The organism is Actinoplanes xinjiangensis (assembly GCF_003148685.1).
Lineage (GTDB): Bacteria > Actinomycetota > Actinomycetes > Mycobacteriales > Micromonosporaceae > Actinoplanes > Actinoplanes xinjiangensis.
Genome location: NZ_QGGR01000003.1, coordinates 516,988 through 573,281 on the forward strand (window position 1 = coordinate 516,988; position 56,294 = coordinate 573,281).

Annotated in this window: 55 protein-coding genes and 2 tRNA genes (2 of these 57 only partly in view); 26 read left to right on the forward strand and 31 right to left on the reverse strand. The window is 70.5% G+C overall.

Features of this window, described 5'->3' with window-relative positions; all coding sequences use genetic code 11:
- Together BC793_RS09215 and BC793_RS09220 are read left to right on the forward strand one after the other, a co-directional pair.
- Positions 1–853 carry the 3' portion of a diacylglycerol/lipid kinase family protein gene (locus tag BC793_RS09215; RefSeq protein WP_109591244.1) on the forward strand. Its footprint begins 98 nt before the window's first position, so 853 of the gene's 951 nt are visible here — the last part of the coding sequence; the start codon falls outside the window, past its left edge; the stop codon is at positions 851–853.
- A 411-nt stretch (positions 854–1,264) separates the two neighbouring features.
- The gene (locus BC793_RS09220; RefSeq protein WP_093619131.1) at positions 1,265–1,519 is read left to right on the forward strand and encodes a WhiB family transcriptional regulator; all 255 of its coding nucleotides are present in this window, start codon (positions 1,265–1,267) and stop codon (positions 1,517–1,519) included.
- Positions 1,520–2,110: 591 nt separating this feature from the next.
- Here BC793_RS09220 and BC793_RS09225 read toward each other — a convergent pair.
- Genes BC793_RS09225 through BC793_RS09235 form a run of 4 tightly spaced genes read right to left on the reverse strand, consistent with a single transcriptional unit; the run spans position 2,111 to position 5,455 of the window.
- Positions 2,111–2,854 carry a sirohydrochlorin chelatase gene (locus tag BC793_RS09225; protein ID WP_109591245.1) on the reverse strand — a complete coding sequence of 248 codons (744 nt, stop codon included), beginning with the start codon at positions 2,852–2,854 and terminating at the stop codon, positions 2,111–2,113.
- Complete coding sequence (locus BC793_RS09230; protein WP_109591246.1) at positions 2,836–3,603, reverse strand: phosphoadenylyl-sulfate reductase; 768 nt, start codon at positions 3,601–3,603, stop codon at positions 2,836–2,838. Before BC793_RS09230 ends, BC793_RS09225 begins: the two co-directional genes overlap by 19 nt.
- Positions 3,600–3,761: a hypothetical protein gene (locus BC793_RS50200; RefSeq protein WP_170167214.1), complete on the reverse strand. Its 162-nt coding sequence runs from the start codon at positions 3,759–3,761 to the stop codon at positions 3,600–3,602. Before BC793_RS50200 ends, BC793_RS09230 begins: the two co-directional genes overlap by 4 nt.
- Entirely contained in the window at positions 3,758–5,455 is a 1,698-nt protein-coding gene (locus BC793_RS09235; protein ID WP_109591247.1) for a nitrite/sulfite reductase, read from the reverse strand. Before BC793_RS09235 ends, BC793_RS50200 begins: the two co-directional genes overlap by 4 nt.
- Positions 5,456–5,832: 377 nt before the next feature.
- On the opposite strand from BC793_RS09235, the gene BC793_RS09240 reads away from it, so the two are divergent.
- Entirely contained in the window at positions 5,833–7,326 is a 1,494-nt protein-coding gene (locus BC793_RS09240; protein WP_109591248.1) for a glycosyltransferase family 39 protein, read from the forward strand.
- Positions 7,327–7,371: 45 nt separating this feature from the next.
- On the opposite strand, the gene BC793_RS09245 is transcribed toward BC793_RS09240, so the two are convergent.
- Both BC793_RS09245 and BC793_RS09250 read right to left on the reverse strand, forming a co-directional pair.
- Entirely contained in the window at positions 7,372–8,928 is a 1,557-nt protein-coding gene (locus tag BC793_RS09245; protein ID WP_109591249.1) for a sensor histidine kinase, read from the reverse strand.
- Between the two features lie 26 nt (positions 8,929–8,954).
- Positions 8,955–9,989: an SIS domain-containing protein gene (locus tag BC793_RS09250; RefSeq protein WP_109591251.1), complete on the reverse strand. Its 1,035-nt coding sequence runs from the start codon at positions 9,987–9,989 to the stop codon at positions 8,955–8,957.
- Positions 9,990–10,151: 162 nt separating this feature from the next.
- Here BC793_RS09250 and BC793_RS09255 point away from each other — a divergent pair, with 162 nt between their 5' ends.
- Positions 10,152–11,693 carry a tetratricopeptide repeat protein gene (locus tag BC793_RS09255; RefSeq protein WP_109591253.1) on the forward strand — a complete coding sequence of 514 codons (1,542 nt, stop codon included), beginning with the start codon at positions 10,152–10,154 and terminating at the stop codon, positions 11,691–11,693.
- Between the two features lie 3 nt (positions 11,694–11,696).
- Here BC793_RS09255 and BC793_RS09260 read toward each other — a convergent pair whose 3' ends face one another.
- Positions 11,697–11,918: a biotin/lipoyl-binding carrier protein gene (locus BC793_RS09260; RefSeq protein ID WP_203896054.1), complete on the reverse strand. Its 222-nt coding sequence runs from the start codon at positions 11,916–11,918 to the stop codon at positions 11,697–11,699.
- Between the two features lie 125 nt (positions 11,919–12,043).
- Here BC793_RS09260 and BC793_RS52770 point away from each other — a divergent pair, with 125 nt between their 5' ends.
- Positions 12,044–12,118, forward strand: coding sequence for a 50S ribosomal protein bL37 (locus BC793_RS52770; RefSeq protein ID WP_369752275.1), 75 nt, complete (start codon positions 12,044–12,046; stop codon positions 12,116–12,118).
- Between the two features lie 41 nt (positions 12,119–12,159).
- Here the strand turns inward: BC793_RS52770 and rsrA are convergent, their stop codons facing one another.
- The 5 genes from rsrA to BC793_RS09285 all read right to left on the reverse strand — a co-directional run bounded on the left by rsrA (position 12,160) and on the right by BC793_RS09285 (position 15,214).
- On the reverse strand, positions 12,160–12,444 hold the full coding sequence (gene rsrA, locus BC793_RS09265; protein ID WP_109591256.1) for a mycothiol system anti-sigma-R factor: 285 nt from the start codon (positions 12,442–12,444) through the stop codon (positions 12,160–12,162).
- Between the two features lie 4 nt (positions 12,445–12,448).
- On the reverse strand, positions 12,449–13,252 hold the full coding sequence (locus tag BC793_RS09270) for a sigma-70 family RNA polymerase sigma factor (protein ID WP_109591257.1): 804 nt from the start codon (positions 13,250–13,252) through the stop codon (positions 12,449–12,451).
- A gap of 74 nt (positions 13,253–13,326) precedes the next feature.
- Positions 13,327–13,920, reverse strand: a complete 594-nt coding sequence (locus BC793_RS09275) for an alpha/beta hydrolase family protein (protein ID WP_109591495.1) — start codon at positions 13,918–13,920, stop codon at positions 13,327–13,329.
- A 28-nt stretch (positions 13,921–13,948) separates the two neighbouring features.
- Positions 13,949–14,344: a WhiB family transcriptional regulator gene (locus BC793_RS09280; protein WP_109591497.1), complete on the reverse strand. Its 396-nt coding sequence runs from the start codon at positions 14,342–14,344 to the stop codon at positions 13,949–13,951.
- Between the two features lie 192 nt (positions 14,345–14,536).
- Entirely contained in the window at positions 14,537–15,214 is a 678-nt protein-coding gene (locus BC793_RS09285) for an SOS response-associated peptidase (RefSeq protein ID WP_109591259.1), read from the reverse strand.
- A 174-nt stretch (positions 15,215–15,388) separates the two neighbouring features.
- On the opposite strand from BC793_RS09285, the gene aroA reads away from it, so the two are divergent.
- The 6 genes from aroA to BC793_RS09315 all read left to right on the forward strand — a co-directional run bounded on the left by aroA (position 15,389) and on the right by BC793_RS09315 (position 21,103).
- The gene (aroA, locus tag BC793_RS09290; protein ID WP_109591500.1) at positions 15,389–16,711 is read left to right on the forward strand and encodes a 3-phosphoshikimate 1-carboxyvinyltransferase; all 1,323 of its coding nucleotides are present in this window, start codon (positions 15,389–15,391) and stop codon (positions 16,709–16,711) included.
- A 91-nt stretch (positions 16,712–16,802) separates the two neighbouring features.
- On the forward strand, positions 16,803–17,972 hold the full coding sequence (rsgA, locus tag BC793_RS09295; protein WP_239169741.1) for a ribosome small subunit-dependent GTPase A: 1,170 nt from the start codon (positions 16,803–16,805) through the stop codon (positions 17,970–17,972).
- A 67-nt stretch (positions 17,973–18,039) separates the two neighbouring features.
- Entirely contained in the window at positions 18,040–18,840 is an 801-nt protein-coding gene (gene hisN, locus BC793_RS09300) for a histidinol-phosphatase (protein WP_109591261.1), read from the forward strand.
- A 103-nt stretch (positions 18,841–18,943) separates the two neighbouring features.
- Positions 18,944–19,681, forward strand: coding sequence for an ATP-binding protein (locus BC793_RS09305; RefSeq protein ID WP_239169725.1), 738 nt, complete (start codon positions 18,944–18,946; stop codon positions 19,679–19,681).
- A 30-nt stretch (positions 19,682–19,711) separates the two neighbouring features.
- A complete protein-coding gene (locus tag BC793_RS09310) occupies positions 19,712–20,269 on the forward strand; it encodes a DUF5709 domain-containing protein (protein WP_109591265.1) in 558 nt (185 codons plus the stop codon).
- Positions 20,270–20,362: 93 nt separating this feature from the next.
- Entirely contained in the window at positions 20,363–21,103 is a 741-nt protein-coding gene (locus BC793_RS09315; RefSeq protein WP_158319212.1) for a carbohydrate-binding protein, read from the forward strand.
- On the opposite strand, the gene BC793_RS52240 is transcribed toward BC793_RS09315, so the two are convergent.
- A complete protein-coding gene (locus tag BC793_RS52240) occupies positions 21,104–22,339 on the reverse strand; it encodes a chitosanase (protein ID WP_109591268.1) in 1,236 nt (411 codons plus the stop codon). It lies immediately after the preceding gene.
- 24 nt (positions 22,340–22,363) lie between these two features.
- A complete protein-coding gene (locus tag BC793_RS09325; protein ID WP_239169726.1) occupies positions 22,364–22,588 on the reverse strand; it encodes a hypothetical protein in 225 nt (74 codons plus the stop codon).
- A 187-nt stretch (positions 22,589–22,775) separates the two neighbouring features.
- Between BC793_RS09325 and malQ the strand changes: the two genes are divergently transcribed.
- The gene (malQ, locus tag BC793_RS09330; RefSeq protein WP_373871191.1) at positions 22,776–24,674 is read left to right on the forward strand and encodes a 4-alpha-glucanotransferase; all 1,899 of its coding nucleotides are present in this window, start codon (positions 22,776–22,778) and stop codon (positions 24,672–24,674) included.
- Here the strand turns inward: malQ and BC793_RS09335 are convergent.
- From BC793_RS09335 to BC793_RS09345, 3 genes are all read right to left on the reverse strand, one after another.
- Positions 24,629–24,961, reverse strand: a complete 333-nt coding sequence (locus BC793_RS09335; protein ID WP_109591272.1) for a hypothetical protein — start codon at positions 24,959–24,961, stop codon at positions 24,629–24,631. The two genes, malQ and BC793_RS09335, sit on opposite strands and share 46 nt — an antisense overlap.
- Before the next feature lie 62 nt (positions 24,962–25,023).
- Positions 25,024–26,277: a DUF1501 domain-containing protein gene (locus BC793_RS09340; protein WP_109591504.1), complete on the reverse strand. Its 1,254-nt coding sequence runs from the start codon at positions 26,275–26,277 to the stop codon at positions 25,024–25,026.
- A gap of 2 nt (positions 26,278–26,279) precedes the next feature.
- The gene (locus BC793_RS09345; RefSeq protein ID WP_239169727.1) at positions 26,280–27,824 is read right to left on the reverse strand and encodes a DUF1800 domain-containing protein; all 1,545 of its coding nucleotides are present in this window, start codon (positions 27,822–27,824) and stop codon (positions 26,280–26,282) included.
- An 82-nt stretch (positions 27,825–27,906) separates the two neighbouring features.
- Here BC793_RS09345 and BC793_RS09350 point away from each other — a divergent pair, with 82 nt between their 5' ends.
- Together BC793_RS09350 and BC793_RS09355 are read left to right on the forward strand one after the other, a co-directional pair.
- The gene (locus BC793_RS09350; protein WP_109591276.1) at positions 27,907–28,758 is read left to right on the forward strand and encodes a spermidine synthase; all 852 of its coding nucleotides are present in this window, start codon (positions 27,907–27,909) and stop codon (positions 28,756–28,758) included.
- A 160-nt stretch (positions 28,759–28,918) separates the two neighbouring features.
- Entirely contained in the window at positions 28,919–29,884 is a 966-nt protein-coding gene (locus BC793_RS09355) for a translation initiation factor 2 (RefSeq protein ID WP_109591278.1), read from the forward strand.
- 10 nt (positions 29,885–29,894) lie between these two features.
- Here BC793_RS09355 and BC793_RS09360 read toward each other — a convergent pair whose 3' ends face one another.
- Both BC793_RS09360 and BC793_RS09365 read right to left on the reverse strand, forming a co-directional pair.
- A complete protein-coding gene (locus BC793_RS09360; RefSeq protein ID WP_109591280.1) occupies positions 29,895–31,106 on the reverse strand; it encodes a TerC family protein in 1,212 nt (403 codons plus the stop codon).
- 9 nt (positions 31,107–31,115) lie between these two features.
- The gene (locus BC793_RS09365) at positions 31,116–31,724 is read right to left on the reverse strand and encodes a pentapeptide repeat-containing protein (RefSeq protein WP_239169728.1); all 609 of its coding nucleotides are present in this window, start codon (positions 31,722–31,724) and stop codon (positions 31,116–31,118) included.
- A gap of 399 nt (positions 31,725–32,123) precedes the next feature.
- Here BC793_RS09365 and BC793_RS50510 point away from each other — a divergent pair, with 399 nt between their 5' ends.
- The gene (locus BC793_RS50510; RefSeq protein WP_239169729.1) at positions 32,124–33,320 is read left to right on the forward strand and encodes a lamin tail domain-containing protein; all 1,197 of its coding nucleotides are present in this window, start codon (positions 32,124–32,126) and stop codon (positions 33,318–33,320) included.
- Between the two features lie 330 nt (positions 33,321–33,650).
- Positions 33,651–33,724, forward strand: a tRNA-Met gene (locus BC793_RS09375).
- 1,262 nt (positions 33,725–34,986) lie between these two features.
- On the opposite strand, the gene BC793_RS09380 is transcribed toward BC793_RS09375, so the two are convergent.
- The 3 genes from BC793_RS09380 to BC793_RS09390 all read right to left on the reverse strand — a co-directional run bounded on the left by BC793_RS09380 (position 34,987) and on the right by BC793_RS09390 (position 39,235).
- Positions 34,987–35,060: transfer RNA gene (locus BC793_RS09380), tRNA-Met, on the reverse strand.
- A 62-nt stretch (positions 35,061–35,122) separates the two neighbouring features.
- Complete coding sequence (locus BC793_RS09385; RefSeq protein WP_203896050.1) at positions 35,123–38,101, reverse strand: UPF0182 family membrane protein; 2,979 nt, start codon at positions 38,099–38,101, stop codon at positions 35,123–35,125.
- A gap of 105 nt (positions 38,102–38,206) precedes the next feature.
- Positions 38,207–39,235: a YlbL family protein gene (locus tag BC793_RS09390; protein WP_109591286.1), complete on the reverse strand. Its 1,029-nt coding sequence runs from the start codon at positions 39,233–39,235 to the stop codon at positions 38,207–38,209.
- 90 nt (positions 39,236–39,325) lie between these two features.
- On the opposite strand from BC793_RS09390, the gene BC793_RS09395 reads away from it, so the two are divergent.
- Entirely contained in the window at positions 39,326–40,561 is a 1,236-nt protein-coding gene (locus BC793_RS09395; RefSeq protein ID WP_109591288.1) for a zinc-dependent metalloprotease, read from the forward strand.
- 9 nt (positions 40,562–40,570) lie between these two features.
- Here BC793_RS09395 and BC793_RS09400 read toward each other — a convergent pair whose 3' ends face one another.
- Both BC793_RS09400 and BC793_RS09405 read right to left on the reverse strand, forming a co-directional pair.
- The gene (locus BC793_RS09400) at positions 40,571–41,167 is read right to left on the reverse strand and encodes a hypothetical protein (RefSeq protein ID WP_109591290.1); all 597 of its coding nucleotides are present in this window, start codon (positions 41,165–41,167) and stop codon (positions 40,571–40,573) included.
- 96 nt (positions 41,168–41,263) lie between these two features.
- A complete protein-coding gene (locus BC793_RS09405) occupies positions 41,264–41,794 on the reverse strand; it encodes a M48 metallopeptidase family protein (protein WP_109591292.1) in 531 nt (176 codons plus the stop codon).
- A 447-nt stretch (positions 41,795–42,241) separates the two neighbouring features.
- On the opposite strand from BC793_RS09405, the gene BC793_RS50210 reads away from it, so the two are divergent.
- The 5 genes from BC793_RS50210 to BC793_RS52245 all read left to right on the forward strand — a co-directional run bounded on the left by BC793_RS50210 (position 42,242) and on the right by BC793_RS52245 (position 45,833).
- Positions 42,242–42,403: a DUF5679 domain-containing protein gene (locus BC793_RS50210; RefSeq protein WP_170153756.1), complete on the forward strand. Its 162-nt coding sequence runs from the start codon at positions 42,242–42,244 to the stop codon at positions 42,401–42,403.
- A 207-nt stretch (positions 42,404–42,610) separates the two neighbouring features.
- A complete protein-coding gene (locus BC793_RS09410) occupies positions 42,611–43,735 on the forward strand; it encodes a hypothetical protein (protein ID WP_109591507.1) in 1,125 nt (374 codons plus the stop codon).
- 26 nt (positions 43,736–43,761) lie between these two features.
- Entirely contained in the window at positions 43,762–45,108 is a 1,347-nt protein-coding gene (locus BC793_RS09415; RefSeq protein WP_109591294.1) for an ABC1 kinase family protein, read from the forward strand.
- A gap of 122 nt (positions 45,109–45,230) precedes the next feature.
- Entirely contained in the window at positions 45,231–45,596 is a 366-nt protein-coding gene (locus tag BC793_RS09420) for a hypothetical protein (RefSeq protein ID WP_146246210.1), read from the forward strand.
- Between the two features lie 105 nt (positions 45,597–45,701).
- Complete coding sequence (locus BC793_RS52245) at positions 45,702–45,833, forward strand: hypothetical protein (RefSeq protein WP_275416107.1); 132 nt, start codon at positions 45,702–45,704, stop codon at positions 45,831–45,833.
- A 394-nt stretch (positions 45,834–46,227) separates the two neighbouring features.
- On the opposite strand, the gene BC793_RS09430 is transcribed toward BC793_RS52245, so the two are convergent.
- The 3 genes from BC793_RS09430 to BC793_RS09440 form a co-directional block, all read right to left on the reverse strand.
- Entirely contained in the window at positions 46,228–46,590 is a 363-nt protein-coding gene (locus tag BC793_RS09430; RefSeq protein WP_093619169.1) for a WhiB family transcriptional regulator, read from the reverse strand.
- A gap of 143 nt (positions 46,591–46,733) precedes the next feature.
- Entirely contained in the window at positions 46,734–47,066 is a 333-nt protein-coding gene (locus BC793_RS09435) for a hypothetical protein (RefSeq protein WP_239169730.1), read from the reverse strand.
- 118 nt (positions 47,067–47,184) lie between these two features.
- Positions 47,185–49,323 carry an ATP-dependent DNA helicase UvrD2 gene (locus tag BC793_RS09440; RefSeq protein WP_109591298.1) on the reverse strand — a complete coding sequence of 713 codons (2,139 nt, stop codon included), beginning with the start codon at positions 49,321–49,323 and terminating at the stop codon, positions 47,185–47,187.
- An 83-nt stretch (positions 49,324–49,406) separates the two neighbouring features.
- Between BC793_RS09440 and BC793_RS09445 the strand changes: the two genes are divergently transcribed.
- Positions 49,407–49,649 (forward strand): mycoredoxin, encoded by a 243-nt coding sequence (locus tag BC793_RS09445; protein ID WP_109591300.1) that lies wholly within the window; start codon positions 49,407–49,409, stop codon positions 49,647–49,649.
- A 36-nt stretch (positions 49,650–49,685) separates the two neighbouring features.
- Here BC793_RS09445 and BC793_RS09450 read toward each other — a convergent pair whose 3' ends face one another.
- From BC793_RS09450 to BC793_RS09465, 4 genes are read right to left on the reverse strand one after another with little or no spacing between them, the layout of a single operon-like run.
- On the reverse strand, positions 49,686–50,567 hold the full coding sequence (locus BC793_RS09450) for a phytanoyl-CoA dioxygenase family protein (RefSeq protein ID WP_109591302.1): 882 nt from the start codon (positions 50,565–50,567) through the stop codon (positions 49,686–49,688).
- Positions 50,568–50,623: 56 nt separating this feature from the next.
- Complete coding sequence (gene nudC / locus BC793_RS09455) at positions 50,624–51,571, reverse strand: NAD(+) diphosphatase (protein ID WP_239169731.1); 948 nt, start codon at positions 51,569–51,571, stop codon at positions 50,624–50,626.
- Positions 51,568–52,884 carry a M16 family metallopeptidase gene (locus tag BC793_RS09460; RefSeq protein ID WP_109591304.1) on the reverse strand — a complete coding sequence of 439 codons (1,317 nt, stop codon included), beginning with the start codon at positions 52,882–52,884 and terminating at the stop codon, positions 51,568–51,570. The genes nudC and BC793_RS09460 overlap by 4 nt, the downstream gene beginning before the upstream one ends.
- Positions 52,881–54,188: a M16 family metallopeptidase gene (locus BC793_RS09465; protein ID WP_109591307.1), complete on the reverse strand. Its 1,308-nt coding sequence runs from the start codon at positions 54,186–54,188 to the stop codon at positions 52,881–52,883. The genes BC793_RS09460 and BC793_RS09465 overlap by 4 nt, the downstream gene beginning before the upstream one ends.
- Positions 54,189–54,469: 281 nt before the next feature.
- On the opposite strand from BC793_RS09465, the gene BC793_RS09470 reads away from it, so the two are divergent.
- The 3 genes in view from BC793_RS09470 to BC793_RS09480 are tightly spaced (at most 27 nt apart) and all read left to right on the forward strand, a layout consistent with a single transcriptional unit that may run on beyond the window.
- On the forward strand, positions 54,470–54,883 hold the full coding sequence (locus BC793_RS09470; RefSeq protein WP_109591309.1) for an RrF2 family transcriptional regulator: 414 nt from the start codon (positions 54,470–54,472) through the stop codon (positions 54,881–54,883).
- 8 nt (positions 54,884–54,891) lie between these two features.
- Entirely contained in the window at positions 54,892–55,971 is a 1,080-nt protein-coding gene (locus BC793_RS09475) for an ABC transporter substrate-binding protein (protein ID WP_109591515.1), read from the forward strand.
- A gap of 27 nt (positions 55,972–55,998) precedes the next feature.
- Positions 55,999–56,294, forward strand: partial view of an ABC transporter ATP-binding protein gene (locus BC793_RS09480; protein ID WP_109591311.1) — the 5' end (the start) only. It continues 451 nt past the right edge of the window; 296 of the gene's 747 nt are visible here — the first part of the coding sequence; it begins with the start codon at positions 55,999–56,001; its stop codon lies off the right edge, out of view.

Sequence of the window (56,294 nt, forward strand, 5' to 3'; positions counted from 1 at the left end):
GGTGCGCTACACGGAGCGGCGCGGTCACGCGACGAAGCTGGCCCGGGACGCGGCGGAGAGCGGCGTCGACGTGGTGGTGACGCTGGGCGGTGACGGCACCGTGAACGAGGCGGTGAACGGTCTGCTGACCGCGCCGGCCGCACTCGCCGATCTGCGGGGCCCGATCGCGGACCGACTTCCGGCACTGGCCGTGGTACCGGGTGGATCGACGAACGTGTTCGCCCGGGCGCTCGGCATGCCCCGCGACTGGGCCGAGGGGACCAGCGTGATCCTGGACGGGCTGCGTGACGGCCGGCACCGGGTGATCGGCCTGGGCCGGGCCGACGACCGGTATTTCACCTTCACGGCCGGACTGGGCTGGGACGCGGCGACGATCCGCCGGGTGGAGCAGGCCCGGCTACGGGGCCGCACGTCGACCCCGGCGCTGTACATGCGGTCGACGGCGAGCCAGTTCTTCCTGGGGACGGACCGGAAGAATCCGCCGCTGACGCTGGAGCGTCCCGGTGAGACCCCGGACACGGAGCTGAGCACGGTGATCGTGCAGAACACCGCGCCCTGGACGTACGTCGGTGACCGTCCTGTCCATTTGAATCCGGACGCCTCGTTCGATTCCGGGCTCGATGTGGTGGCGCTGCCACGGCTGACGATCGCGGGCAGCGCGCGCACCGTGACACAACTCGCGTGGCGAGCGGGTGATCCGCGAGGTAAACAGGTCTTACGTCTACATGACATCACCGAGTTCACCGTGGTGGCGGCCCGGCCCCAGGCATTCCAGCTGGACGGCGACTACCTGGGGGAGCGGCAGAAGGTGCACTTCGTGTCCGTTCCCTCTGCGCTACGTGTGATCTGCTGACTCCGGGGTACCTGTTCCGGACAGGTGCTCACGATCCGTTACAGAAACACGGGCAAAAGGTCTGCGAAGTGGCCGGGACCGTACTACATTGATGGGAGCGTTCGTCAACCGGCTCTGGCAGCAGCGGCGGAACCGGACATATGGGTGCGTGAGCCAGCTCACCCACCGGGAGAAACTTCCGGCGCTACCCTTGACATCGCGTGAGTTCGTGAAAGCATTCACAAGCGATAAGAAGTAACCGGTTGCCACATGTGCGCGTTCCTAATCAAGAAGCGCAGAACGGCGCCAACAACAAAAGCTTGCTGACGCACCGGTGAGCGTACGGGCACAAGCCGTCGCCGACCACTGCGCTCGCATATAGGTAAACAGCACTGTTTTCATTACCCCATCCGAAACAAGGAGTTTGCCGCCATGGACTGGCGTCACGATGCGATCTGCCGCGACGAGGACCCCGAACTGTTCTTCCCGATCGGGACGAGCGGGCCGGCGCTCCTGCAGGTCGAGCAGGCCAAGGCCGTGTGCCGGCGGTGCCCGGTGACCGAGGAATGCCTCTCGTGGGCACTCGAGTCTGGACAGGACGCCGGCGTATGGGGCGGGATGAGCGAAGATGAGCGGCGCGCAGTCAAGCGTCGCGGCGGCCTGCGGGTCGGAGCTCCTACCGCCTGAAATCAATCCCCCACACAGCATTCACGCCCCGGGCCTTACGGCACCGGGGCGTCTTGCTGTTTCGGAGTCCTCACAGTGCGTGCCACTCCATTGTGCGGTAATTCGATCACGGTACGTTTCGGTGCGGCGCCCTTAATGATCTCGAAATGCCGCCACTGACGCTTTGCGTCGCCACTCCCGCACACTCCGCAATGGACCGCCGTTCTCACGCGCCAATCAGCGCCGGATCATCGCATAGCGCAGAGTGATCGTTACCCAGAGCGACACAGGCACGCGAATATTGACAGCCAGCTCTCAGCAACGGCCTGAGAGCCCCGCTGCCGCCCCGAACCCGCCCGGAGAGGCTGGAAGATCCGGCTGGTTTCCAGCGCTGTCTCAGCGGCGCTGAGACAGCGCTGGGAACCAACCGGGACCCCGGCAGCAGCGACGGGCGAGCCGCGGATTCCGGCGGCAGCGAGGACCGGCCGCGGACTCGGGCAGGAGTGACGAGCAAGCCGCGGATTCCGGCAGGAGTGACGAGCGGGCCGCGGCGTCAGGCGGCGGCGAGGAGCGGCCGCGGCCGCGGGCGGGAATTACCAGCGGGGCGCGGGGTCAGGCGGCGGTGGCGAGCGACCCGGAGAGGACCGACTCGGCCCGGGCGGCCACCAGCCGTACCAGCTCCGGTGCATCGCCCAGCGGCTCGGCGACCGCGACCGCGCCCGCCTCCCGGGCGGCCCGCGCCGACGCGTCGTACAGGAGCCCCGGCGCGAGGAAGTAGGCGGCCATCCCGACCCGGCGCGCTCCGGCCCTCTGGAGCCGCCGGACGGCCTCGTCGGCGCGCTCCCCCGGCCCGGAGGCACAGGAGACCGCCGACGGCAGCCCCAGATGGCGTCCCAGCGCCGTTGCGGCGTCCCCGATGGTGCCGCGGGCGGTGTCGTCGCGGGTGCCGGCGGCGGCGAGCACGACGGCGTCCAGCCCGTCCGGGGGCAGCCGCCGGGTGACCGCGGCGAGAAGAAGCGGTGAGGCCGGCCCGAGGACGTCGGTGGCGGTCACCCGGACCGGCAGCGACGAGGCGTCCCGGATCACCGCGGGCAGGTCCACCCGGCCGTGATAGGCGGCGGTCAGCAGCAGCGGCACCAGCACCGCCCGGGAACCGCCGGGCAGGGCCGCCAGCACGTCCAGCGGCCGGGGGCCGGCGTGGTCGAGGTACGACGCGCGCACCGTCCACTCCGGCCGATCCCGGCGGACGGCACGGGCCAGCGCCTCGGTCGACGCCGCGGCCCGCGGATCACGGCTGCCGTGGGCCACCAGGACCACGGCCGGCCGCGACCGGGGGATCAGACGTGCAGACCGCATTCGGTCTTCTCGAACATCGCCCAGCGTCCGGCGCGCGGGTCCTCGCCGGCCTTGGTGCGCCGGGTGCACGGCCAGCAGCCGATCGACCCGTAGCCCTTCTTGAACAGCTCGTTCACCGGCACGTTCCACCGGCTGATGTACGCGTTGACGTCGTCCTCGGTCCAGGCGGCGATCGGGTTGACCTTCACCTTGCCCTTCTTCGCGTCGAACGCGACGACCGGCGTGTTGGCACGGGTCGGCGACTCGTCGCGGCGCAGGCCGGTGGCCCAGGCGTCGTACCCGCTGAGCGCGCGCTCCAGCGGCTCCACCTTGCGCAGGAAGCAGCACTCGTCGGGGCTGCGGGCGAAGAGCCGGGGACCGTACTCGCCGTCCTGCTGGCCGACGGTGAGGCGGGGCCGGATCGAGCGGACGTTCACGTTCATCGTGCGGATGACCGTGTCCCGGACCTTGAGGGTCTCCGGGAAGTGCAGGCCGGTGTCGAGGAAGACCACGTCCACGCCGGGCGACACCCGGGAGAAGAGGTGGGCGACGACGGCGTCGGCCATCGAGCTGGTGACGCAGAACCGCTCGCCGAAGGTGTCGGTCGCCCACTTGGCGATCTCCTCGGCCGGGGCGCCCTCGAGCGCCTCCGCCGCGGCCAGGGCGAGAGCCTTCAGCTCTTCGGGTCTACGGCGCTCGGGGTCCGCACTGACGACGGGCCCGCCCAGATCGATCAGGCCCATTCCGGATGCGTTGAGGAGGCTGCTCATTTGCTGCTCACTCCCTTGTTCAGAAGGCCGATGAACTTGACGGAGAAGACACGGACACAGGACCGGCACTCCCACGCGCCGTGCGAGGCCTCGTTGGGGCGGAGGTCCTCGTCGCCGCAGTAGGGGCAGTACATGGGCGGCTGCCGGGTCTCGCTCATTTCAGGAGCTCCTCGTCGGCGCGCAGGACCCAGTCGGCGAAGGTCTCGCCGGAGCCGTCCCGGCCGTCCAGGTAGTGCTGGGCGACGCGTTCCACGTACTCCGGAAGCTCTTCGGCGGTCGTCTTCAGACCGCGGACCTTGCGCCCGAAGCCGGCGGTCTCGCCCTTGGCCATGCCGAGGGCGCCGCCGAGGTGGATCTGGAAGCCCTCGACCTGCTCGCCGTGCGCGTTCATCACCAGCTGGCCCTTGAGGCCGATGTCGGCGACCTGGGTGCGGGCGCAGGCGTTGGGGCAGCCGTTGATGTGGATCGACAGGTCGGCGTCGAAGCCCTTGAGCCGGTCCTCGAGCCGGGCCACCAGTTCCTCGCCGCGCGCCTTGGTCTCGACGATCGCGAGCTTGCAGTACTCGATGCCGGTACAGGCCATGGTGCCGCGGCGGAACGCCGACGGCCGGGCTTCCAGCCCGATGGCGCGGAGGCCTTCGACGAGCGGTTCCACCTGGTCGTCGGCGATGTCGAGGACCAGGAGCTTCTGGTACGCCGTGAGCCGCACCCGCTGCGAGCCGTGCTTCTCGACCAGATCGGCGAGCCTGGTGAGCTGCTCACCCGAGGACCGCCCGACGACCGGCGCCGCACCGACGTAGTTGAGCCCGTCCTTCTGCCTGTGCACGCCGATGTGGTCGATCGGCTTCTCCGGCAGGTCGGGCGCCGGGCCGTCGATGAGCGCGCGGCCGAGGTACTCCTTCTCCAGCACCTCGCGGAACTTCTCCACGCCCCAGTCGGCGAGCAGGAACTTCAGGCGGGCGCGGTGCCGCAGCCGGCGGTAGCCGTAGTCCCGGAAGATGCCGACGACACCCTCCCAGACGTCCGGGATCTCGGCCAGCGGCACCCACACGCCGAGCCGCTCGGCCAGCCGCGGGTTGGTGGACAGGCCGCCGCCGACCCAGAGGTCGAAGCCGGGGCCGTGGTCGGGGTGCTCGACGCCGACGAACGAGATGTCGTTGACCTGGTACGGCCCGTCGGCCAGCCAGGAGATCTGCGATTTGAACTTGCGGGGCAGGTTCGAGTAGGCGGGATTGCCCACGTACCGCTTGACGATCTCGTCGATCGCCGGGGTCCCGTCGATCACCTCGTCGACCGAGATGCCGGCGACCGGGCTGCCCAGCACGACCCGGGGGCAGTCACCGCACGCCTCGGTGGTCTGCAGGCCGACGGCTTCGAGCCGGCGCCAGATCTCCGGCACGTCCTCGACACGGATCCAGTGCAGCTGGATGTTCTGCCGGTCGGTGATGTCGGCGCTGTCGCGGGCGAACTCGGTGGCGATGCCGGCGATGGTCCGCAGCTGTGCCAGGTTCAGCGAGCCGCCGTCACAGCGGACGCGGAGCATGAAGTACTCGTCCTCCAGCTCCTCCGGCTCGAGAACCGCGGTACGCCCGCCGTCGATCCCGGCCCGGCGCTGGGTGTAGAGCCCCCACCAGCGGAAACGGCCACGCAGGTCGGCCGGGTCGATCGAGGAGAAGCCGCCGTGCGCGTAGATGTTCTCGATCCGCGCGCGGACGTTGAGCGGATTGTCGTCCTTCTTGCTGCGTTCGTTCGGGTTGAGCGGCTCGCGGTGTCCGAGCGCCCACTGACCCTCGCCGCGCGCCTTACGAGGGCGGGCGGCCGGCCTTGCAGCGGGAGTGTTGCTGGGCGCCATTTCGGCGTTCCTCCGGGTTTCGTGGGCGCGCGTTGCCGCCCACGGCCCTTGCGGAGGCTCGTGACGTCTGTGTCAGGAGTCGGGCCCGGCGGTCGCACACCCGAACGGGAAATCGGGCGTCGTCAGGAAGCCGGACACATCGCGCTGCGGACACGGCCGTAGTCCACGTGGCGGCGGGCCACGAAGCGGCGGTCAACTGCAGCGGTCATGTCGATAAGACTCTCACGGGAACGTAAAGTCGGCTAGAGAGGTCCAGATTCCGGGAGTGTGGTCAACCGCACCTCGTCGTTCGCCCGCCCGTCTCCGGGTTCTCATCCATCGACCACCGCCCGGTAAGGTTCCCTTCGCACTCACCGGACGCACGTCGAAAGTCGGAGATGGCTGTTCAAACCCTGAGCGACGACTCGCCGTCCCGGACTCTGGCCGGCCCGGCGCCCCGTCGCGTGCCGACCACCGCGACCCTCTGGGCGCTGGCCCCGTCGCTGATCCCGGCCCTGCTGATGCTGCTCGTCGGCCGCTTCCGGATGGGCAACCCGTCCCTGGGGTGGGACGAGAACGCGAGCTGGCTGGTCAGTCAGCGGACGCCGGCACAGATCGTCGACCAGGCCGGGCACTTCGACGGCGTGATCTCGCCGTATTACATGTTCCTGCACTACTGGACGGCGGTCTTCGGCGACTCGGAGATCTCGATGCGGATGCCGTCGCTGCTCGCGGTCGCGATCGGTGTCGGTGTCGCCGGCGAGCTGGGCCGCCGGCTGTTCAACCCGGGTGTCGGCCTGTTCGCCGCGCTGCTGCTGGTGGCGGTCCCGCAGCTGAGCCGCTATGCGCAGGAGGCCCGGGCGTATGGTCTGGCCTTCCTCTTCGCCACCACCGCGACCCTGCTGCTCTACCTGGCGCTGGACCGGCCCGGTAAGAAGCGCTGGGCGTTCTACGGGCTGACCGTGGCGCTGACCGGCCTGGCCCACATCTTCGCCCTGCTGATGCTGGCGGGCCACTTCTACATCGTGGTGTCGCGCTGGTGGCTGAGCCGCGACCGGGCGCTCTTCGCCTGGTTCCCGGTGACGTTCGTGGCGCTGCTGCCGGTGCTGCCGTTCGTCTATCTCGGCGCCACCCAGCGGGGCGGGCAGCTGGCCTGGATCGCCGAGATGAATCTGGACACCGTGCTGGCCGCGCCGGGCGCGATGTTCGGCGCCACCATCGGCGGCCTGGTGCTCATCGGGCTGGCGCTGGCCGCCCGCTGGCCGGACCATGCCCTGATCCGGGAGCTGGGCGTGCTGGCCGTGATCCCGCCGGTGGCGCTGATCGGCGTCTCGTTCGTCACCGACTCGGTCTGGGTGCCGAGGTATGTGTTGTTCGTCCTCCCGGCGATCACCCTGTGCGCCGCCGCCGCGCTGCGCGGCCTCCGGTTCCGCAGCCTGCTGGTGTTCGTCCTGGTCGCCGCGACCGCGGTCCCCGACCAGCTCGACCTGCGCGGGCCGGCCACCCACATGGGCGCCGACTTCCGGGCCCTGGCGAAGGTCGTCACGAAGAATCAGCAGCCCGGCGACGTGATCGTCTACGCCGCTCTGGGCAACTGGTCGCTGCGCGCCGGCATGGATTACCAGCTGCGCGACAAGACCCGCCCGGTCGACATCCTGTTGCAGACCCCGTCCGCCGAGGTGGGCCAGCTCGCCGCGGTGGAGTGCGCCGATCCGGCCGCCTGTCTCGGCAAGGCGCCCCGGGTCTGGTATTTCCGGCAGTGGAAGACGGGCGAGCCGCTGGACGACGTCGGCCCGATCGGCCCCACTCTGAAATCCGACTACCGCCAGATCGACATCTTCAAGAAGACCAAGGGCACCCTGGTGCTGCTGGAGCGCAAGCCCGGCCGCTGACGCCCCGGTTCCGCAGGGCGGCCGGGCCGCCCTACGAAACCGGTCCTAGCGCTTGCCCAGGGGTACGACCAGGACCGCCTCGGTGCCGCCACCGGCCCGGTTGCGCAGCTCGATGCTGCCGCGCAGCTCCCCGGTGGCGAGCGCCCGCACGATCTGCAGGCCGAGCCGGTTGCTGCCCTCGAACTTGAAGCCCTCCGGCAGGCCCCGCCCGTTGTCGGCGACCGTGACGTGCAACTGCTTGCGGAAGCGGTGCGCGGAGACGACGACCTCACCCCCGCCGCCGAGGGGCGGGGCGGCCACCAGCTCCTCGGCCTCCTCGTCCGGGGCCGGGAAGCCGTGCTCGACCGCGTTGATCAGCAACTCATTGAGGACCATGACGAGCGAGGTGGCGATCTCGGCGGGCAGCACGCCGAAGGTGCCCTCCCGGCGGATCTTCACCGAGGAGCCGGTGGTGGCCACCTCGGTGGCGGCGGACGCGACCCGGTCGACGATGCCGTCGAACTCGACCGCCTCGTCGCTGGACATCGACAGGGTCTCGTGGACCAGGGCGATCGACGCGACCCGGCGCACCGACTCCTCCAGGGCCATCCGGGCCTCCGGGGCGTCCACCCGGCGGGCCTGCAGGCGCAGCAGCGCGGCCACCGTCTGGAGGTTGTTCTTCACCCGGTGATGGATCTCCCGGATGGTGGCGTCCTTGGTCATCAGCGCCCGCTCCCGGCGGCGCACCTCGGTCACGTCCCGGACCAGGACGAGTGCACCGATCGGCACACCCGCGGGCAACAGCGGCAGCGCCCGGGTGAGCACGGTCGCCCCACGCGCCTCCACCTCCATCCGGGCCGGGAACTCGCCGCGCAGCGACGACAGGATCCGCTCGGCGGCGTCGTTGCCCTCCAGCGGGTCGCCGGACAGGCGGCTGGACAGTTTGGCCAGCTCCTCGCCGACCAGGTGGGCGTTGAAGCCGAGCCGGCGGTAGGCGGACTGCGCGTTGGGGCTGGCGTAGGTCACCTTGCCGGAGGCGTCCAGCCGGATCAGGCCGTCACCGACCCGCGGTGCCGAGGTGATCTCCCCGGGCAGGCGGGGCGGCGGGAACGTCCCGTCCGCCACCATCTGCGCCAGGTCGTCGGCCGTGGTCAGGTAGTTGAGTTCCAGCTGGCTGGGGGTGCGTGCGGTGCTGAGGTTGGTGTCCCGGCCGATCACCGCGATCACCTCGCTGAGCGCCTCCTCCAGGTCGGTGGCGTCGCGCAGCCGGACCGGGATGGCCTCGTGGCGGGCGGGGGTGTCGCCGTACCAGACCGGGTCGCCCTCCCGCCAGATGCGCTCCTGCGTGAGGGCGACGTCGAGGTGGGCCACCTCCGGGCCGCCGACGATCTTGCCGACCTGGTCGTCCTGGTACGCCGTGGGCGCGGTGGTCGGCCGCACCTGCGCGACGCAGAGGAACTCCCGTGGCCGGCGTGGTTCGCCCTTGATCGGCACCCAGAGCAGCAGATCCGCGAAGGACAGGTCGGACAGCAGCTGCCAGTCACCGGCGATCCGGTGCAGGTGGTCGATGTCGGCGGGGCCGAGGCTGGTGTGTTCTTCGACGAGATCGCGCAGGGTGGACACCGTCCCAGCCTGCCATGCCCGTGTTTCTAAAGGGTCGTGGTGACCTTCTTGAGTCCCCGGGGCGCGTCCGGGTCCTCGCCGCGGGCCAGCGACAGGGCCAGCGCGAGCTGCTGCAACGGCAGGATGTCGAGCAGTGGGCCGTAACGCTCGTCGACGGACGGGACGGTGAGCCGGCCCGAGGCGCCGTCGACGTCCGAGCCACCGATGGTGACCACGTCGGCGCGGCGCTCACCGAGCCGGGCCACCACGTCGCGCATCGACCGGCCACCGGGCCCGTCGCCGACCACGGCGAGGACCGGGACGTCCGGATCGGCCATGGCGAGCGGCCCGTGCAGCAGGTCGGCGCCGGAGAACGCCAGCGCCGGCAGGTACGACGTCTCCATGAGCTTGAGGGCGGCCTCCCGGGCGGTCGGGTAGGCGTAGCCGCGCCCGGTGGTGACGAGGCTGGAGGCGAACCGATAGCGCTGCGCCAGCTCGGTGGCCGACCGGTCGGCCAGTACGTCGGAGGCGAGCTGCGGCAGCTTCTCCAGCGCGGCGCGCTCCTCGGCGGGCAGCCGGCCGTCGCCGGCCCGGATGCCCTCGACCAGCATCAGCAGGGCGAGCAGTTCGGCGGTGTACGTCTTGGTCGCCGCGACCGCCCGCTCGTGCCCGGCGACCACGTCGACGGAAAGCTCGGCGGCCCGGGCCAGCGGGGAGTCGGGGTTGTTGGTCAGGGCCAGGGTCAGCGCGCCGGTCTCCCGGGCCACGCTCAGCACGCCGGTGAGGTCGGCCGAGCCGCCGCTCTGGCTGACCCCGATGACCAGGGTGCCGGTGAGGTCGGGCCGGGCGCCGTAGAGCGTGATCGCGCTCGGGGAGGCGCTCGCCACCGGCAGCCCGAGGCGGATCTCGGCCAGGTAGGCGCCGTAGAGGGCGGCGTGGTCGGACGTGCCGCGGCCGACGAAGAGAACGCTGCGCGGCGCCCGGCGGACGACCTCGGCGGCGACCTCGGCGATCGCCGCGGACGGGCCGGACTCGAGCAGCCGCGCGAAACCGGCGGGTTGTTCCGCGATGTCCTCTGACATCCCCAGGCCTCGCTGTGTCACGTGTTCCTCCCCTTCTCGCGCGCCTAATGCGCAATCTGTGCGCAGTCTTGCAAGAAAGAGCTTAGTTGGTCAAGGTTTCGTGCACGAATGAGCAAACACGAGGACTGACAATCTGGCCCACTTCCCCTAGGGTCTTCACTCGTGGATTCCCGCCCCCCGGCTCGCCGTGACCTCGCGCGCGCACGCGCCGCCCTGGACGCCGGCGAGACCCATGCCGCCGCCGGTCATCTCGCCGCGGCACTGGCCCACACGCCCACCCTGCCCGAGATTCATGAGCTGCTCAGCCGCTTGGCCGCGGCACCCGGCGGCGGGCTCGACCTCTTCCCGGCGGAGCCGCACGCGTCCGTCGGCCGGCTCGCCGCCCGGGCCCACCTGCTCGCCGCCGCCGACCGCCCGGAGGAGGGCCTGCCGCTGCTCGCCGCCGCCAGCGGGCACGATCCGGCGCTCGACTGGGCCGGCGTGCCCTGGGTCGCGGAACCGGCCCTCGGCGCCCGCATCGATCCGGGGCAGCTGGCCCGTACCGTGATGCGCCTCTGCACCGCCGTCGGCGACCCGGCGCCCACCGAGACCGTGGGGCCGCTGCGGCCGTACCTGGCGGTGGTCCGGCATGCCGTCGCCGCGCACGGGGAGCACGCCATGCTGCTCGGCGCCGGTTCGGCGCTGGCGCGGCGGCTCGGCGAGGTCCGCCTGGCGGTGGAATGGGCCGGACGGGGCGCCCGCGCGCAGCCGTCCAAACTCGGTGAGATCTGGCTCGGGTACGCGTTGCGCAGCGCCGGCCGGATGCCGGAGGCGCTCGCCGCCCTCCGCCGGGCGGTCGCCTACGACCCCGACGACCTCTCGGTCTACGCCGACGTCGCGGCCACCCTGGCCGACCTGGGCCGGCTGGACGAGGCACTGCGCTGGACCGAGCTGGCCCTGGAACGCGATCCGGCCTTCGACTGTGTGGTGCACACCGCCCACCGGCTGCGATACCGCGCCGACGGCGACGTGGCGCATCTGGTCGACCTGGCCGACTTCATCCGGGACCACCCGGACGACGCGCACGAGCACACCGATCTCGAGGAGTGCTGCCGGAACATCCCGTGGCTGGGCGGGCTGCCGGCCGGCGCGCCGCTGCCCGCGGGCCGCGCCCCGGTCAACGCCGAGCCGTCCGCGGACGCGCTGCGCCGCCTCCAGCGGGTCGCCGGGCAGACGTGGCCGCATCCGCCGGGCGCCTATGACCGGGCCCTGGGCCTGGTACTGGTCGAGCCCTGGGAACTGCTGGCCCTGCTCGCGCACCCGGAGACGGCCCGGCCGGACCAGCAGAACGGTCTGGAGGTGTGGGCCTGCCTCGGCCTGCTGCATCACGGGACCGAGGAACCGTGGCCGGAGTCGAGCCGCCGGCGACTGCTGCTCGGGCTGCTCGACGGCGACGTGGACCGGGTGACCCAGGCGGCGATGTTCGCCCTGGTCGCCTACGCGTGGGTGGACCCGGACGCCCGCGGGGACATCGCCGCCGTGGTGGCCGGCCGGCTCACCGAGGCCGCCTCCGGCCCGTCCGCCCGCGCGGTGGCCGAGCTGGTCCTGGCCGCACCCGGCCTGGACCGGCCCACCCGGGAGCTGGCCGCGGCCACCCTGCGCGTGCCGGCCGTCCCCCGCCAGCGTGGAAGGGGACGGTCGCTGCTGCGCTGGCGCCGGGACTAGACCCTAGGAGATCACGGCGATCAGGTCGCCCTCCTGCACCACGTCACCCTCGTTGACGGCGAGCTGCGACACCGTGCCGTCGCTCTCGGCGATCACCGGGATCTCCATCTTCATCGACTCGAGGATGACCAGCGTGTCCCCCTCGGCGACGGTGGCGCCGGGCGCCGTCACGACCTTCCACACATTGGCCACCATCTCGGCACGGATCTCGTCCGCCATGGTCAGTGCCTCCCTCGTCAGCTGTCGGTGACGCCATCAAACCACGGTTGGGGTGCGGGCGAGTCCTGCCCGGCCGGACGCGCCCATTACGATCGGCAGCGAGTTCAAGCACCAGGGACAGGAGAGCCGACATGGCGAAGAAGGCCCGTAAGAAGAAGGCCCGTAAGAAGAGCAGCGCGAACCACGGCAAGCGCCCCAACAGCTGAAACGAGAAGGCCCGGCGATCCGCCGGGCCTTTCGGTTTCGATCAGGGCAGGTATTCCCTGGTCTCGGTCTGGGTCTCCAGCTGACCGAGTTTGCTGCGCAGCCGCTCGCGCAGCTCCACCGGCGCCCGCTCGTCGCCGCAGCAGCGGCCGACCAGCGCCTTGACCTCGTGCTCGATGCCGAACTCGCGCAGACAACCGGAGCACTCGTCCAGGTGCTTCTGGATCAGCTGCCGCCGGTCCTCGGAGCACTCCAGGTCGAGATAGAGATACACCTCGCTGAGGACGATGCTGCAGTCGGTGTCGTGCTCGTTCTCGTCGTGGCCCATGTCGTCACGCCCCCTGCGGCTCGGAGGTCGCGGTCCGGGTGATGCCCCGGTCCACCGCATACTGCTCGAGGAGCTTGCGCAGGTTGCGCCGGCCACGGTGCAGCCGGGACATGACCGTGCCGATGGGCGTACCCATGATGTCGGCGATCTCCTTGTACGAGAAACCCTCGACATCGGCGAGGTAGACGGCGAGCCGGAAGTCCTCCGGCAGGGACTGGAGCGCTTCCTTGATGTCACTGTCCGGAAGCCGGTCCAGCGCCTCGGTCTCGGCCGACCGCAGACCCTGCGACGTGTGCGACTCGCTCGACGCGAGCTGCCAGTCGGTGATCTCCTCGGTCGGCGCCTGCACCGGCTGCCGCTGCTTACGCCGGTACGAGTTGATGTACGTGTTCGTCAGGATCCGGTAGAGCCAGGCCTTGAGGTTCGTGCCCTGCTCGAACTGGTGGAACGCGGAGAACGCCTTGAGGAACGTCTCCTGCACCAGATCCTCGGCATCGGCCGGATTGCGCGTCATCCGCAGCCCCGCCGCATACAACTGATCGACGAACGGCAACGCCTCACGCTCGAAACGCGCCCGGCGTTCCTCGGTCCGTTCCTTCTGGGCCACCCTGGAATCTCCCCTCGACCGCCCCGCCGAGGATACGGGTAGTGCCCCTGTAACGCTCTCGAAAACCGCCGGTGTGCTGACGCTCACCGACCGCGCCACCGGCGCCGTCTCCACCGCGGGCCACTCGGGGGAACCCAGAAGGTCCCGCACCCGGTCCGCCTCCCGGCCGTCGCGCTCGACGCTTCCGACACCGGCACCCACTGGCAAACCCCTTCCGCTGACGTCTTTCCAGCTGGATAACGTCCGCTACGGGCCGGTGCATTCCCTCCGCCCGTTCAGCGCGCCCAGCAATGGCGGCGCAGCCACTCCAGAACGACCGCCACGGTGCCGGGAAGATCCTTTCGCAGATCGTGCACAGCGCCGGGGCGTACGGCCACCTCGACGGCCCCTCCGGGTGACGGCACGCCGAACGGATCGCGGTCCCCGTTCACCGCGAGGGTGGGCACCGTCTCCGGCAGTTCCCCCGCCCGGGTCTTCTCCGGCCTGCCCGGCGGATGCAGCGGAAAAGCCAGGGCGAGAACCCCCGCGGCGCCCAGCGTGGTCGCGGTCCGGCACGCGACACGCGCACCACTGGAGCGCCCACCGACGATCAACGGCAGCTCCGGTACGCGTAACGCGCCCACCACCGAGACCCAGGCCTCGTCGAGGTGCCCGGCCGGAGCGGGCGCACGCCGGCCGGCCACCCGGTACGGCTGGGTGACCAGGGCGACCCGCACGCCGGCCGCCACCGCCGCGTCGTGCACCGCGACCAGGTCGGGCGCGTCGACACCGCCCCCGGCACCATGGCCGAGGACGAGCAGACCGCGCGCCGGCCCGGACGGGTCGGTGACGGCCGCGGCGGCGGGGCCGCGTGGGGTTTCCAGCGTCATCTCGGAGCGCGACACGCGCTCCGTTCTATCAGCGACTGACCGGTATGAGGGTCAGAAGACGGCGATCCTCGTCGTCCGGCGAGTCGTCGACCGCCTCGCCGTCCGCCTGGATCCGCTCCCGCCAGGCGACGAGCATGGCCCGGCGTTCCCGTGGCGTGGTGCCGCCCCAGACCCCGTGGCAGTCGCCGACCTGGAGTGCCCAGGCCAGGCATGGGCCCTGCACATCGCAGGTCCCGCACAGAGCCACGGCGCCGCCCGACGGCTCGTTCGGCGCGGGAAAGAACGTCTCAGGATCGACCGCACGGCAGGCGCCCCGTGTGCGCCAGGCCTCATCGGACCGTCGTTGCGCGATCGCCTCGAGCAGTCGCGGGTCGCGTCGCGCGATAGCCACCTCGTGCGGACGCGGCATGCGTGCGCGTGTCATCAGCCCACCTCCCCCGTGGGACCGGAACTGCATGTGGCGGCCGGGCCGCACCTTACGGTCCAGCACCACTCCGGCGCTGGTTTGTACCGCAAGCTACAAGATCAGAACAAGGGGTCTATCGATCTGGAAAGAAAGTTGTCAGTCTAGAATCGCTACATATCCCGACAAATATTCTTGTTGATCTCGGAGAGTTCAAAAAAGCGTAATATTCGCGGCCGGCTCGATCAGCTCGGGACCGTTGTTGCGCACATTGCCGACGGCGGCGCCCACCGGGCGTACCTCGATGGCCTCCAGATCCCGCTCGGAGAGCGGTTGCAGCAACCGCTCGGCGTCGCCGCCACCGGCCAGCCAGTCGGCCCAGCGGGCGGCCGGCAGGATCAGCGGCATCCGGTCGTGCACCTTCGTCAGGTGGCCCAGCGCCGCCGTGGTGATCACACTGCAGGTGAGAACCGACTCCGGGCCCCAGGCCGACCAGAGACCGGCGAAGGCCAGCGGCCCCGAGTCCGCCGGGGTCATGTAGAAGGCCTGCTTCTCCTTGCCGTCGCGGACCCACTCGAACCAGCCGTCGGCCGGGATCAGACAGCGCCGCTTCGCGAACGACGGCGCGAACGAGCGCAGCTCGGTGACCGTCTCGGCGCGGGCGTTGATCATGCGGGCACCGGCCTTCAGATCCTTCGCCCAGTGCGGCACCAGACCCCAGCGGGCGGTGTCGAGCACCCGGCCCTCGTGCTCCGTGGAGACGCGCACCAACGGCACCGGATCGGTGGGGGCGACATTCCAGCTGGCACGCAGCGGCTCGGCGACGTCCACGGCCTCGAACAGCCTGCTGAGGTCGGCGTTGCTCTTCGTCGTCGCGTATCGGCCGCACATGAGCAGCAGGTTACGCCGCCCACCGGACACCCGTCCGCCCCGAAACACCCCGGCCCGCCGGCCACCCCCGGGCGCGGCCGTGGGAGGACCGGGTTCACACCGGCGGGGGTACGGCGCCGGAAATGTCTCGCGGGACGGGAACGCGGGACGGAAATGTCGGAGGGCGACGGCAGAATGGCGGGCGTGACTGCTGAACCCCGCCCTTGGCTCGCCCCGTCCGCCACCGGTCCGGTCACGGCGACCGTGCGGCTGCCGGGCTCGAAGTCGATGACCGCCCGCGCCCTGATCCTGGCCGCCCTGGCCGACGGCCCCTCGGTGATCGAGGCTCCGCTGCGGGCCCGGGACACCGTGCTGATGGCGGCCGGCCTGCGCGCGCTCGGTGTCGAGGTGGACGTCACCGACGACGCCCGCTGGCTGGTGACACCCGGACCGCTGCGCGGCCCGGCCCGGATCGACGTGGGGCTGGCCGGCACGATCACCCGGTTCCTGCCACCGGCGGCCGCGCTCGCCGAGGGCCCGGTCGAGTTCGACGGCGACCCGCACATGCGGAAACGGCCGCTGCGCCCGATCGTCGCGGCGCTGCGGGCACTCGGCGTGACGGTCGACGCCTCCCCGATCGACGGCCTGCCGCTGACCGTGCACGGCTCCGGCGTGGTCGAGGGCGGCGAGGCGGTGATCGACGCGTCGGCGTCCAGCCAGTTCGTCTCCGGCCTGCTGCTGTCGGCGGCCCGGTTCGCCAAGGGCCTGACCCTGCGGCACGAGGGCCCGCCGGTGCCGAGCGCCCCGCACCTGCGGATGACGACGCATATGCTGCGGGCGGCCGGAGCCGTCGTCGACGACAGTGTGGCCGACGTGTGGACCGTCGAGCGGGGCCCGCTGAGCGGCCGGACCTGGACGATCGAGCCCGACCTGTCCGGGGCGGCACCGTTCTTCGCGGCGGCCGCGGTCACCGGTGGCGCGGTCACCCTGGCGGGCTGGCCGGCCGACAGCTGGCAGCCGGTCGACCAGGCCGTGGAGATCTTCCGTTCGCTGGGCGCCGAGGTCACCCGCACCACCGAGGGTCTGACCGTGCGGGGCACCGGCACGCTGCGCGGCATCACCGCGGACCTCTCCGAGGTGGGCGAGCTGACCCCGGTGGTGTCGGCGCTGGCCGCGCTCGCCGAGGGCCCGTCCGAGCTGCGCGGGGTGGAGCACATCCGGGGCCACGAGACCGACCGGATCACGGCGCTCGCCACCGAGCTGGGCAAGGTCGGTGCCGGGGTGACCGAGTTCCCCGACGGGTTGCGGATCGAGCCGGGGCCGTTGCGCGGGGCGGGTTTCGAGACCTACGCCGACCATCGGATGGCGCATGCCGCCGCGGTCATCGGACTCGCCGTGCCGGGGGTGACCCTCACCGACGTAGGTTGTACGTCGAAGACGTTGCCCGAGTTCCCCGAACTCTGGGCGGGACTCGTGGCGGGGAGTCGGCTCCCGTCCCACCCAGGTGGGCAGGAGTGAGGCGGGGTCCAGGTGTCGTCCGGGTGTGCGCCGCGGGCGGCGGCCGGGCCACGCCGCGGCCCGGCCATCCCTTTCGGAACAGGAGCTGACACTGCCAGCGCGTAAACGGGAGTACGACGAGGACGACGTACGGGTCCGGCCCGGTAAGTCGTCACGACCGCGTACCCGAACCCGGCCGAAGCACGACGACGCCGTCGATGCCCTGGTCATCACCGTCGACCGGGGCCGGTACGGCTGTGTCCGCGAGGACACCGGCGGCCTCGACGTGATCACCGCGATGCGGGCCCGGGAACTGGGCCGCAAGTCGGTGGTGGTGGGCGACCGGGTGGCGCTCGTCGGTGACTCGTCCGGCGCGGCGGGCACCCTGGCCCGGATCGTCCGGATCAGCGAGCGGACGTCGGTGCTGCGCCGCACCGCGGACGACGACGACACCACCCCCGAGGGCCGCCTCGAGCGGGTGGTGGTCGCCAACGCCGACCAACTGGTGATCGTGAGCGCGCTGTCCGACCCGCCGCCGCGGACCGGGTTCATCGACCGGTGCCTGGTGGCGGCGTACGACGCGGGCATCGAGCCGTTGCTCTGCCTGACGAAGGCGGATCTGGCCGGCCCGGAACAGGTGCTGGGCTACTACGCCGAGCTGGATCTGCCGCATGTGCTGGTGCGGCCGGGCAGTGACCTGGAGGAGTTGCGCAGCCGCCTCGCCGGGCGCCTGTCGGTCATGGTCGGCCACTCCGGCGTGGGCAAGTCGACGCTCGTCAACCGCCTGGTCCCGGATGCGCTGCGGGCGGTCGGCGTGGTCAGCGCGATCGGCAAGGGACGGCATACGTCGACCAGCGCGGTGGCGTTGCGGCTGCCGCCGGTCGGGAAGTCCCGCAAGGACCCGGGCTGGATCATCGACACCCCGGGGATCCGGAGTTTCGGGCTGGCGCACGTGAGCGCGGAGAGCCTGCTGCACGGGTTCCCCGACCTGGTCGAGGGGACGCTGGAGGATCAGCCGAACTGCGGGCACACGGCCGCGGACGGCGACTGCCGGCTGGACGCCTGGGTGGCCGAGGGGAAGGCCGACGAGCGCCGTCTGGCGTCGTACCGCCGCCTGCTGTCCTCCCGCGCCGGAGAGGGCGACCGAACCGGCGAGGGCGACCGGGCCGGCGAGGGCGGTCGAACCAGCGAAAGCGACCGAACCGGAGAGGGCGACGGAACCAGCGAAAGCGACCGGGCCGCCGAGGGCGAGGGGCAGGAGCACGCCGCAGGCGAAGCCTGATCCTGGAAGACGGGAAACCCGGGAAACCCGGCGCGCCCGCGCCGGGTCGATGGACTAGCTTTCTGGCATGGCCGGATATGCCGATGATCTTGCGCTTGCCCACGTCCTCGCCGACTCGGCCGACGCCATCTCGATGGCCCGGTTCCGGGCCCTGGACCTGAAGGTCGAGGAGAAGCCCGATCTGACGCCGGTGTCCGACGCCGACACCGCGGTGGAGAAGGCGATCCGGGCGACCCTGGCCCGGGCCCGGCCGCGCGACGGGGTGCTCGGCGAGGAGTTCGGCCGGACCGCCGCGACAGCCGGGCCCGGTAACCGGTACTGGGTGATCGACCCGATCGACGGCACCAAGAACTTCGTGCGCGGCGTGCCGATCTGGGCCACCCTGATCGCGCTGATGGAGGGCGACACCCCGGTCGCCGGCCTGGTGTCCGCGCCGGCGCTGGGCCGCCGCTGGTGGGCCGGGCGCGGGCTGGGCGCGTTCGCCGGGAGGAACCAGCACTCGGCGTCCCGGATCAGGGTGTCGTCGGTGCACAAGCTGACCGACGCGAGTTTCTGCTACGCGAGCCTGAACGGCTGGGCCGACAACGGCCGCCTCGACCAGATGATGGACATCCTGCTCGGTGTCTGGCGCAGCCGGGCGTACGGCGACTTCTACGGCTACATGCTGCTGGCCGAGGGTGCGCTGGACGCGATGGCCGAACCGGAGCTGTCGCTGTGGGACATGGCCGCGCTGATCCCGATCGTCACCGAGGCGGGCGGCCGGATCACCGATCTGGACGGGCGGCCGACCGCGGACAACAGTTCCGTCATCGGCACCAACGGGCTGCTGCACGAGAGCGTGCTGACCGCGCTGGCCCGTCGCGCCTGAGAACCGCCCGTTCCGGCATGACCACCCCGGTACGGGGGTATCCCGCACAGACCAGCGCTCTCGAAATGCGCACCGTCCGCGGGTTATGCACAATGGAGCGATCATGCCGAGCGAGGTTCGTCACCACGTGGACCGCGGCCAGGCCTACCCTCTGGTCCGGTTGTCCGGGGTGCTCGACGGCGCCACGACCACGCCCGTCCGGTCGGCGCTTCTCGACGTGCTCGCGGCCCAGCCGGAGGCGCTGGTGGTCGACATCGGCGAGCTGCGGGTCATCGAGGCCGACGCGCTCGGCGTGCTGCGCGACGTGCTGGCCGAGACCAGGGACTGGCCGGGGAGCCATCTCGCGCTGTGCGGCTCACCGGACGCCGCCGCCTGGGAGCCCACCGGCTGGCCGGTCTGGCCGGACGCGCCGGGCGCCTTCGCCTCGCTCGGCGCCCCCGGCCCGGTGGGCCATCGGGTCGTCGCGGAGCTGGAGCCGGTGGTCGGTGCGGCCCGGCTCTGCCGTGAGGTGATCACCGAGGCGTGCGCGCGGTGGGACCGGCCGGATCTGGCCGGCAACGCGTGCATCGTGGCCACCGAGATGGTCAACAACGTGGTGTCGCATGCCGGCACCCCGATGAGCCTGCTGCTGGCGCTGCACGGCGACACGGTGAGCGTGGCGGTCCGGGATTTCTCGGCGACGGCGCCCCGCTTCGGCGGCCCGGTGGCCCCGACCGCGTACGGGGGCCGGGGCCTGCTTCTCATCGACGCGCTCTCGGAGCGCTGGGGTCATCTGGTGCTGGCCGGCGGCAAGATCATCTGGGCGCGGCTGGGCGCGATGGACAAGGATGTCGCGGCATGATCGCCCCCACTCGTGGGTAGTCAGGCGGTCATGCGAGACAACGACTACCCGGCTGAGGTCACCGATCCGGAAGCGTCGGGGCTGCCGGACACCGCTGACGACGATTCCACCGCGTACGACGAGGTGAACAGCCCTCGATGGGCGGACGGCCCCGATCCGGCGGCGCTCGCCGGGGTGGGCCCGGGCGGGTCGAACCGGTTCGGCGAGACCGCCGAGGAGCAGCTGCACGGCGAGTCACTGGACCGGCGGCTGCGGCAGGAGGAGCCGGACTTCGGTGCGGAACCTGCGGACCGGGAGGGCCGGGACCCGATCGACGAGACGGTGGACGACTCGGCGCAGCGCGAGTTCGACCGGGACGTGTGGGAGCCGGGGCCGACCTCCGACCCGTCGTCGCAGGTGTCGCTCTACGACGACGGCCAGCTCGACGGCGACTCGCCGCGCCCGGTGGGCCGTCTGGTCGCCCCGGATGAGGGCTCGGGCTGGGACGAGGAGCCCGACAGTGTCGCCTACGACGCGGGCGCGGCCGGTGGCGGCGCCAGCGCCGAGGAACTGGCGATGCACGAGACCAACTCTCCGGACTACCGCTGACCGGGACGTCCGGTCACAGTCGCGTAAAAACCCTTGCCGGTAGCGCTCCCAGTTCAGCACAGTGCCCACCTGAGGTGCGGGATGGGGAGAGTCATGAGAGGGCGCGCTCTGACGGCGGCCGTGGTGATGGTCGCCGGTTCGCTGGCGGCGACGGGCGTGACCGGTCACGGTGACGCGGCTGAGGCGGCGACCGTGAACCGGACCTTGCTCAGTGACGGCTTCTCCGGGGACCGCGGCGACCGGCCGGACGGCGACGTCTGGGCGGCCGCCGACGGTCGCCGGAGCGTCGCGGCGCTGGACGGTGAGGGCCGGCTGGCGCTGCACTCGGTGCTGCGCACCGGGGAGACCTTCCCCCAGGCGTACGGCCGTGCCGAGGCCCGGATCAAGGTCTGGCGACGCGACGGTGCCTGGCGGGCGCTCGGTGTGCTCGACGACGAGGGCCGGGTGCCGGCCGGCTCGGTGGAGACCCTGGACTCGGACCGGGTGGACGGCGACGACTTCCACACCTACACGATCGACTGGACGCCGACGACGCTGACCTGGTCGCTCGACGGCCGCAAGGTGCTGCGGTTCACCCGGGCGGAGAAGGGTGAGCCGCTGATGTTCGTCCTCAACCTGGCCTCCGGCGGGTACTACTCGAACGGCATGCTGGTCGACTGGGTGACGGTCCGGACGCCGGTGCAGGTGGACGCGGCGAAGTGGAAGGCGTTCACCGCCTACCGGGCCGGTCAGCTCGTCGAGTACCGGAAGGTGGTCTACCGGGTCCGCGAGGCGCACACGTCCCTGCCCGGCTGGCAGCCGGACCTGGTGCCGGCGCTGTTCGGAAAGGCCTGATCAGCCCGTCACGGTGTACCGGTCGCCGTGGACCTCCCAGGTCAGCGGCGTGACCAGGTCCAGATTGCCGGCGTTCAGAAGGGCCCGCTGCGCGGTGTCGACGCGGCTGGTGTCGCTGTGTGCCGCCCCGGTGCGCATCTCGGCCGCCCGTGCGTCCAGGAAGGCCGCCAGGAACGCGATCTCGTCGCCGCCCTGCACCGGCGTCCGCTGCCGCGCCACCACCCGCTCGCGGATCGACCGCAGCCTGGAGATGCCGTGCATGAGGGCCGCGTCGTAATAGGCGAGCTGGCCGAGAGCGCGCAGCCCGTCGGCCTCGGCCAGGCGCACCGCCGGGAGGAAGTACATCCGGTCCCGGGCGTCCTCCTGGACCTTGCGGAACACCGGGTCGCCGGCCGCCGCCCGCCAGGCGCCCGGGAAGCCCGGGTCGAGGCCGTCGTGCGAGTCGGTGCCGTCCACGGCCCGCAGTGCCGGGAGATAGCCGGCCAGCACGTTGCCGGGCTTGCGGCGGGTGTAATCGGTGACCACGGCGAGCATGTCCGAGGTGCCCGAGCCGAACCCGACGATCCCGGCCGTGTAACCGCGGCCGTCGCGCAGATCCTCGATGTAGCCGTACTCCGACCGCCACTCCACGCTCGAGTTCTCGGCGCTGGAGACGATTTTGAGCGCGATCTCCTTCTTGGCGGCGGTGTTCAGGCCACCGGCGACCGGCGGAACCTCGGCGGTGGCGGCCGACGGGGCGGCGGGTGCGGCGCGGCCCGGCCCGTACGCCCGGACCTCCCACAGCGAGTAACCCTCCGGGGTGCCCCGCTGGGTGGCCAGCACGCGCAGGTGACGGGCCGTCGCGGAGAGACCGCGGACGTCGTCGACCTCACCGTCGCCGGTGGACGTGCGGTACAGGTCACGCCATGTCGCGCCGTCGTCGGACACCTGGAGGCGGTACGCCTTCGCGTACGCCCTGGCCCAGTGCAGGCGGACCCGGCGGACCTCCTGGGCCGTACCCAGATCGATCTGCACCCACTGGGTGCCGGGCCCGGCCGCGCCGCTGGACCACCGCGTGCCGGAATCGGTGTCGGTGGCGCCGGAGGCGGGCCACGCGATGCTCTCCGTGGCCGACGCCAGCACCGGACGATCGCCGGTGAGCACCACGTCGGACGAGGAGGCGCCGGCCGCCACCGAGACGGCCAGAGGCACGCACAGCACCGCAGCGATCCCGCCGCCCAGCACCACCGATCGCATGCGTCAACGCTAGGCCTGACGGCCTCAGCGACGCCTGCGCTTCCGGGAAATCAGCACCAGGACGATCACGATGATCGCGATCACACCGAGGCAGCAGACGAGCCCGATGGTGCCGAAGCCGAATCCGCCCCGCCGGGATTTGCGGGCCGCCTCGACGACCAGTTGAGCAGTGCCGTTGTCCGCCGCCCAGGCCTGCGCCGGGACGAGCACGCCGAGAGTCAGGCCCACCAGGGCCGTGGTGAACCACATTCGAAGTCTTCGAGCCATGTCACCCATGTGCCCCATGCTGACCGATGTACGCAATGGGTAGAGCATCGTGTACCAACGGGATGGGAGAGGCATGGACGCGGATCTGGTGGCCCTGGCCGACGCGCACGGAGTGGCCACACGGTATGAGAACTGGCAACGCCAGGAGACCGAGGTGGCGGCCGAGTCGGTGATCGGGGTGCTCGGCATGCTCGGCGTCGACGCGAGCACCCCGGCGGCGGTCCGGGCGTCGCTGGCCGAGGCCCGCCGCCGGGACAGTGGTGACCGGCTGCCCGGGACGATCGTGGTGCGGGCCGGGAGCGGGCGGGCGCTGCCGGGCCCGGCCGAGGTCACGCTGGAGGACGGCACGGTCCGGCGGCTGGACCGGCTTCCGCCGGATCTGCCGCTCGGCTGGCACCGGCTGCGGCGCGGGGACCAGGAGGTCACCCTGGTCGTGGTCCCGGAGCAGCTGCCCGAGCCGCCGGACACCTGGGGCTGGATGCTGCAGCTCTACACCCTGCATTCGGCCGGTTCGTGGGGCATGGGTGATCTCGGCGACCTGCGCGACTTCGTGTCCGGGTCGGCGGGGGCCGGCCTGGTGGTGCTGAACCCGTTGCACGCGATCACTCCGGTGGCGCCGGTGCCGGCGTCGCCGTACTCGCCGTCCAGCCGCCGCTTCGCCAATCTGCTCTATCTGCGGGTGACCGACACCGCGGAGTACCGGGGGGCCTCGTCCGAGCTCCGGGACAGGGTGGACGCCCTGCGGCCCGCGCCGGCCGCCGACGGCCTGATCGACTACAACGCGGTGTTCCGGGCCAAACTGGCGGCACTCGAGCTGCTCTGGCCGCTGGCCGCGCCGGTGGACCTGGAGCGGGATCCGGGGCTGACCGACTTCGCACGGTTCTGCGTGCTCGCCGAGGAGCACGGGCCGGACTGGCGGCAGTGGCCGTCCGAGGTGCGCCGCCCCGACAGCCCGGCGGTGCGGGCGATGGACTCCGACCGGATCGCCTTCCACGTCTGGATCCAGGGGCTGCTGGAGGAGCAGTTCCAGGCCGCCGACCCCGGTGGTCTGCCGGTGGGGATCGTGTACGACCTGGCGGTGGCCGTGGAACCGTCCGGCGCCGACGGGTGGCTGCTCCAGGACGTGCTGGCGATGGAGGCGCGCACCGGGGCACCGCCGGACGCCTTCAACCAGCTGGGCCAGGAGTGGGGTGGCGTGGCGTGGCGACCGGACCGGTTGATCGAGACGGGCTACGCCGCGTACCGGGACATGCTGCGCCGGATCTTCCGGTACGCCCGGGGGCTGCGCGTCGACCACGTGGCCGGGCTCTGGCGACTGTGGTGGGTGCCGGCCGGGCTGGGGCCGGCGAACGGGACGTACGTCCACTACGACCCGGAGGCGATGCTGGGGATCCTGGCGCTGGAGGCGTACCGGGCCGGGGCCGTGGTGATCGGCGAGGACCTGGGCACGGTGATGCCGGTGGTGACCGAGGGCCTGCAACGGACCAACATGCTGGGTTCGGCGGTGCTCTGGTTCACCCGGGACGACGAGGGCGGCTACCGTCCGTCGGCCGGCTATCCGCGCAACGCGCTGGCCAGTGTCTCCACCCATGACCTGCCGACCGCGGCCGGGTTCCTGGCCGGGGAGCAGGTCGAGGTGCGCGCCGCGCTGGGCCAGCTGGCCGGGCCGGTGGAGCAGGAGCGGGAGTCCTGGCGGGCGGACCGGGCGCTGCTGCTGGAGCGGCTGCGCGCGGAAGGCCTCATCGGCGCCGATCCCGCCGACGAGGACGTGGTGGTGGCGATGCACGAGTTCCTGGCCGGCACCCCGTGCCGGCTGGTGACCGCGTCCCTGCACGACGTCCTGCTGGAGCGTCGCCAGCCGAATCTGCCGGGCACCTTCGACGAGTACCCGAACTGGCGCATCCCGCTCGGCCGGGACCTGACCGAGGTGGTGGCCGATCCGCTGTTCCGCAAGGTCGCCGGGATCCTCGGCAACCGGCCGCAACCGCTGCCCGGGCGGCACCCGGGAGCGGCGGGACCGGATCAGATCGCCAGCGGTGCCGGCGGCGGGTCGTCGTCCAGCGCGTAGAGCATCGGGTGCAACGGCAGGTAGGTGTGCGGTTCCCGGCAGCGCGCCGGGGGCAGCAGTGAGGAGCGGTGATCCGGGTGCTCGTGGCAGTGCCGCAACGCCCGGGTCACCGCGTCCTCGTGGTGCCGCCCGCCGCCGTACTCGCCACAGCCGGAGCAGTCCCACCGCCAGAACGGCGCGCCCTCGTCGGACGTGTGGCGCCGGATCCGCAGGGGCGGGCCGGCCGGGTCGACCCGCGGGGGCTGCCGCTGTGCGCCGATGACCTCGGCAAGCGAGTTGCTGGACATGAGAGTCAGTGTGGAACGCACCGTTCGTGACTTATACCTGTTTTGACGGAATATCGCCGCTTTCAGCGTGCGGTGACGATTCCCAGGCTCGACGCGGTCACCCCCGGGAAGACGCCCGCCAGATCGCCGACGCCACAGCGGGCGCGCAGGATCTCCCCGATCACCGCCCGGTAGTCGGTGGTCACGGCCAGGTCGCCGTCACGCAGCTGCGCCGTGGCCAGGCCGGGCCATCGTCCGTACACCTTGCCGCCCTTGACCGCACCGCCGAGCACGAACATGGCGTTGCCGTAACCGTGGTCCAGCCCGCCGGAGCCGTTCTGCGTGACCCGCCGGCCGAACTCGCTGATGGTGATCAGCGTGACCCGGCGCAGCCCGTCCGGGCCGAGGTCGGCGGCGAAGGCGGCGAGCGCCGAGGCGAGCGCCTTGAGCTGGTCGAACATCCGCCGGCCGGCGACCGCCGGGCCCAGGTTCTCGTGCATGTCCCAGTCGCCGGAGTCGACGGTCGCGCTCATCAGCCCGGTCCCCGATTTGATCAGCCGGGCCACGTCCCGCAGCGCGGCGCCCAGATCGGTGCCCGGATAGACCGCCCCGTTGGCCGGCTGGTATCCGGCGGCCCGCATCTGCGCGGTCTTCTGGAGCGCGCCGTTCAACTGCCCGGCGGTCTGCCGGAGCGCGGCCGGCGCGCTCTCGTAGATCTTCGCCATCGTCGCCGCGATCGGCCGGCCGGCCTGCTCACCGGTGAGCACCGTCTTGTCGATCGAGGTGATGCCCAGGTAGGGCGCCGGACCGGCGAGCACCCGGGCCGGCATCGCGGTGCCCATCGCGACCGCCCGCATCGGATCGGTGGAGCCGGTGAGACCGAGCATCCGGTTCAGCCAGCCGGTGCGGATCGAGGTGCCGGGCGCGGCCCGTTCCAGATCCTCCATGGCCGAGAAATGCGACCGGTTCGGCGCCGGCTGCCCCACCGCCTGGATCGCGGCCAACTGGCCGCCGGTCCAATACGGCAGCAGCGGCGACAGCGCCGGATGCAGACCGAAGAAGGATCCACCCCCGATCAATTGCGTTTTCGGTACGGCGATCGAGGGCCGGGCCGCGTAATAGGCGGCGTCGCCCGCCGGAACCACGGCGGACAGCCCGTCGAAGCCACCTCGCAGTGACAGCAGCACGAGGACATCCCCGGCATACGCCGGATCGGCGGCGAACGCGAGACTCGTGTCGAGGGTCGCACCGGCCAGCCCGGCCAGGGCGCCGGCCAGCACACTCCGCCGCTTCAGCAGGGTTCGCTGGTTGTCCGCACAGCCACACAACTCCGTCATGATCACCTCAACGCGAAGGACGGGGAGTTCAGCAGCATCCCCATCAGATACGGATACATCCAGCCGGCCGCCGGGTCGTTCACCTTGAGCGGCGACGCCGGGGTCTTGCCGTAGAACTGGGCCAGCGCGGCGGTCTGCGCGGCGGGCGGCACGACCCCGAGCAGCCGGGTCGCGGTCCTCTCGATCAGCGCGCCGTACGTGGCGGGCAGCGCCCCCACCATCCCGGTCAGCAGGTTCGCCGGCCGGACCAGCGTCTCCGGCCACCATCCGGCCGCGATGGACAGGTGGAAGTTCCACCGCACCAGCAGTCCGGACGGCGAGGCCCAGGCGGCCGCCACATCCGGGTAGCCGTTCGGCGGCCCCCAGAACAGCGGGGCCTGCCCGGCGTCGCGCGCCATCCAGTACAGGCTCTCCAGAAACTTCGTCCCGGTGGCCGCCGGCCCGTAGCCCAGCGTGCGCACCGTCGCGGCCAGGTCCTCGAGCGGGGTGCGGGTCTTGGCCCCGATCGAGGCGGCGAACTCCGCGGAGGTGAACAGCGCCCGCAGCACCGGCACGATCGCCGTCCGGTTGTCCAGATAGACCTTGATCAGCGTGGTGATCAGCGACGCCGGCGGCTCGTCGGCGACGAACCGCACGCACAGCTTGGTGACGATCCGGCGGGCCGTCGCCTGGTGCATGGCCAGGTAGTCGAGCAGCTCCAGGGCGGCCGCCTCACCACCGGCCGTGGTGGCGTTGGCGTGCTGGAACGCCAGCACCCGGATCGCGCCGGTGGCGTGTCTCGCCGCGTCGTACCGGTACTTCCCGGTGCCGTTGTCCACCGTCAGGCCGGTGAGCAGCCGGGCGGCGTTCTTGACGTCCGCCTCGGTGTAGGCCAGCCCCACGGTGTGCAGCTCCAGCAGCTCCCGCCCGTAGTTCTCGTTCGGGGCGTCCTTGCCGGAGAACCGGTTGTCCAGGTACGTCAGCATCGCCGGGTGCCGGGCCGAGGCCTTGAGCAGACCGGCGAACGTCCCGAGGGCGTGCTGACGGATCATCGTGTCGTAGTCGATCCGGCTGTCCCAGACGTCACCCTGCGGGCACGTCACGTTGAGGTGGTTGCTCCAGAAGTCGGTCATCACCTCGAGGAGCTGCCGCTCGCTCCAGATCGCCCGGGCGATGGCGGCCCAGCCGAGCTGCCACATCGGGTCCCAGCTGTACTGCTTGAGCGTCCCGGCGGACACCCGGGAGCGGATCTCGGCGATGGAGAGGCGGGCCAGCGGCAGCCGGGCGACCACGCCGTCGGCCACCGGGTCGGGAATAGCCGCCGGGTTGAGCTGCCGGTCCAGCCACGCCGCGGCACCCAGCCTGCGGATCTCGGCGATCGAGGCCGGGCTCGGCCCGTAGGTGGCCCGGCGCAGCAGGTGCAGCAGCGGGTCGGTGGGCACGAGACCGGCCGGGGACGGCTCGGCGGCCGCGGCGGGCGTGCCGGCGGTCAGGGCGACCGCGGCGCCGGCGGCGGCGATCCCGCCGACCACACCGCGCCGCGTCATCATCTGCGGGAGGGCACTCACGGGGATAAACGTCGGAAGTTTCCGGTGTCACTTGTGCGTTCCCGCGCCGCTGCTCCCGATTCGCTACCTGGATACTGGCCCGATGGCACAGCGCAGGGCGTCACGGAGGCGGGTGGAGACGGTCGCCTCGGGCGTCGCGGAGCTGGTTCCCGACCCCGATCGCGACACCGCCTGGACGCTGCTGCTCGACGGGGCACCGCAGTCGCACGTCGACCTCGCCGACCCCACCCACCTGGAGTTCGAGTACGTACGGCGGATGGCCGCCGCGATCGACCTGGCGGCCCCGGCGGGCCGCCCGCTGCGTGTGCTGCATCTGGGCGGCGGTGCGCTCACCCTGCCGCGGTATGTCGCGGTCACCCGGCCCGGCTCGGCGCAGCGGGTGGTCGAGATCGACGGTCCGCTCGTCGAACTGGTCCGGCAGGCGCTGCCGCTGCCGGCCGCCGCCAACATCCGGGTACGCGTCGCCGACGCCCGTGCCGCGGTCGAGGGCATGCGCGACGCCGGGTACGACGTGGTGGTCCTGGACGTGTTCGCCGGCGCCCGCACCCCGGCGCATCTGGCGTCGGCCGAGTTCGCCGAGCAGGTGGCCCGGGTGCTGGACCCGGCGGGCCGGCTGATCGCGAACGTCGCCGACGGCCCGCCGCTGCGGTACGCCCGCGCCCAGGTGGCCACGATCCGGGCCGCACTGCCGGAGGCGTGTCTGGTGGCGGACTCGGCGGTGCTGCGCGGGCGGCGTTTCGGCAATCTGGTGGTGGTCGCCGGGCGTACCCCTCCGCCGGTCGCCGAATTGTCCCGCCGGGCCGCCGGTGACTGGTTCCCCGGGCGGGTCGAGACCGATCTGGATCGCTTCAGCGGTGGAGCGTCTCCCGTTCCGGACGCCACGGCGGTACCCTCTCCCCTACCGCCCGAAGGCCTCTTCGGTAACCGTAAGTAATCGCAGGGTCGGCCGTTGGTGTATCCCTGGTCACCGTCCTGTGTCGATTTCGCGAGTTCCGGTGTGATTCACGCCCGGTGACTGGCGACACCGCCGGTACCCGGTTGTAATCGTTGCGGCCGCTGTTCACGAGATCGCGGCAGGCACGGGGAAGGCAACCATGTTCCACCAGCACTTCCTGTCCCATAAGGGCACGGACCTCGGACCGCTGGACGGCGGTGAGCGCATCCTCTGGCGTGGCCGCTGCGCCGTCGCGGAGTACGCGTTCGACGAGGCGTCCTCGCTGCCCCGGTGGACCCTGCCGGAGGAGACCGACGTCGTCGTCACGGATCGCCGGGTGCGGTATGTCCATGACAGTGAGGACACGCACAGTAGTGGCGAGTTGTTCTGGCTCTGGCCTCAGCACCTGCGTGTCCAGCCGGGAAACCGGGAGACCGGCCGCAACGGCACGGTCACCCAGATCCAGCTGGTCTGCAAGGGGCCGGAGGGTACCTTCCCGGCTCTGGTCTTCGCCGGCGGCGAGCTGAGCGGGATCACCGCCGCGGATCATCTGGCCAACACGATGCGGCAGGCGATCGCCCGGTTCCGGGTGGAGAACGCCGATCTCATCGGGGTGCCGGCCGTCCATGCGCGGATGCTGTCCCGGCTGGTCATCGGGCCGGAGTTCAGCAACCACCTGGGCGGGAAGGGGCAGACCGTGACGCTGCTCGGCGAGGTCCCGGTGCCCGCCCCGGAGGCGAAGGAGCCCACCTACGAGGAGTCCTCGTACGCGGAACCGGCCTACGCCGAACCGGCCTACGCGGAGCCCGCATACCAGGAGTCGGCCTACCAGGAATCCGCCTACCGGGAGCCCGCTCACCAGCAGCCGGCCTACCAGGAGGCCTCCTACGCGGAGTATCAGGAGCCGGTCTCCGGCCCGCGCGACCACTCCGACCGGCCCGGCGTGGAGGCCGACGCGCTCCGCGCCGAGGAGGCCCTGCGCGCCGAGCTGGACTCCCGGCAGTCCGAGCCGGATCTGGCGTCCCGTGCCGCCAGCCTGGCCGCCCGGGTGGCGAACCTGGTCTCCCGGTCCCCCGACGACGGTCAGACGACGAACCTCTCCTCATACCTCAACCGGGACCGCTGAGAGCCGCCGCTCAGCTCGCCGCCGGCACGAAACAGCGCCCGGCGGCGACACGCTCCTCGTGGACCCGGTGCGCGCGGTCCAGCAACTCCATCAGCTGCGCCTCCTGAGGTATCAGGGCCCGCTGCTTCTCCGACAGCGCCCGGACCCTGTCCTCCTCGACGCGCATCCGGTGATAGACCTCGTCGCAATACTCCGGGTCGGTCTCCACGTCGAGGAACTCATGCGCCGACCGGCGGGCCGCGGCCGCCGCGGTCCGGGCCTGCCCCTTCGGGCTCAGCAGCGACGCGACCACGGTGACCAGCAGGACACCGACGATCGCCCCGAGGGACACGGTGGTCGGGATCTCCACCACGTCGACCGGCTCACCGCCGTTGATGAACGGCACATTGTTCTCGTGCAGGGCGTGCAGGACCAGCTTCACGCCGATCAGGCCGAGGATCGCGGCCAGCCCGTAGGACAGGAAGACCAGACGGTCCAGCAGGCCGTCGATCAGGAAGTAGAGCTGCCGCAACCCGAGCAGGGAGAAGGCGGTGGCGGTGAAGACCAGGTAGACGTTCTGGGTCAGCCCGAAGATCGCCGGGATCGAGTCCAGCGCGAACAGGATGTCGGTACCGCCGATCGCCACCATGACCAGCAGCATCGGCGTGAGCACCCGCTTGCCGTCCTGATAGGTGAAGAGCTTGTCCCCGTCGTACGTCTCCGAGGTCCGCAGGAACCGCCGCGCCAGCCGGATCACGATGTTGTCCGGCGCCTCGCCGTCGTCCCGTTTCTCCTTCAGCAGGTTGCCCGCGGTGACCAGCAGGATCAGCCCGAACAGGTAGAAGATCCAGGCGAACGAGTTGATCAGCGCGGCGCCGAGCAGGATGAACCCGGTCCGCGCGATCAGCGACACCACGATCCCGAACAACAGCACCTTCTGCTGGTCAGCACGGGGCACCTTGAAGCTGCTCAGCAACAGCAGGAAGACGAACAGGTTGTCGACCGAGAGCGCCTCCTCGGTGACGTACCCCGCGAAATACTCCTGGCCCATGGTGGCGCCGCCGAAGACCCAGACGCCGACACCGAACAGGATCGCGATCGACACGTAGATCGACGTCCACCGCGCCGCCTCACGCAGCTTGGGCACATGAGCCTTGCGCACGTGGAAGAAGAAGTCGAAGAGCAGCAGGCCGACGATGCCGGCAACGGTCAGGACCCACACCACACCGGACACCGGTTGCATGCGCCCATCCTAAGGGTGATCGGCGCCGGTCACTGCGGCACGCAACTGTGACGCGGTCAGGAAGATCGATCCCTCCAGATTCGCGCCGCGCAGATCCGTACCCCGCATGTCGGCGCCGGTGAAGTCGGCCCGCCGCAGATCCGCGTCACGCAGGTCCGCGCCGATCAGCAACGCCCCGCGGAAACTGGCACCGCGCAGATCGGCACCGCGCATGCGCCGGCCGATCAGCCGGGCGCCACTGTGGTCGGGGCGTCGCCCGGCGACCCGGGACCGGGCCATCTCGCTGGCCCTCCGCAACAACGGCACGATCCTCATCCGGTACGCCTCCACGTCCAGCCCGCGCAGATCGTCCGGACCCCCACCGGCCAGGGCGTCGGTCTCGTCGAGGGCGGCCCGTAGCTTCGGGTGCAGCCGGCGCGCCTCGTCCAGCTTCAGCGCCTCGGTCAGGTACCACATCAGCTCGTGCAGCTGCCGCACCACCGGGAGTGACGCGAACATGTCTCCGGCCAGCTCCGGCGCGGACCGCCAGTCCCGCCCGCCGAAGGTCTCCTGGGTGATCCGCTGACCGGCCCCGAAGCAGTCGAACACCACGCAGCCGGGGAATCCCCGCCGCGGCAACTCCTCATGAATGGTGCACCGGAAATCGTCACCCAGATTCCGGCAGGGCCGCCCGGCCGGCTTGTCGACCGCAAAATCGGACGACTTGGCGAAAGCGGGGGCAACGCAGCACAACGCGGCGCACCGAGAACAATCGGCGGCTAGTTCCAACATTTCTTGTACATTCCCTCGATCGGCGCTGGCGACAACTTTACCGACAGCCCGGCAAACACCTCCCCACCTGCAATTATGATCACGGCAGGGCCGACGGCACCTACGGGTAGGGTGCGCAGGCGAGAAGGCCGATGGCCCCCGGATTTGTTTTCGATAATCTCGCGACCGATGCCGGAGCGGGTTATTCCGCCCGCACTACGGAGGATCTCGAACATCATGTACACACGACCGAAAACAGTTTTCGGTATGGGTTCCGCGCTGGGCGTACTCATCGCCGGTACCGGCGTGTTCGGCAGCACACCGGCCTGGGCCGCGGCGCCGACCTTCGACACTCCGGCCGCCCAGGTCGGCTACGGCGAGGTGACCCTGACCGGCACGGCCACCGCGAACGCCACCGTCACCCTGCGTGAGGCGGCCTACAAGTGGGGCAAGGACGCCACCCAGGGGTCGGAGCTGTCACCGGCCACCCAGTTCGAGGACGACATGCCCACCACCGTCACCGCCAACAGCAGCGGCCGGTGGACCATTCACCGGATCATGGACTCCGGCTTCGTGTGGGCCGTCGAGTCCGGCGGGCAGTACTCCCGGATCGTGGAGGCGCCGCTCAAGGTCGGCGCCACCTTCACCGTCGCCTCGACCGGCGCCAACAGCATCAGCTTCAACGTGCACACCAGCCCCGACCAGCCGTACTTCCCGGTCCGCGTGGAACGGCAGAACGGCGGCAGCTGGGTGGAGGTCGCCTCCGGCGTCACCGACGGTCCGGCCGGCGAGGGTGGTGCCACGCCACCCAACGACGACGGTGACAACAACGCCGAATTCCAGGGCGCCGCCACCGGTCAGCCGGGCGGGCAGCAGACCTACCGGGCGGTCATCGCCGAGACCGGGAACGCGGCGTACGCCTCCGCCGAGAACCTGATCACCAGCAACACGTACACCCAGATCGTCAACGTCGGCGGCACCGGCGGCGGCACCACCCCGCCGACCACGACCCCCACCACCACGCCCACCACGCCGCCGACCACCACACCGCCGACCACCAGGCCCCCGACGACGCCCCCGGCCCCACCGGCCGTCGGCTCCGTCCAGTTCACCCGGATCGCGTACAACGCCGCCGGCGTGGACAACCGCACCAACAAGAGCATCAACGGCGAGTACGTCCAGCTGACGAACCGCAGCAGGAAGAACATCAACCTCAAGGGGTGGACCTTCCGCGACGCCGCCGGCAACCTGTACCGGTTCACCACCAGCTACACGCTCTACGCCGGCAAGTACGTGACCGTCCGCACCGGCAAGGGCACCAACACCGCCCACACCCGGTACTGGGGCAAGAGCTACCACGTGTGGAACAACAGCGGCGACACCGCGACCCTGCGCACCGACGCCGGCAAGACGATCGACAGCTGCCGGTGGACGAAGGCCGGCAAGGGCTACACCACCTGCTGACCCGCGATCGGCCCTCCGGGAGCCCCCCGGAGGGCCGATGCCGCTGATCACCCCCTGTAAGCGGGGGCCGGCGCGAGCAACAGTGGGCCGAAGTCTTCAACGCCTTCACCCGAGCCGACGGCACCGAACGCTACGCCGTAACAGGCCTCGGCCTCGCGCATCGTCCAGCGCATCATCGGAACGCCACGGCGGCTCGGTAGGCGTCGAAGCCAACCCGGCGGTGGTAGCCGCTTCCGGTCCCCCTTCCCCCTCCCCCTCCGGCCCGGCAGTCGACCTCATGGGGGCCGTTTTGCACCCCGCCGACCCGGTGCGCTAGTCTTTACCTACCGACGCGGGGTGGAGCAGCTCGGTAGCTCGCTGGGCTCATAACCCAGAGGTCGCAGGTTCAAATCCTGTCCCCGCTACGAGTGCAGAGGGTCCTTGTTCGCGGAAACGCGGATCGGGACCCTCTTCTCGTTTCCCGGAAAGGCCGAGCCCTCCGGACCCCGCTCGTTAAGGGCTGGCGGCGAGTGTGTGCCCGCTCACTATTACCCTTCACCGCGCACCACGAGGCGCCTTGGCAACGATCTAAGAGTGCCCCGCGAGGAAGACGGACTGTGGCTTCCATCTCAGCTACGTTGCCTCCTCCCGGCTTTCCGCGTCGCCTCGGCTTCGTTCGCGCCGCCTCAACCCCCACCTGGCCGGCTCCACAGCTCTTCGTGGAACTGCCCGCACCACGGTGGATCGCGCCCGGCTGGTCCCCACCGCTGTCTCAGACGAGCTGAGACAGCGGTGACAGCCAGCCGGATCTTCCCGGCTGGTCGTGACCGCTGTCTCACGCGCCTCGAAACAGCGGTCACAACCAGCCGGGAAGATCGCCGGAGACCGGCATGCTTCGGAGCGGCCTCGACCGGCTTCTGCGCGACACACCGTGAAGCAGGCGCTTCCGACTCGACGGCATCATGCGCCTCGGCTGGCGGGCTACGTCAGCAGAGACGCCCGATCAGGTAGCGAACGAGCATGGGCACGACATGGAGAGCAGAAGCCTGGGCGTCGCCTGGCTGACGAACTGGCGTCCGGAATGGGTTTCGGTCGGGTTCGAGGTCGGGGCTGGGAGGGCTTCGGCCACTACGACGGCGCGCGGCGGTCCAGCCGGAAGGTCCGAGAGCGAGAAGATGCCACCGCCAGGGCCGGGCAGCCGCCTGAGCTCCAGCCAAGCGAGAAGCGCGCCATGGGTACCCGAGACGAGTAGTCGACCGAGTTGACGTAGCCAGCGGACGGGAACAACCGAGGGAGCGTACAACCGGGCGAGTCGGACCCCTGGCTAGGAGCAGCGGCAGGACGCCGGCAGGTGGCGGTCACCCGGACCCACCCCAACCTTGATGACGGAGCCGAAGAGCAGTCTCCTGAAACAACCGAAGTGCGGAGAAGAAGATCTCGGAATGGTTCGGCCCCACCCAGCCGAAACGCCGCTGGGCGGGATCGCCGGCCTAGGCTTGGACGGGACCACCGGCGCGGGAACTAGTGCTGAGGCTGGGGGACGGCCGGGGCAGGATCACCGGAACCGGGATCAGGCCGGGCGGGACCTCTGGGGCCGGGGCTGGGTTTCCGCCGGGGTCGGCAGAGGTCCGGAAACGAGAAGAGGGTCCCGATTCGCGTTTCCGCGAACAAGGACCCTCTGCACTCGTAGCGGGGACAGGATTTGAACCTGCGACCTCTGGGTTATGAGCCCAGCGAGCTACCGAGCTGCTCCACCCCGCGTCGGTAGCTAAAGACTACCGCACCGTCTCCGGGGACCGCAAAACGGCCCCCGGAGACGATGGTCACCCGCTCGGTGTGGGTGTCGGGCTTGCGCTGGTGCTTGCCGCGCCGAGGGCCTGGAACCGCTTGATGGCCTCGTCGAGGGCGATCAGTGCTGCGCCTTCCTTGGCGAGGTCGCCGGCCCGCTTCGCGGCCTTGAGATCTTCGATGGCCCGGTCGACGGCGGCGGCGGCCGTCGCCAGATCGCCGGTGACCTGACCGGGCGGCGGGTTGGCCGGCGAGACACTCGTGCTGGGTGTCGGGGTGGCGCCGGGCGTGGTGGGTGTGGTCGGGGTGGACGGCGTGCCGGTGGGCGGTGGGGCGGCCTTGCCGAGGGCGGCGAGCGCTTCCAGGCCCTTGGTGAGGTTGTCCTCGAGGACGACGTAGGTGCCGCCGTCGCCGTAGGACATCAGCACCTTCTGCAGCAGTGGTGCGGCCCCGGCCTGGCTGCTCTTCACGTAGACGGGCTCGACGTACAGGATGTCGTTGCCCAGTGGCAGTGAGATGAGGTTGCCGTAGAGGACGGATGCCTGGCCGCCTCGGTTGAGCAGCGTCAGCTGGTTGGAGATGTTGTCCTTGTTGACCATCAGCTGGTGCACCTGGACGGGGCCGGGTGCGATGGTGTCGTCGCGTAGTTCCAGTATCTCGAGCCGTGGTTCACCGTTGACGTACGAACCGGAGACCAGGGCCGCCATGTTCTCCCGTTTGAGGGGGGTGACGCCGGCAGTCAGCTGGAACCGGGTCTCCTCCTGTTCGGGGAGTTTGACGTTGAGGTAGAACGGCGGCTGGAACCCGCTCTGCGGCGCGTCGGGTGCGTTCGGGACCTGCCAGAAGTCCTCGCCGGAGAAGTAGGTCCGCGGGTCGGTGACGTGGAATCGGGTGAGCAGGTTGCGCTGCACCTTGAACATGTCGGCCGGGTAGCGGAAGTGCTCGGCGAGCGCCGGCGGGATCTTGTCCTTCGACTGGATCAGGTCACCGCCGAACGCCTTGTTCCACGCCTTGAGGATCGGGTCCTTGTCGTCGAACTCGTAGAGCGTCACGGTGCCGTCGTACGCGTCGACGGTCGCCTTGACCGAGTTGCGCATGTAGTTGACGTCGTCGCGGGCGAGCGCGAACGATCCCGTGCCGGTGAGCTCGTCCTTGGTCTCGGTGGCCAGGTTGATCTTCTGGGCGTACGGGTACGTCTTCGCGGTCGTGTAGCCGTCGAGGATCCAGACGATGCGCCCCTCGACGACGGCCGGGTACGGGTCGCCGTCGATGGTGAGGAACGGCGCCACCTTCGCGACACGTTCCCGGGGTTCGCGGATGTACATCAGCTTGGAGTTCTCGTTGACCGCGTCGGAGAGCACGAAGTTGCTCTCGGTGTTCTTGATCGCGAAGATCATCCGGCGGAAGAACGACCCGATCTCGACGCCGCCCTTGCCGGAGTACGTGTAGTACACCTCGCCCGCGTTGTTGCTGTCGCCCTGCGGCCGGTCGAACTCGACGTTCTTACCGTCCTCGTTCTGGCCGACGATCGCGTACTCGGTGGATCTCTCGCCGTAGTAGATCCGCGGTTGTTCGGCTTCCAGCGCCTCGGTCGGCGTGATGCAGCTGTTGACGTTCTCGCCGCCCTCACTGCCGAGGACGCCCGAGGCGAAGAACGGCAGACCGGTGCCGCACTTCTGGTTGGCCGGCGCCGCCACCAGGCCGTAGCCGTGGGTGTAGACGGTGTGCCGGTTGAGCCAGTTGCTCTGCTGGGCGGTGAGTTTCTCGTCGTCGATCTCGCGGGCGCCGACCACGTAGTCCTGGGTCTTGCCGTTGATCGTGTAGCGGTCCACGTCGAGCTTGTCACCGAAGTCGTAGAAACCACGGGACTGCTGCGACACGGTGAACGCCTGCGAGACCAGTTGCGGGTCGATGATCCGGAGGTTCTGGGCGCTGGTGTCGCTCGCCAGTGTCTCCGGTGGCCGGCCGCTACCGGTGGGGTACTGCGAGACCTCGGTGTTCTCCAGCCCGAACGCAGTACGCGTGGCCGCGATGGACCGCGCTATGTACTCCGACTCCTTGTCGAACAGGCTCGGCTTGACCTGGAAGTTCTGCACGGCCAGCGGGTAGATGCCGCCGATCGCGACGGCCGAGATCGCCAGCAGGGCCAGCGAGACGCCGGGCCAGACCAGGTTTCGCATCACAGCGTTGGAGAACACGATGATCGCGATCGCCACCACCACGGAGATGTAGGCGAGGATCTCCTTGGCCGGCAGCAGTGCGTTCACGTCGGTGTAGCCCGCGCCGTACAGCCCGGGGGACACGTGCTGCTCCAGCAGGAGCGCGCGCCGGTCCAGAACGTACGCCACCGCCTTGAGCAGGACGAACACCGCGACCAGCGAGGTCAGGTGGGCGCGCGCCGCGGTGGTCATCCGGTCACCGACACCCTGCAGCCGCACGCCGCCGAAGATGTAGTGCACCGCGAGCGAGCCGATCACCGACAGCACCACGGCGGTGAAGCCGAGACCGAGCAGGTAGCGCCACAGCGGGTACTGGAAGATGTAGAAGGAGATGTCCACGCCGAACTGGGGATCGGTCTCCCCGAACGGCCCGCCGTTGCGGAACAGCATCCAGTCGCCCCATCGGCTCTGCGCGGAGAGTCCCGCGAAGAAGCCGATGATCACGCCGGTGACGGCGATCCAGGTGCCCAGGCGGGGCGCCAGGATCATGCGGTAGCGCTCCAGGGTGGCCTGCTCCGCTGAATGTGGGCGCAGCAGCGGGCGCAGACGGTATGCCAGGTAGAGGTTGCCGGCGACGATCAACGTCATCACCGCGCCGACCACCAGGAAGAGGACGAGGCGGGTGAGGATCACCCCGGAGAAGACGTCGGTCCTCTCCACCTCGTCGAACCACAGGTAGTCGGTGTACGCGTCGATACCCCAACCGAGCAGCGTGAAAAGAATGAATACCCCGACCAGGACGCCGACGGTCACGCGACCGCGCCGGCTCATCCTCGGTAGAGGACTGTTACGCATGACCAACGTTGGCTCCACACTTCGTCTGGCCGGTGTTTCACCTTACGATGTCGCATCCAGCTTCTATACGCGGCAGAACTGTCTCGTCACTACCGGCGTGTGCATTCACGATGCCGAGCACGGCTTCGGGTCGTTCCCGGCGATGAAGGCCGTCAGCGCGGTGAGCGCGTCGTCCACCGTGGCCACCTCGGCCATGGTGAGGCCGGGCCGGGCGTTGCGCAGCGCCTCCGCACAGTTGTCCTTGGGGACCAGGAACAGCTCGGCACCGGCTTTCTCGGCGCCGACCAGCTTCTGCGGGATGCCACCGATCGGGCCGACGTTGCCGTCGTCGTCGATGGTCCCCGTACCTGCGATGATCTTGCCGCCGGTAAGGTCCTCGGGCCTCATCTTGTCGATGATGCCGAGGGCGAACATCAGGCCCGCGCTCGGGCCGCCGATCTTGTCGAGGTCGATCTCGATCTCGAACGGATGGGGCTGTTTCGTGGCGATCTCGATCCCGATCCGCGGCGTGCCGTCCGTCGCGTCCGCCCGCGCGGCGATCTGCGCGGTCGCCGCCTTGCCGGCACGCTCGTAGGCGAAGGTCAGCGGGGTCCCGGCCGGCTTGGCCCGGACCAGCTCGGAGACCTGGGAGTCCCGGGTGATCGGGGTGCCGTCGATCGAGGTGATGACGTCGTCGGCGCGCAGCACGCCGTCGGCCGCCCCACCGGCGGTGACCTTCCCCACGTAGATCTGCACCGGATAGCCCAGTTCGCGCAGGGCGACCGTCTCGGCGCTGGTCTGCGACTCTTTCCACTCCTGGGCGTTCTGCTCCTGGACCTGCTGCTCACTGCGGTCCGGCGGGTAGATCAACTCGCGCGGCACGACCGCGTCGGAGTCGCTCAGCCAGCCGCGGATCGCCCACACCAGCTCCACCTGTGACTGCACGTTGACGGTGGTGAGGCGCAACTGGCCCGCGGACTTGGAGGTCTCGCCCTTCGTGACCTGGATGACCTCGGTTCCGTTCTCGATACCGAGGGTGTCGACCGTGGGTCCGGGTTTGAGCACCACGTAGGGCATCGGTGCGACCATGACACCGGCAGCCAGCAGAGCGGTGATCAGGGCACCGAGGATGACGGTGACACCGCGACGTCTCATGCGCGTGAGAGTACCCACCCTGTCTGAGTTCTCTCTGAGCTGATACCTCCCTCAGTCCGCTACGGGCTTTTCGCGCGTACCGTTGGGGTCGTGCCTGATATCCCGTTCGGCTTCTCCCTGCCGGGCGCGCAGCCGCCCGACCCCTCCGACCCGCAGCAGATGCAGCAGTTCATGGCGCAGCTGCAGCAGATGTTCGCCGCGCCCGGCAGTGGCCCGGTCAACTGGGACCTGGCCCGTCAGGTCGCCGCCAGCCAACTCTCGGCGGCCGGTGACCCCGCGGTGAACATGCTGGAGCGCCATCATGTCGAGGAGGCTCTGCGCCTCGCCGACCTGTGGCTCGATCCGGTGTGCGCGCTCCCGAGTGGTATCCACAAGTCCGTCGCGTGGAACCGCAACGAGTGGATCTACAACACTCTCGACGTCTGGAAGAAACTGTGCGAGCCGATCGCCGGCCGCATGGTGGGCGCGATGGGTGACCTGGTGCCCGAGGAGGCCCGCCTCCAGCTCGGCCCGATGCAGTCGATGGTCGCCACGCTCGGCGGCGCGCTCTTCGGCGGTCAGCTCGGGCAGGCCTTCGGCCAGCTCGCCGCCGAGGTGCTCTCGGCCGGCGACATCGGGCTCCCACTCGGACCGGCCGGCACCGCCGCCCTGGTTCCCGCCAACATCAAGGCGTACGGTTCCGGTCTCGAACTCCCCGAGGACCAGGTCCGGCTGTACGTGGCGTTGCGCGAGGCCGCCCACCAGCGGCTCTTCGGGCACGTCCCGTGGCTGCGCGCGCACGTGCTGAGCGCCGTCGAGACCTACGCGAACGGCATCACGGTGAACCGTGAGGCGATCGAGGAGGCGATGAGCCGGGTCGACCCGACCGATCCCGAGTCGATGCAGGCGATGGCTCTGGAAGGCATCTTCACGCCCGAGGACACCCCGCAGCAGAAAGCCGGTCTGGCCCGGCTGGAGACCGCGCTCGCGCTGGTCGAGGGCTGGGTGGGTCAGGTGGTGGACGCCGCCGCCGCGGACCGGCTGCCGTCGGTCGCCGCGCTCGGTGAGGCGTTCCGCCGTCGCCGGGCCGCCGGTGGGCCGGCCGAGCAGACGTTCGCCGCCCTGGTCGGTCTGGAGCTGCGGCCCCGCCGCCTGCGCGAGGCCGGCGCGCTGTGGACCGCGGTCACCGAGCAACGGGGCATCCCGGGCCGGGACGCGCTGTGGGACCACCCGGACCTGCTGCCGACCGACGAGGACTTCGCCGATCCCGAGGGTTTCGCCCGCGGCCGGTCGGATTGGGACATCAGTGAGCTGGACAACCTGGGCGAGGGCCCGAAAGAAGACTGACCAGCGCGTTCAGCCGCCGAGGAGGGCCCGGGTGTTCTCCCAGCCCTCCAGAGCGGGGTCCAGGCCGGCCAGATCGGCCGGGCCGCGCAGCCGCCGCCACGGTGGGGTCGAGGTGACCTCACCGGGCGACGGTGCCGTCCTGCGCAGCAGCTGCGCGGAGGCGGTGTCCAGGTCGTGGTCGATCAGCCAGTCCGGCGCGGGCAGGCCGGTGGCGATGCCGAAGAGCCCTCCGCCGGGACCCGCCGGGGCCACGGCCACGGCTTTGGCTTCCAGAGGCGCCAGCAACTTCCCCAGGGTCATTCCGGGTACGTCCGGAGCGTCCGCGGCTATCACGGCGGCCTGGTCGAACCCGTCCGCGGCGGCAGCCTCCAGAACGGGCCGCACGGTGGGCCCGGGCACCTCGTAGATCCGCGTGCCCGGCCAGGCGATCTCCTCGGCCAGCGCAAGGTCGGCGGGGGTGGCGGCGATCGCGGCCTCGGCCTGCGCCAGCCGGGCGAGGAGGTCGACCACGTCCTCGGCCATGGCGGTGCGCCAGGCCGCGAGGTCCACTCCCGGCGGGCTCCACGGCACCGGCACCAGCATTGTCACCACTACTCGCCGCGTCACAGCGACACCCTACTCAGGGTGCTCGCGGGTGGGTGTTCACGGCGTACCGCATCATCGCGTCGGGCGCCGGATCGCCGGCCGCTCTCAGGCCTGATCTTATTCGGCCATCACCAGGGTGCCGGCGGCGGAGACGCCCTCCAGATAGCCGCGGGCGCGCTCGGCCTTGGGGAAGCGGTTGACCAGGTCCCAGAAGCGGTTGTTGTGACTGGGTACGACGAGGTGGGCCAGCTCGTGCAGGAGCACGTAGTCGATGACCCAGTCGGGCATCTCCTGGATGCGGTGCGAGATCCGGATCGTCGCGTCGTCGGGGGTGCAGGAGCCCCAGCGCCCGTTCTGGTTCGTCACCCAGCGCACGCTCGCCGGCACCACCTGGTCGACGTGATCGGCCAGGTAGCGGTTGATCAGGCGGCGGGCGCGGGCCAGCAGCTCGGCGTCGGTGCACCGCAGCCGTTCCTCGCGAGCTTCCAGGCGGGCGAGCATGCGCTCGACCCACTCCGTCTCCTCCGCGCGGGAGAAACGGTCCGGGATGAGCACCACGACTCGCTCGCCGTCGCGATAGGCGGACACCGTCCGTCGCCGGCGCTGGCTGCGCCGCACTTCCACGACAGGCTTGCGCACGCGGGCCATTACCGGCTCGCGTGGCCCAGATTCGGGTTCACATTGAGACGCTAATCCGCCACACCCCGGTTACCGCAAGAGTACGGACAATGACGGTCGCGGTATATGAGCACTTCGCCCGCATATACCCGAAAAAAATTTCCCCACCGGCAACATCGGTGACACCCGTCAAACTAGACCATCGTCGACTCACACGCCCAACCGGCATTTCTGTCCGTTTTATGCCTTTACGATGGGAATCGTCGGCGTGTCCCGGCAAAACTGGCCAAAAAGGGTACGCAGGACCGGCACACTCACGTCGTCGGCGACACCGCCGACGCTGCGCTGACATGGAACCGGCCTGACCTGGGTAAGTGACCGCCCCGGACGGGTGGCCACATCCGCGTGGCAGGTTCGCGCCCGCCGTCGAGAACAAGACATCGGGCCGGGCGGCCGACGATACGACGAGGAGGAACCGTGGCCGACAACACGTACAACGGCTACTGCGTGAAGTGCAAGGAGAAGCGCGACTTCCAGGGTGAAGTTGCGGTCTCCAAGACCGGCATGAACATGGCCAAGGGCAAGTGCCCGGTCTGCGGCACCACGATGAACCGCATCCTGGGCAAGGCCAAGGCGTGACCGCGCTCCGGGGAGGACAGCCGGAGACGGCCGCCCTCCCCGGCACGCCGCACCCGTAACTGTGTTCACTCAGACACGTTGGGTCAAGTGAGCCACTAGAGCACCTGTGGATAACTCCGGTAAAGCTGTGGACAACCCTCACCAGGGCGGTGAGGGCCTGTGGATAACATCATCACTCCGCAGCTTCACAGTGACACCCTGTCACTCATGACCCGGACTCCTCTGCCCCGGCCGACCCTCATCCCGGGCCTCCCGCGCTTCTGGCGCGGCCCCGGTGAGCTCCAACTCGGCCTCGATCCCGCACACGGCGTGGTCCTGCAAATGCCGGATCCACGCGCCGCCGGCGTGCTCGACCTGCTCGACGGCCGGCACTCCGAGCGCCTCGTCCAGACCCGGGCGGCCGAGCTGGGCGTGCCGGCCGGCGAGACACTCGCCCTGCTCGACCTGCTTCACTCGGTCGGCCTGGTGCTGCCCTCCCTCGCACTGCTGCCTCCCGCACTGCCCGCCGTCACCCGGCACCGGCTCACCTGTGAGGCGGCCGCGCTCGCCCTCGGCTCGGCCGGCCCCCGCTCCGAGCCGAGAGAGCGCCTGTCCCCCGCACGGGTCCTGCGTCGCCGCCGGTCGGCCCGGGTCGTGGTCAGCGGGCGCGGGCGGCTCGGCGCCACCGTCGCGGTCGCCCTGGCCGAGGCCGGTGTCGGGCACGTGCATCCCGACCTGTCCGGTGCCGTCGGGGCGGCCGAGATCACCGGTTCCCCGCTCCGGCCGGAGGACGTCGGCGCCCCGAGACGGACCGCCGTGGAGGCCGCGATCCTGCGGACCGCCGCCGGCACCGTGGTCCATCCGGTACGCCGTACCCCCGCGTCCCTGGTCGTGCAACTCGCCCACGACGAGCCGCCCGCCCTGCTCGCCGCCGGATTCGCCGCGCGGCGGCAACCGCACCTGGCCGTCGCGATCCGTGACGGCGTCGCCGTGATCGGTCCCCTCGTGCCGGCCACCGGTGGCCCGTGCCTGCACTGCGTCGACCTGCACCGCAGAGAGCGGGACGGCGGCTGGACCGGGGCGCAGGCGGCCGTCTCCGGCGGCGCCGAGCCGTGCGCGGTGGCCACCCTGCTCGCCGCGACCGCCTACGCGGCCGGTGAGGTGCTCACCTTCCTCGACGGTGGGGCTCCGGAGACCCTCGGTGCCGCTGTGGAGATCGCCGCGCCCGGCCGTTTCCGTCGCCGGACCTGGGCGCCGCACCCCGCCTGCGCGTGCCAACGGCGCCGTCGGAGGCCAACCTTCACCGGACCTTCACCGCATAACCGCCAAACCACCTTGCGACGGGCCGGGTGAGGGGAACCGTCGGTCACAATGATCTGGTGACGGACATACCGCGCCGCGCCGCGTCCCGGACCGCAAAGCTCGCCGCTCTACCGCTCGGCTTCGCCGGGCGCGCCGCACTGGGTCTCGGTAAACGGGCAGTCGGCATCGCCTCCGACGTCATCTCCGCCGACATCCAGCAGCGCACCGCCGAGCAGCTCTTCAGCGTGCTGGGCCAGCTCAAGGGCGGAGCGATGAAATTCGGTCAGGCCCTGTCGGTCTTCGAGGCGGCCCTACCCGACGAGATGGCCGGCCCCTACCGGCAGGCGCTGACCAAACTCCAGGAGGCGGCGCCACCGATGCCGGTGGCGAACGTGCACAAGGCGCTGGCCGAACAGCTCGGGCCGGACTGGCGGGACCTGTTCGCCGAGTTCGACGACAGCCCGGCCGCCGCCGCCAGCATCGGCCAGGTGCACCGGGCGGTCTGGAAGCTGCCACCGGCCCGCCGCAACGGGAAGCCGAAACTGCTGCCCGTGGCCGTCAAGGTGCAGTATCCGGGAGCGGGCGACGCCCTGGTCTCCGACCTCAAACAACTCTCCCGGCTGGCCGGCATGTTCAAGATCATCCAGCCCGGGATGGACGTGAAACCGCTGATCGCCGAGCTCCGGGACCGGATCATCGAGGAACTCGACTACGAGATGGAGGCGGAGACCCAGCGCACGTTCGCCGCCGCCTACCAGGACGACCCGGAGATCTTCGTCCCCCGGGTGGTGACGTCCGCGCCACAGATCCTGGTCACCGAATGGGTCGACGGCACCCCGCTGTCCGCGGTCATCGCCGACGGCACCCAGGCCGAACGCGACGAGGCCGGCCGGCTGATGGCGATCCTGCACTTCTCCGCACCCGGCCGGGCCGGGCTGCTGCACGCCGACCCACACCCCGGCAACTTCCGGATCCTTCCCGACGGCCGTCTCGGCGTCATCGACTTCGGCGCCGTCGCCCGCCTGCCGGGGGGCCATCCCGAGCCGATCGGCCGCCTCGTCCGGCTGGCCCTGGACGGCGAGGCCGAGGCGGTCGTCGACGGTCTGCGCGAGGAGGGATTCATCAAGCCGGCCGACGACATCGACGCGCAGGCCCTGCTGGACTTCCTGCTCCCGATGATCGAGCCCGTCGCGGTCGACCGTTTCCGCTTCACCCGAAGCTGGATCCGCAACGAGGCCGGCCGCCTGGCGAACCCCCGGGGGCCGGCGTACGCATTGAGCCGCAAACTCAACCTGCCCCCGTCCTACCTGCTGATCCATCGGGTGACGCTCGGTTCGATCGGAGTCCTCAGCCAGCTGGAGGCCGAGGCCGGCTACCGGGAGATCCTCCAGAAATGGTTGCCGGGCTTCGCCCCGGTCCCCTGACAGAGGGCGTCCCCCGCCGGCGAGATTCCGGCCCGCTCGAGTGTGAACGCGTCTGCCCTTCCCGGTGTACCCACCAGTGAGGAGCCAACCGGCCCACTCGAGCGGGGGACACCATGGGCACTGTGGACGGGAGACTCGTCGCTGACTGCGTGAAGCTCTGGCAGGCAGGCGAGTACCAGCTCAAGCCCTTGGCTGACCACTATCGCAACGTCATCACCGCGGTCCTGCGGTCAGAGGCGGGGCTCTCCGCTCTGGGGCGGGACAGCATGCTCGGCGGTCCCTACGGTCCGTTCCGAACCGCCTGGCAGACACTGGCCGATCAGGCGATCGAGAGTCTCCGTACGACCTCCGAGAGTCTGGCCGCCACCGCAGACGTCCTGATCCTCGCGGCCGATTCGTATGCCGGCACCGACCGTGACAATGCCGAGGCCTTCGAGTCCGAGTGCGCCAGAATCGAGGCCGCGCTGCCCGGGGTAGAACTCCGATGAGTTACGAGGAACTGCGGCAGCACGCGGCCCGGATAGAGGAGCTGGCGGCGCTGGAGTCCCTCAAGAAGTTCGGGATGCGGTTCGTGGGCGGGCGGAGCATTCCCGGTGAGGAGCACGTGGATCAGCCTGCCGGACACTTCCGCTCTCGCGGCGATGTACGACCAGCTGTTCCTCGCCGCCGAGATGCTCGCGACCGGATCCGGTGCGATCACCGATCCGGTACACGGGGGGCGATGACACAGTCCGACATCCCGGCCGGGGCCGACCTCGATCGCACGCTGATCACCGTCCACTGTGACGTCGACCGGTCCAGGCCCGAGTTGAGCCCCGGCGCGCCGTACAACTGAGGCGGTCAAAGGAAAACGGCCCGTCCGCAGTGGCGGACGGGCCGTTTCTCATCGCTGGTGGTCGTCAGAGTCCGGCGCCGAGTTCACGGGACGTCCGGCTGCGGGCGTCCATCGTGATACGGCGGGCGGAGCGGTAAGCCTCAGGTGCACGGTCACGCTGAGGCCGAGGCATTCGAGCCCTCGACAACGCCTCTTGGATGAGTCTCATCTTCATGTCTCCGTTCGAAGGCATCTCGGTTCTCGGCTTTCGGGTTTCGATCTCGGTCATGGGGAGGGTGGTCATCTCATGCGGCCAGACGAACGGAGCTGCGAGTGTCGAGGCCGTTGGCGGCGAGGCGCTCTTCCACCTCGACAGCCAGCTCGGCGTCGCGGGCGACGTCGGCCTTACGCGGACGGCCACGGGGCCGCTTGCGCGGGACGACAGCGCCACGCTCGAAGATCTCGCCACCCCAGACACCCCAGGGCTCCGCACGGTCGACCGCACCGGCCAGGCACTCGGCGCGCAGCGGGCAGTCCCCGCAGAGCGACTTGGCCAGCTCCAGCTGGGCCGGGGAGTCGGAGAACCACATGTCCGGGTCGAACTTCCGACAGGGCAGGTTTGCCTCGAGGTCGACGGTCATGTCGATCGGGGCCAGCGCCAGACTCATAAAGCCCGGTCACCTCTCTCTTCTTCTCGATCTTCTGGATCGTGTTTCAGGTCGTGCATCCGGCCGGTTCGGCCGGAAAAGAATTGAGGCCGCGGATCCCGGTTAGGGGTTCCGCGGCCTCGAGGTGAGCCGGTGGTCTGTTGTCAGACCGGCCTTCCTCGAGGCGGGACACCGCTGCCACCATCCGTGTAGCGCTTGCTGGAGATGGTGATGTTGCTGCCCTTGAAGCCAGTGGTCCCGTTGTTGCCTTCGATGCGCACCAGGGCAGATTCGCCCAACTCGGCCTGGGCCGGGACCTGGTGCACCCGCGGAGCCGGGACGAGCCTTGCCGCGGTCGGCAGGGTCCGGACGAGCTCAACCTGGGTCCGCTCAGCAGCCATCCACGCCGGAGCGGCGGTGGCGGGCAGCGAAACGGGCAGAGCACAGGCGTGGTTCAGCGGCATGGACGCAACTGTCATCGTGATTTCGAGCTTCATCGTGGCCACCTCCTCCATCGCGTTGCACTCGTAGTCGAACCTCGGCGAATCCACTGCTCGCCAAGGTGTGTCCTGAGGCTATGCCTGCCCTACACGGGAGGGCAAACGAATTTAGCCACTAGTTTTCAAAGTTTTTCTGCGCAAGGTCATCGGGGCTGGCGCCGGCCACGAGAGCGAAGACCGCGTCGCCGTACTGACCCAGCTTGCGGGGGCCGATCCCGGCGATCGCGAGCAGTTGTGCCGGTTCCGTCGGGCGGCGCTCCGCCACGGCCACCAACGTCGCATCGGTGAACACCACGTAAGCAGGGACTTTGAGTTCAGCGGCGGTGACCGCGCGCCACACCTGGAGACGCTCGTGGAGGTCTTCGTCCAGGTCGGACGGGCAGGTGGGACAGCGGCCCAGTTTGCGGTCGGCGCCGGCCAGCAGGGTGGCTCCGCAGATGCGGCACAAGGACACCTGAGGGCGGCGGCGGTCGGGTTTCCGACCCGGCTCGACGGTACGGGACTCGGTGGCGCCACCCTTGGTGAGCTGCGGCAGGAACCGGCACGGGCGACGGGTCCGGCCGCCCGGGGCGCGCGACTGGCCGTACGACAGCCAGAGCAGTTGCCGGGCCCGGGTCACCCCGACGTAGAGCAGTCGGCGTTCCTCCTCCAACTGCTCGGCCGTTTTCGCGTACGTCGTCGGAAGGGTGCCGTCGGCGAGCCCGGCCAGGAAGACCGCGTCCCATTCGAGGCCTTTGGCCGAGTGCAGCGAAGCCAGAGTGACGCCGGACACAGTTGGTGCGTGCTGTTGTTCGGCACGGCGGATCAGCTCGTCGTTGAAGGCGGCGAGCGAGATGTCGCGCTGGACCCGCCCGGCCTCGCCGATCGGCAGGATCTCCGGCGACGCCGCGTACTCCTCGGCGAGCGCGACCAGGGCGGCCAGTGCCTCCCACTGCTCGCGTGCCGCGCCGCCGGGCGGTGGCTGCTGCCGGTTCCAGCCGGTCGCGGCCAGCGCCTCCACGACCGCCTCGACGAGCGGCGTCTCCCCCGGGATGGACCGGACGGCGGCGCGCAGCGCGACCATCGCCTGCCGCACCTCGGCCCGCTCGAAGAATCGTTCGGCGCCCCGCACCACGTAGGGCACCTCGGCGTCGGCGAGCGCCTCCTCGTACGTCTCGGACTGCGCGTTGGTACGGAAGAGGACCGCGATCTCGCTCGCCGGGGTGCCGGCGGCGATCAGTTCCCGGCAGCGCCGGGCCACCGCAACCGCCTCGCTGTGCTCGTCCGGGAAGATCTTGAGTTCGGGTTCGGGCCCGGACGGACGCTGGCCGACCAGTTCCAGTCGCAGTTTCGCCTCGGTGCCACGGGCCTGCCGGATCACCGCGTTGGCGAGCCCGACCACCTGCGGCGTGGACCGGTAGTCACGGACCAGCCGGACCACCACGGCACCACGGCGCTGGCGCGGGAAATCGATGAGGTACGCCGAGGTGGCACCGGTGAACGAGTAGATCGTCTGACTCGCGTCCCCGACCACCGTCAGGTCGTCCCGGCCGCCCAGCCAGGCATCGAGCAGCCGCTGCTGCAGCGGGTTGACGTCCTGGTACTCGTCGACGACGAAATGCCGGTACTGGGCACGGATCTGGTCGGCGACGTCCTGGTGCTCCTCGATGCCCCACACCGCGGCGCGCAGCAGGTCCTCGAAGTCGATCACACCCTGCCTGCGTTTGAGCTGCTCGTAGGCGGCGAACACCTCGGCCACCCGGGCCGGTTCGTACGGCGGCTCGCGCAGTGCCTTGGCCGCGGCCACCGCGTACTCGCCCGGCTCGACGAGGGACGACTTGGCCCACTCGATCTCGCCGGCCAGGTCGCGGGCGGCGGCGCGGTCGGTGCGTACCCCCGCCTTGGCCGCCGCGAGGCCGACCATCCGGGCCTTGCTCTCCATCAGCTCGGGCATCCGCCGGCCATCGAGCAGGCGTGGTGCGAAATAGCGCACCTGGCGCAGCGCTGCGGCGTGGAAGGTCCGGGCCTGCACCCCGCCGGCACCGAGGGCACCGAGCCTGGCCCGCATCTCGGCCGCGGCCCGTGCCGTGAAGGTCACCGCGAGCACGTGCCGGGGGCTGATCTCGCCGGACATCGTCCGATACGCGATCCGGTGGGTGACCGCCCTGGTCTTGCCCGTGCCGGCGCCGGCCAGGATGCAGACCGGACCGGCGGGCGCGGTCACCGCCGTACGCTGATCCGGGTCGAGCCCGGCCAGCACTGCTTCAGTCCGCACGGTAGGGAATCATGACACCCCGGCGGGGTGTTGTGCTTGTCAGCCGCACCGCGGTGTGACCTGTATCGAAGGAGTCTTGACGGATGCTGACCATGTACTCGACGTCCTGGTGTGGGTACTGCCACCGCCTCAAGTCGCAGCTCGACCGGGAGGGCATCGCCTACGACGTCGTCGACATCGAGCAGGACGAGGCCTCGGCCGCGTTCGTGCGCAGCGTCAACGGCGGTAACCAGACGGTGCCGACCCTGAAGTTCGCCGACGGCTCGGCTCTGACGAACCCGTCGATCGTCCAGGTCAAGCAGCACCTCGCCACCATCGCGGCGTGATGGTCGGGAGGGGCCCGCGGCCCCTCCCGCAACCATTTACGGGATCAGCGCCGGGATGCTCGAGTCGAGCAGTCCGCGCTCCTTGAGCGCCCCGTAGAGCGGCGTGGTCTCCGGGTAGTGACCCCACTGGTGGTCGCCGTCGCCGTCGCCGAAGCCACCGAGCAGCTGCTTCTGCACCTCGGTGAGGTTCGCCCACTCCGGCCGGTTCGGCAGGTCGGCGTTCTCGTCGCGCATGGCGATCCAGCGCGGGGTGTAGCCGAAGAACGCACCGACGCGGGTGATGTCGGAGTAGTTGTCCGACCGGGCGTGCCAGATCCGCCGGTCGAAGACGACCAGGTCGCCGGCGTTCGCGGTGATCTGCGTCGCGCCGTCGGGCGCGGGCCACGGGACACCACGGCTCGGCGGGCCGGGCAGCCAGTTGGTCTTGTGGCTGCCCGGCAGCACGGTGAAGTTGCCGCGGCCGGTCTCGCTCACGTCCGAGAACCAGTACGCCAGCTTGACCGACAGCATCGGCCGCGGGTCGGTCTCGATCTCCCGGTTCTGCCGTCCGCCGTCCTGGTGCCAGTGCCACCATTGTTTCTGCTTCTGGTGCAGCTGCGGGTGAACGTCGATGTGCGAGTGGTAGATGTGCAGGTTCCACCCGAGCAGCGACCAGATGTACTTGAAAGCCTTGGGGTGATCGATCAGGAAGGCCAGCTCGGGGACGTGCGCGATCGGCGAGAGCTGGTGCAGGGCACCGGTCGCGCTCAGCTCGCCCGCGGACTTCTGCTTCTCGTAATACCCCAGGATCGCGGCGCGGCCGGCCTCGATCTCGCTCTCACTCAGCACCGACGGCACGACGATGTAGCCGTCCCGGTCGAACGCCTCCCGCTCCTCCGCGGACATCGGCGTCCACGCCGGCGCCTCCACCTGAGTCATCGGTTCCCCTCTCGTCTTTGAAGGGAAGACGCGACGGACGCTCGAATGGGTTGCGCCTAACCAGAAAAATCTTCTGAGTCCTCGAGGAGCCACTTCTCGATCAGATAGAAGGCGATCGAAGAGCTCATCGGCACGCCGTGCGAGCCCTCACCGGAGAACATCTTCGCGACGTCCTCCCTGGTGAACCAGTGCGCCTCGTCGATCTCCTCCGGATCCAGCACCAGCGGCTGCCCCGGGTCGGCGATCCCCTGAAAACCGAGCATCAAGGAGCCGGGGTACGGCCAGGACTGGCTCCCTTCGTACCGGATCTCGGAGAGGTCGACGCCCACCTCCTCCTGCACCTCGCGGGCGACCGCCGCCTCCGCCGACTCGCCGGCCTCGACGAACCCGGCCAGGCAGGAGAAACGCCGGGACCCGTCGGGCCGGGCCGGCCAGGCCGCGTTGTGGCCGAGCAGGCAGCGCCCGGTCGGGCCGGCGACCCCGTCGTGCACCAGGATGATCATCGCCGGGTCGGTCCGCGGCCACATCATGGTGCCGTCCGGATCGACCCGCGCCCAGCCGGCCTCCACCACTGTGGTCGGTTTTCCGGTACGCGGCGAGTACAGGTGACTGCGGTGCCAGTTGCCGAGCGCGACCGCCGTGGTCAGCAGGCCGGTGTCGCGGGCGTCGAGCAGATGCCCGACCTCACGGAGGCCGGCCACGCGGGTGTCGCCGGCGGCGGTGAGCGGGGCGTCGACCGCCCAGTACGGCGTGCCGTCCGGGCCGACGCCGAGGAACCAGCGCTCGGCCTCCGGCGCCTCCGACGGTGGCACCAGGATCAGTGCGGCACCACCGTCGGGGCGGTCGTTGACCAGGGCCCGGCCGCCCTTGGCCAGGTCCACGACGAGGACCTGGCCGCGTTCCCAGGCGGCGGCGAGCCATGCGGAGTCCCGGCGGTGCTGGGCCGCGCGGTCGAGGGTGGTACGGGCGAGCGGCGGACCGCCCGGTTTCTCCGAGCTGATCACGCTGCGCTGCGCTCCACCACGGTCAGGGCGGACAGTTGCGGCTCGATCTTCTCGGCGTCGCCGAGGACCACGGTCACCGCACGGGACGGGGCGAGGTACTTCGAGGCGGCGGCGGCCACCTCCTCGCGGGTGGCCGCGGACAGCGCCGCGGAGTACTTCCGGAGGTGGTCGAGGCGGAGCCCGAACCCGGCGTACATGCTGGCCAGCCCGGCGAGCCCGGCCTGGGTGGACATGCCGAGCCGGAGCGTGCCGAGGGCATAGCGGCGGGCCTGTTCCAGCTCCTCCTCGCCGGGCGGGAGGCTGGCGATCCGGCCCAGCTCGTAGTTCGTCTCCAGCAGCGACGGGCCGGTCACCTCGGTGGCCACCTCGGCGGCGGCGACCAGCGCGGACCCGGCCACGTAGTGGTCGACCGACGAGTACGACCCGTAGGTGTAGCCCTTGTCCTCCCGGATGTTCTCGGTCCACCGGGACGAGAAGTAGCCGCCGAACACCAGGTTCGCCAGGTTGAGCGCCGCGTAGTCGGGGTCGGTGCGGGTCAGCGCGGGCAGCGCGATCCGCAGCGACGACTGCACCGACCCGGGCCGGTCGACGAGCAGCAGTGGACCGGTCTCCAGGGCGGGGGTGGGCGGCAGGCTGCCGTCCTGGGCACTGCCCGACCAGCCGCCGAGGACCTTCTCCGCGGTGTCGATCGCCTGGTCCGGGTCGATGTCGCCGACCAGTACGAGCACCGCGCCGTCCGGACGGACCCGGGCGGCGTGCAGTTCGCGCAGCGGGCCCGGCGACAGCACCCGGATCTCCTCGGGCGCCGGGGTCTGCACCGCGTACGGGTGGCTGCCGTACATCCGCTTGAGCAGGGCCACCCGGGCGAGGTGTGCCGGCTGGCTGAGCGCGACCTGGATGTGGTCGACGAGCCGGTCCCGCTCGGTGGACACCTCCTCGTCCGGATAGGTGGCGTCGGTGAGAACCGAGGCGAGCAGTTCGAGCGTCCGGTCGAGGCCGTCGGCGAGCGCGTTACCGCTGATCAGCAGCCGGTCCGGGTCGAGTCCGGCGGCCAGGCCGCCGCCGACCGCCTGCAACTCGGCGGCGATGTCGATGCTGTTCATACCGCTGGTGCCGGTGAAGAGCGCCTGCGAGAGCAGAGTGGCCGGGGCGAGCGGGGCCCGCCCGAACGGGATCCGCAGCCGCACCTCGACCAGCGGCACCGCGGACCGCCGGATCGCGATCACGGTGAGGCCGTTGGACAGGGTCCGCTCGCGCTCCCGCGGCAGGTTCAGCTCGGCGTCCGGCACCAGGTCCGGCAGGGTCTTGGTCACGAAGAGGCTCCCGGGAAGACTTCGACGGAGGCGCGGCGCTCGGGCCGCAGAGTGCCCGCGGCGGCGACGATCTGCTCCTCGCGCACCTCGCTGATCAGCTTGGGCAGGTCGTTGAGCAGTCCGGGGCGGCCACGCTGCAGCTCCAGGACGGCCATCGGCTGGGCCCGGCCGAGGACGTCGTCGGTGCCGTGCAGCGCGCGGGTCGCCATGCGGGCCTGGGTACGGTCCAGCTCGCCGGGCTTGAGGCCGTCGGCCGCCAGCCGGTCGAGCTCCTCGTCGATGGTGCGCAGCACCTTGCCGGCGTCGCCGCCCGGGGGCAGGTGGGCCTGGAGCAGCAGGGCGGTCGGGTTGCGCACGAGGTACTCGTCGCCCATGAAGCCGAGGTAGCCGCCCAGGGTGGTGGCCGTCCGGTCACGCTGGACCAGGCGCTCGACCAGCCGGGACGCGTCGCCGTCGGTGAGCACCTCGGCGAGCACCACGTACGGCAGGTAGTCCTCGAAGGTGCCGATCGGGTCGGGCACGCGCCAGCCGGCGGCGACGGCGGGCAGCGGGGCGATGCGATCGGTGTACGACTCGCGCCGTTCCCCGTTGATGTCGGGCTCGTCGAAGTCCGGCAGCTGCGGGGCGGGCCGGGCCGGGACGTCACCGAAGTGCCGCTCGATCATCGTGGTCGCCTCGGCCACGTCGAAGTCGCCGGCGACCGAGAGCACCGCGTTGCCGCAGGCGTAGTAGCGGTCGAAGAATCCCTGCGCGTCCTCGACGGTGGCGCTCTCCAGATCCTCGAAGGAGCCGTAGCCGTCGTGCGCGTTGGCGAAGGTGCTGAACATCACCGGTGGCAGTTTCAGCCACGGGAACCCGCCGTACGGCCGGTTCAGCACGTTGACCCGGATCTCCTCCTTGACCACGTCGACCTGGTTGCGCAGGTTCTCCTCGGTGAGCCGGGGGCCGCGCATCCGGTCCGCCTCGAGGAACAGGGCGCGTTCCAGACCACCGGTCGGCAGCACCTCGAAGTAGTCGGTGTAGTCGAGGTGGGTGGAGCCGTTGAAGCTGCCGCCCGCACCCTGCACGTGGCGGAAGTGCGCCAGCTTCTCCAGGTTCTCCGAGCCCTGGAACATCAGGTGCTCGAAGAGGTGGGCGAAACCGGTTCGGCCCTCCGGCTCGCTACGGATGCCGACGTCGTAGACGACGGCCACGCCGACCACCGGGGCGCTGCGATCCGGAGAGAGGACCACGCGCAGACCGTTGCCGAGCGTGAACCGCTCGACCGGGTATTTCGTCGCGGGGATCTTGATTTTGGGCGCCACGGTACGAATCTAGCCGACACGCCTCCGTAGTCGAGTGGCGACGCCGAGTAAATACATCAATATCCGTTCGCGATCTTCCGCCGCGAATCGGACCCCGTACGGCGCGTCGATGTCGTTCCCGTCACCCCAACGGTGGAACCCGGGCACGATACAACCCGAAAAGCCCCCGGATGGCGGTTTCCCACGGCCCGGGCCAGGGTTGACGCACCAAACCCATATGGTCCAGTATTCCCATCCAACAGATAGGCATACCGAAGTATCCGCGGGAGGGGGAGCGCGTCGTGTACGTCTCGGCTCGCACGGACTACGCCGTACGCGCGATGCTGGCGGTCACCGCCGAGCACCCACGCCTGGTGAAGGCCGCCGGACTGGCTGCCGTCCAGGACATCCCGCTCAGCTTCCTTCAGGGAATCCTGCTCGATCTGCGCCGCGCCGGACTGCTGCACAGTCATCGTGGCGTGGACGGCGGGTACGCCTTGGCACGCCCCGCCGAGGAGATCACCGTCGGCGACGTCGTTCGCGCCGTCGGGGGTGCCCTCACCACGGTCCGTGGGCTGCCCACGTCCACGGCGACCTACCACGGTGCGGCGACGGCGCTGCACGACGTGTGGGTCGCCGTCGAGGCGGCCATCGAGGGTGTGGTCGACCACAAGACCCTGGCCGAACTCTCCCACATCTCAGTGAGAAGAAATTAGGAGTGAGCATGAGCTCCCGCACCCTCCGTGCGCTGGCCCTTGCCTCGGCCGCGCTGGTGGCCACGACCGCGCTGGCCGCCTGCGGTTCCAAGGACGAGGACAAGACCGCCGCCGAGGCCGCCGCCGGTAACGCGGCCGAGGCCCCGGCCATCAAGCTGGGTTACTTCCCCAACATCACCCACGCCCCCGCCCTGGTCGGCGTGAACAAGGGCCTGTTCGCCGAGAAGCTGGGCGGCACCAAGCTGGAGGCGACCACCTTCAACGCCGGCCCGGCCGCGATCGAGGCGCTGCTCTCCGGCGCGATCGACGCCACCTACATCGGCCCGAACCCGGCGATCAACGGCTGGTCCAAGTCCAAGGGCTCCGCACTGAAGATCATCGCGGGCAGCACCTCGGGCGGCGCCGGCCTGGTCGTCAAGGAGGGCATCAACACCCCGGCCGACCTCAAGGGCAAGAAGATCGCCACCCCGCAGCTGGGCAACACCCAGGACGTCGCGCTGCGCGCCTGGCTGAAGCAGAACGGCCTCAACGCCGACACCAGCGGCGGCGGCGACGTCTCGGTCCTGCCGCAGGACAACGCGACCGCGATCCAGGCGTTCGCGCAGGGCACCATCGACGGCGCCTGGGTGCCGGAGCCCAACTACAGCAAGCTGGTCCTCGAGTCCAAGGGCAAGGTCCTGGTCGACGAGAAGACGCTGTGGCCGAACCAGGAGTTCGTGACCACCCACCTGATCGTCAGCCAGGAGTTCCTGAAGAAGTACCCGGGAACGGTCAAGAAGCTGCTCCAGGGCCACATCGCGGCGGTCAAGTACATCAAGGACAGCAACGCCGACGCGCAGAAGGCCGCAAACGCCCAGATCGAGGCGCTCACCAGCAAGCCGCTGAAGGACGAGATCCTCACCGCCGCGTTCGCGAACCTCAAGTTCACCTACGACCCGATCGCGTCCTCGCTCTTCACCAGCGCGAAGCACGCGGAGGAGGTCGGCCTGCTCGACCCGGTGGACCTGCAGGGCATCTACGACATCACGCTGCTCAACGAGCTGCTGAAGGCGGACGGCCAGGCCGAGGTCAGCGACACCGCGGTCTGATCCCGCGGAACGAGGAGGAGGGCGAGTATGAGCACGGTCGTCCGGATCGACGATGTCACCAAGCAGTACGGTTCGGGGAGCAACGCTCTGCTCGCCCTCGACCACGTCTCGCTCGATGTCGCCCAGGGGGAGTTCGTCTGCCTCCTCGGCGCCTCCGGCTGTGGCAAGAGCACCCTGCTCTCGCTGGTCGCCGGCCTCGACCAGATCACCACCGGCACCCTGGACATCGGCGGGCGCCACGTCGCGCTGATGTTCCAGGAGGCCGCCCTCTTCCCCTGGCTCTCGGTGGCCGGCAACGTCGAGCTGCCGCTCAAACTCCAGGG

Coding starts and splice junctions, on each gene's coding strand:
- BC793_RS09220 (WP_093619131.1), top strand. CDS start 1,265: ATGGACTGGCGTCACGATGCGATCTGCCGCGACGAGGACCCCGAACTG.
- BC793_RS09225 (WP_109591245.1), bottom strand. CDS start 2,854: ATGCGGTCTGCACGTCTGATCCCCCGGTCGCGGCCGGCCGTGGTCCTG.
- BC793_RS09230 (WP_109591246.1), bottom strand. CDS start 3,603: ATGAGCAGCCTCCTCAACGCATCCGGAATGGGCCTGATCGATCTGGGC.
- BC793_RS50200 (WP_170167214.1), bottom strand. CDS start 3,761: ATGAGCGAGACCCGGCAGCCGCCCATGTACTGCCCCTACTGCGGCGAC.
- BC793_RS09235 (WP_109591247.1), bottom strand. CDS start 5,455: ATGGCGCCCAGCAACACTCCCGCTGCAAGGCCGGCCGCCCGCCCTCGT.
- BC793_RS09240 (WP_109591248.1), top strand. CDS start 5,833: ATGGCTGTTCAAACCCTGAGCGACGACTCGCCGTCCCGGACTCTGGCC.
- BC793_RS09250 (WP_109591251.1), bottom strand. CDS start 9,989: ATGTCAGAGGACATCGCGGAACAACCCGCCGGTTTCGCGCGGCTGCTC.
- rsrA (WP_109591256.1), bottom strand. CDS start 12,444: ATGGGCCACGACGAGAACGAGCACGACACCGACTGCAGCATCGTCCTC.
- BC793_RS09275 (WP_109591495.1), bottom strand. CDS start 13,920: ATGACGCTGGAAACCCCACGCGGCCCCGCCGCCGCGGCCGTCACCGAC.
- BC793_RS09280 (WP_109591497.1), bottom strand. CDS start 14,344: ATGACACGCGCACGCATGCCGCGTCCGCACGAGGTGGCTATCGCGCGA.
- BC793_RS09285 (WP_109591259.1), bottom strand. CDS start 15,214: ATGTGCGGCCGATACGCGACGACGAAGAGCAACGCCGACCTCAGCAGG.
- aroA (WP_109591500.1), top strand. CDS start 15,389: ATGGCGGGCGTGACTGCTGAACCCCGCCCTTGGCTCGCCCCGTCCGCC.
- hisN (WP_109591261.1), top strand. CDS start 18,040: ATGGCCGGATATGCCGATGATCTTGCGCTTGCCCACGTCCTCGCCGAC.
- BC793_RS09305 (WP_239169725.1), top strand. CDS start 18,944: ATGCCGAGCGAGGTTCGTCACCACGTGGACCGCGGCCAGGCCTACCCT.
- BC793_RS09310 (WP_109591265.1), top strand. CDS start 19,712: ATGCGAGACAACGACTACCCGGCTGAGGTCACCGATCCGGAAGCGTCG.
- BC793_RS09315 (WP_158319212.1), top strand. CDS start 20,363: ATGAGAGGGCGCGCTCTGACGGCGGCCGTGGTGATGGTCGCCGGTTCG.
- BC793_RS52240 (WP_109591268.1), bottom strand. CDS start 22,339: ATGCGATCGGTGGTGCTGGGCGGCGGGATCGCTGCGGTGCTGTGCGTG.
- BC793_RS09325 (WP_239169726.1), bottom strand. CDS start 22,588: ATGTGGTTCACCACGGCCCTGGTGGGCCTGACTCTCGGCGTGCTCGTC.
- BC793_RS09335 (WP_109591272.1), bottom strand. CDS start 24,961: ATGTCCAGCAACTCGCTTGCCGAGGTCATCGGCGCACAGCGGCAGCCC.
- BC793_RS09340 (WP_109591504.1), bottom strand. CDS start 26,277: ATGACGGAGTTGTGTGGCTGTGCGGACAACCAGCGAACCCTGCTGAAG.
- BC793_RS09350 (WP_109591276.1), top strand. CDS start 27,907: ATGGCACAGCGCAGGGCGTCACGGAGGCGGGTGGAGACGGTCGCCTCG.
- BC793_RS09355 (WP_109591278.1), top strand. CDS start 28,919: ATGTTCCACCAGCACTTCCTGTCCCATAAGGGCACGGACCTCGGACCG.
- BC793_RS09360 (WP_109591280.1), bottom strand. CDS start 31,106: ATGCAACCGGTGTCCGGTGTGGTGTGGGTCCTGACCGTTGCCGGCATC.
- BC793_RS50510 (WP_239169729.1), top strand. CDS start 32,124: ATGGGTTCCGCGCTGGGCGTACTCATCGCCGGTACCGGCGTGTTCGGC.
- BC793_RS09385 (WP_203896050.1), bottom strand. CDS start 38,101: ATGCGTAACAGTCCTCTACCGAGGATGAGCCGGCGCGGTCGCGTGACC.
- BC793_RS09390 (WP_109591286.1), bottom strand. CDS start 39,235: ATGAGACGTCGCGGTGTCACCGTCATCCTCGGTGCCCTGATCACCGCT.
- BC793_RS09405 (WP_109591292.1), bottom strand. CDS start 41,794: ATGGCCCGCGTGCGCAAGCCTGTCGTGGAAGTGCGGCGCAGCCAGCGC.
- BC793_RS09410 (WP_109591507.1), top strand. CDS start 42,611: ATGACCCGGACTCCTCTGCCCCGGCCGACCCTCATCCCGGGCCTCCCG.
- BC793_RS09430 (WP_093619169.1), bottom strand. CDS start 46,590: ATGAGTCTGGCGCTGGCCCCGATCGACATGACCGTCGACCTCGAGGCA.
- BC793_RS09435 (WP_239169730.1), bottom strand. CDS start 47,066: ATGAAGCTCGAAATCACGATGACAGTTGCGTCCATGCCGCTGAACCAC.
- BC793_RS09445 (WP_109591300.1), top strand. CDS start 49,407: ATGCTGACCATGTACTCGACGTCCTGGTGTGGGTACTGCCACCGCCTC.
- BC793_RS09450 (WP_109591302.1), bottom strand. CDS start 50,567: ATGACTCAGGTGGAGGCGCCGGCGTGGACGCCGATGTCCGCGGAGGAG.
- BC793_RS09475 (WP_109591515.1), top strand. CDS start 54,892: ATGAGCTCCCGCACCCTCCGTGCGCTGGCCCTTGCCTCGGCCGCGCTG.